Origin of the sequence: Larkinella insperata (genome assembly GCF_026248825.1) — a bacterium.
GTDB classification, from domain to species: domain Bacteria; phylum Bacteroidota; class Bacteroidia; order Cytophagales; family Spirosomataceae; genus Larkinella; species Larkinella insperata.
Map to the genome: position 1 here is coordinate 6,232,353 of NZ_CP110973.1, position 57,671 is coordinate 6,290,023.

Consider the following 57,671-nt stretch of genomic DNA (forward strand, 5'->3'; position numbering starts at 1 on the left):
TCACCGGACTCAAAGCCGGAAGTACGTACGGGTACCGGGTTGGCTCGAAAACCGGCTGGTCGAAAACCGCAACGTTTAAAACGCAGGCGGCCGCACCGGAGGGCTTTTCGTTTATCTGGTTTGGCGACACGCACAAGTCGCCGGACTGGGGCGCAATGGCCCAACAAACCGTCCGCCGACATCCCGAAATTGCCTTTTACTCCATCGCGGGCGATCTGGTCAGCACGGGTTTGCACCGCGACGAATGGGACGAACTCTGGCAGTACTCGGGCGGTATTTTCGCGCAGAAACCGCTGATGCCCATTCCCGGTAACCACGACAGCCAGGACGGGCTGGGCGCGGGGATGTACCGGGAGATGTTCAGCCTGCCGAAAAACGGACCGAAAACGGCGGACGTTCCGGCCGAGCAAACGTACGCCTTTACGTACCAGAATGCCCTGTTTCTAATGATCGACGCCACCTCGCCCATCGAAGCGCAAACCGCCTGGATCCAGGAGCAGCTTGCCAATTCCAAAGCCGACTGGAAGTTTGCCTTTTTCCATTTTCCGCCCTACAACTTCGAGGAAGATTACGCCGATATTCGCCGGCAGTGGGGCCGCCTGTTCGATCAGTACCACGTCGATATGGTCATGAGCGGCCACGTTCACTACTACCTCCGCACCAAACCTATGTTGGCCGAAAAACCGGTTTCGTCGCCGTTGAAGGGAACGATTTACACCATCTCAATCGGGATTCCGAGCCACCACGAGGACTGGCCCGACGAACCCTACGCGCAGGTTCGTTACAACGACGGACCGTTTTATCAGCACCTGAAAATCGACGGCAAAAAGCTAGTTTACACGGTTTACGACAAAGATAGCCGGGTGAAGGATGCGTTAACCATTACTAAGTAATCCTGATGCGATCTTACTTTCTGCTTTTGTTCTGGGCGGTGTTTCAACTTCCGGCGTTTGCCCAAACCGCCATTTCGGCCCACCGGGGTTCATCGCTCGTAGCCCCGGAAAACACGCTGGCGACGTTCCGGACGGTTTTGCAATGGCCGGTCAGTTACCTCGAAATCGACGTTCGAACCACCCGGGACGGGCAATTAGTCATTCTGCACGACGGCAATCTGGACCGCACCACGAACGGTTCGGGGCCGGTTCAGAACCGGACGCTGGCCGAGCTGAAACAACTTTCGGCGGGCAAAGGCTTCGGCGAATCGTTCAACGAAGAGCGGATTCCGACGCTGAAGGAAGTGGGGCGGCTGCTGCGCGACTGGAATCAAACGAGCACCCGGAAAGTTCATCTTTACGTCGATTGTAAGGCCGTGCAACCCCAGAAGCTGGTTGATGAACTGGCTGAACTGAATCTGCTGGACGATGCCGTTTTTTACGGTTCCGACGCCTTTCTGATGGCGCTAAAGCAGGCGTTTCCCCGGGCGAAACTCATGCCCTCGCTGCGGAGCGCCGACGAGATGACCGCCAAGGTTCAGCAGTTGCAGCCCTACGCGTTTGACGTCCGCTGGCCCTCGCTGACGGCCGAACTGATCCAGCGAATTCACGCCCACGGGATTCGGGTGTTTTCCGACGCGCTGGACTTTTTCGAAACACCGGAACACTACCGGAAAGCCGCCCAAATGGGCGTGGATGTAATCCAGACGGATTTTGTGGAGCGGGTGAGTCAGGCGCTGAAAAAATAGTAAGCAACGTGTTACCTTGCCTCCCTTATGCCAAATACCGTCATCGATAAATTAGCCTGGATTGAGTTGAAAGGCAAATCCATCCTTTCCACAAAGACGTATGGGAAGGACAAGTATTACATTCCGGGCGGCAAACGGGAAGTCGGCGAAACGGATGAACAGGCTCTGTTTCGTGAAATCAACGAAGAGCTGACGGTCGAAATAGACGTAGCCACGCTCAAACCCATGGGCATTTTCCGCGCTCAGGCCCACGGACACCCGGCGGGCGTTTTGGTACAAATGACCTGTTACTCGGCCGACTACAGCGGGCAGCTGAAAGCCAATGCCGAAATTGAGGAAATCCGGTGGCTGACCTACGCAGATAAAGACCGTGTTTCGGAGGTTGATCAGGTAATCTTTGACTATCTAAAGCAAAGAAACTTACTAGGCTAGGGCCCTGCTGTCAACAATGGCCGCACAGTTGGCCGAACCTGAACAGTAGCGGCCAAACAAAAAATTAAAGTCCTTTTAAACTGCATGGAACCAGCGCTCAGGCCCTTCTGGAATCGTTTTTTTCGATTCGATCAAACGTTCGGGTTCGTATTGCTTCTGATGGTCTGCGTGCCCCGGTTCCTGATCGTTCTGCGCGCCAACAGCACCGGCAGTTACGGTTCCTTATCCTTGATCATGGTGATCTCGGCGCTGCTGCCCTTCGTTTTTTTAACAAAAACCGGAAGAAGAAAGGCCGGAATTTCCAGACCGAAGCGGTATTCCTGGCTGCTTTATGGGTTCCTGATCGGTATTTTGTTCAGCCTGCTTCTCTATTTTCTGGGCGATTTACTTTATGAAAACACGCCCAGCAATTGGTACCGCTACATTGGAAGAACCTACAAAATACCGCACCCGCTTACGCCGGAAGACAAACTGATTTACTTTTCCATTTTTGCCGCGACCGGTATGCTTTTCAGTCCCGTTGGCGAAGAGTTGTTCTTCAGGGGTATTGTTCACGCAAGTCTGGCAACCTCTCTGGGCGAAACCAGAGCCTCTTTCGTTGACAGCTGGGCTTTCGCCCTGACCCATATTTCGCATTTTGGTTTGGTGTATCTGTCCGGTGCGTGGCAATTCCTGCCAGTCCCCGCGTTTTTGTGGGTCGTTGCGATGTACGCCGTAAGCCGTTTATTCTTCCTATGCCGCCAGCACGCCGGTTCGATTCTGGGGGCAATCAGCTGCCACGCGGGTTTCAACCTGGGAATGACCTATAGCATTTTCTATCTCTTATGAACGGGCTCCGGAAAGCGGTAGTGCCGGGTCAGACGCCCAGCGGCAACTCCAGGTAAAAGGTGGTGCCCACGCCTTCTGTGCTTTCATACCAGAGTTTTCCGTTTTGTGCTTCGGCGTATTCCTTGCAGAGAAAAAGGCCCAGACCCACGCCCTTTTCCTTGTTGGTACCGTACGTTGGCTGCGCTTTGAGCGAAAATATGCGGCTCTTTTCCTCGTCCGGGATTCCCAAACCGGTGTCTTTTACCGTGATCAGGCAGGTCTTTTCCAGCCGGGTCGTCTCAACGGTAATGGAACCGCCCGTGGGCGTAAACTTGATGGCATTTCCCACCAGGTTGCGGACGATTAACTGAAGCATGGCGTGATCGGCCAGCACATGGAGCGTCAGATCAACCCGAAAATCCTGCCGGATCGCTTTGTTGTCCAGTAAAGGCTTAAAAATCGCCATGATGGGTTGCAGGCAACTGGAGACGTTCACCATCGTCAGCGAAACTTTGGTGCCGCTCATCTGCGTGGTCGACCAGGACAACAGATTGTACAGCATTTCCTGCGTGTAATTAACCCCGTCCATCAGCTGCGTTTCAATCATTTTACGGTCGTCGGCCTCCAGTTCAATTTCTTTCAGCACCTCCAGGTAATGTTGAACCGACGCCAACGGCGACTGTAAATCGTGTGAAACAATGGAAAACAGCTTGTTTTTCTCCTCGTTCAGCCGTTCCAGCACCACCGACCGCTCCTCCACGCGTTTTCGCTCCCGTTTGTAGGCCCGGGTAAAAAAGAGGGTTCCGAAATAGAGGAAAACAACCGTAACGAGGTAGGTCAAGGCCAGATCCAGGGTGTGCGTCAGGCGGTCCTGGTGCTTCTCAACAATCAACTCCGGGTGCAGGTATTCGACCGTTAAAAGCCCCAGCACCACCAACATGTTGAAGGCGACCCAAAACAACGAATGCCGGGCAGGTGCGGTAATCAGGAGCAGAAACAGGGTAATTGAAAAGCTGAGCAGCGAGGACCCGACCATGCCGGCGCTGTAAAAATAATTGACGCTAAACAGCACCATGAGTACGCACCCCGCTAGCGTCAGGGCAAGGACAAATTTGCTTCGAATCCGGGTGAGGTAGTAAATATAGAAACCGGTCAGAAAAAGCGCCAGACAGATCCATCCGGTTTCGGGAAGCCCCATCACGAAGCTAGAAACGACGTTGAAGGCCATCACCAGGATGGTCAGCAGGCAGACGGAATGAAAAATGCGTTCTTCGAGCGCAAACTCATCCGGACTTCCAATAAGCTTACGAAACGTTGATTGAACGGTTTTCAAACTAAACTCTTTGTCTCCTTTGTGTGCACACAAAGATATAAACAAAATGTAACCAGTTCAGCGCGTTTTGACAACCGTCCAATCAAATTACTTCGTTTTTATGACCGGCGTTTGGCCGGGCGGGGCCGGTACACAAACCAGCCGATGACCACCAGCGGGATGCCCAGCGTCAGCCAGGAAACAAAATCCAGCAGACCGTCGCCCACCAGGGCGGCAATCAACCCAACCAGACTCAGGATAGCCAGGATGATGGGAACGGTCCAGACGCGCCAGAAACTACGATTCATACCCCTTCTCCTTTCTGCTCACTGAGCGTTAAGATTTCGGATTCTTCCACGTTCCGGCTGCTTTTGGTCCGGCTAGCCTGTTCCATCCGGGCCAGTTGCGCTTTTGTGGCTTTGTTGCGGGCAAACCAAAGATACAACCCGCTGGCGAGCACCACAATGGTGATGATGTCGAAGATTGCCCAGATGATTTTCAGGGGGAGCCCGCCGTAATCGCCGAAGTGCAGCGGCTGCGAAAGAAACAGCGCGTTGACGTACCACGGCATTTCCCGCATGTCGGTCAGCTTCCCGGTTTTGGCATCCACCAGCGCGGGGCGCACCAGCCGCTCGGTCAGGGGCGTTTTGCCTTTCACAAAAATGGCGTAGTGGTGTTTGCTGCTAAACGGCGTTCCCGGATAAGCCGCCAGGTACGGCTCCATACCCGAATCGGCTTTCCGGGCTATTCGGAATGCCTGATCCAGCGAACTGAGCTGGCCGGTCAGCGGAGCCGCCTTTTTGTAGGGCGCCGTCATTTCGGAGAGCTGGCCCATCTGCCACAATCCGAGCACCACTTCCGACAAGGTGTTGATCACGCCCGTAAAACCAACAACCGTGGCCCAGGCAATCGTGACCACGCCGAGCAGATTGTGCAAATCGAGCCATTTCAACCGCGTCGATTTTTCAGTGCGAATCATCCCGAAATCAAACCGTTTCATGATCGGGCCGTACAGCATCAATCCCGAAACGATGGCAATCACGAACAGGATGCCCATCAACCCGAGGAACAGCTTGCCGCCAATGCCCATGAACATATCGACGTGCAGTTGCAGCATCACGTACATGAAGCCCTCCTGGTAGTTCGGTTCCTCCAGAATCTTCGCCGTCCGCTCGTCGAGAATCACGGTTTTAAAGTTGTCCGGTGGCGCATCAATGGAGTCCGACAGACTCAGCGCAACGGTATTCGGCTGGTGTTCATCCCAGTACAGATACCGGATCACTTTCGCAGGGTTGGCCTTCAGACCCGTTTCCACCAACTTGTCCAGACTGGCCCTGGGCGTGTTGGCGGGCAGGTCGGGGGCCAGTTGTTTGCCTTCCAGTTCTTCAATTTCCTCGTGGAAGATCAGCGGCAGCCCCGTCAGGCAGAGCATCAGAAGGAACGCCGTGCAGATCAGGCTGGTCCATTTGTGAATCTGGAACCAGGTTTTGACACTTTTCGTCGTACTCATGGCGATCAAGTTAAGAATTTACTGGATTCATTCGCTTACGGCAACTTGGCAAATCCCCAGGTGAAGCCTTCGTGCGGATTGTTGAACACCTGCGTGGCCTTGGTGACGTCCAGCACGTAATAGCCGTCGACTTTCTGCGCTTTGTTCTTAACCCAAAAATAGATTTTTCCGTCGATTTCGGTAATGGCCTGCTCGTTGGCGAAGCTGTAGTGGTGCTGCGGCATGCCTTCGATTTTGGTTTTCTGCATCGTTGTCATGTCCACCACGTAATAATCCCAGATGATGGATTGCAGGTTGCTGTAGTCGGCCTTTAACGGTTCCGACGGGAATTCCAGGTAGATTTTCCCGCCTTTCACCAGCGCCGTAGAAATGGCTGTCGATGCCTGGAATTCCGTTCCTTTCAGCTTCCAGGTGCGGTCAAAGTCGGTTTCGCCTTTCTTAATCCGGATGATGGCGGCATTGGTAAAACCGTCGGCCAGGCCCGAGCTGTAAAGATACAAAGCGCCGTCGTCGCCCATCGTCCACATTTTGTTCCCCGACGAACCCCAGCCAATGCCTTTCTGGCCGTCGTATTTGATGGTCTTCTCCAGCTTGTCGGTCGCCATGTCGATCACGGCAAACTCCACATAATTATACAGGTCGTCGCCAAATCCCTGCTGCGCTTTGGTGCCGTATGAAATGCCCGCGTACAACTTACCATCCTTGGCCGCCAGGGTGTGCTTGCCGATGGCCTGGTATTCCACGCCCGCCTTCTGCAACGATGACAGGTCGATTTCGCCCGTGCGCTGCATGGTGGTCGGATTGAATTTTTGCAGTTTCAACGTGCCCCGTGTTTCGTCAAGGTAAAAGCCGCTGGTTTCGGAAACCACCAGAAACTGCGTCGCTCCGGCAATGAATCCATCGTCTTTGATGCTCCCGTCGTCGGTTACCGTAAACTTCTGTAAGCCCACCTCGCCTGCCGCGTTGGCCCGGTTGAACAACCATTTCCCAAATGTCCGAAAGCCGAAGGACTGCTTGAGTTGCAGCGATTTGGGCTGAATATCCGTGATGGTTCCGGTTGGCATTCCCTTAAAAGCCGTCAGGTAGCCCGGCGCCTGAAATTGCACCACATCCGTCATCAGCACGTAATTGGCTTCATTGCTGGACGGCGGAGTCGGCTCATCGGTGTTGTTATTGGAGCAACCCGACAAGAAAGCGAGGGTCAGGCCGGAAAGGGCAAGTTGGACAAAGACTTTTTTCATGATAGATGGGTATTATTATGAACAGATTTATTTCAGGATGTAATTCACTTTCAAGTGGATACTCCGGCCCGCGTTCTGAATCCGGAAGTTGTCGTAAACAGGTTTGTCAAAGAGATTTTTCACTTGCAGGCCAACGGAAAAACGGTCATTGACGGGCTGGTAAGTCAGCCCGATCGAATGCAGGTGCTGGTTCGGAATGATGTTTGGTGCATCGAATCCGGCCCTTCCCCAGAGCCCCAGAAAACCCGCCGGTTCCAGTGCCTTCGGTATGTAGTCCAGGTAGTACTCGCGAACGAACATGAAATAATAATAAATGGTAAGCCGGTCGCGGCCCGCCAGCACGTGCGGCAGCGTTGCGTTCAGGCCCAGATTGGCAAAAAAGTAAGGCGTGTTGCGCAGCCGGGACCCTTCCAGATTTCGGTTCCCCGTGTTGAACAGTCGGAAGTCCTGCCAGGTGAAATTGCCGTTGGTCCGCAGCCAGCGCGTTAGTGACAGCCCGGCGTCGGCTTCCACGCCCAGTCCGCGCACGTTGTTGACGTTCTGGTTCTGGGTAAAGAAAATATCGACGGGAACGCGCAGGATCAGGTCACGGGTGATACGGTAAAAGGTGTTGAGTTCCACGCTGTAGCGACCCGGTTTTTCGGTTCGGAAACCGGCGTTAAAATTGGTACTCCGCTCGGGTTTCAACTCAAAGTTGGACCGGTGAAAATTGCCGTCGCCGAAGAGTTCGTCCTGCTCCGGCAGCCGGGTTGCCACCTCCGCCGACGCCCGAACGAAGGAATTGGCCCCGAGCGAAACTTTCGCAGCTTCGGCCACGCCCCAGCGGATGGCGGTTTGCGAACGGGGCAGTACGGCACCAACAAAATCCGTGTCGATCGCATCGACGCTGGCGTAGTAATACTTGACAATCAGGCTGTTTAACACCTTTTCACCAAATCCTTTCGACTCAAGCCCGAGCGCCGTGATCAGTTTGTAATATTGGGCCTCGGGCGCCAGAATGTCCGTACCGTTTTTGAACGTCAACCCCAGCGGGTCGCGTCCGACGCGCATCATCTTGGCCGATACCACATTCATTTCCAGCTTATTGTGTTCGTTGAGCTGGTAGCTCAGGTTCGTGCGGGAGGTGAAATACGCGAAGGCAATGTCCGCCCGCGACCCCCGCGTTGAGGTTTCGCCCGTGCGCGACGGACTGGGTCGGAAGTTGCCGTACCAGTCGTAAGTGCCCTGCGCCGTGTCAATTTGCTGGACGTGGATGGTGCTGCCCGTCAGAAACTGGTCAAGATTCAGCTTCCGGAACGCTTTGCGGTACCGCAACGTCGGCACCACCGAATACTGCTGACTGACCGACGCGCCAAAGGGCTGCGCCATTGTCGCGCCGTACTGGTTCTGCCGGTCGATCCGGAACCAGGTCACGCCCAGCCGCAGTTCGTCGGCCCAGCGGGTGTTGGCAATGCCGCCGTAGGCTTCTGTGTAGTAGTTGGTAAAGCGGTTGTGAAATAACCGCACCGTGGCGCTGCTGCGGGCCGCCGTTTCCAGGTCGGTAACGGTTACGTTCACTTTGTAGTTGTTATCAGAACGGTTCATGAAGGCATCAGCACCCACGAAAAACTTCCGGGTAGTGTCCGAATAGAGCACGTTCAGCGAAGCCCGGTGCGTGTTGAACGACGCGACTTCGTAGGAAGCTTCGGCGTAGCGGTACAGCGATTTTTTGGTTACCAGGTTGACGGCCCCGCCCAGCGCGTCGGCCCCTAAACCCGTCGGCAGGACGCCTTTGTAAACTTCCACCCGTTCGAGCATGTTGACCGGCACCAGAGCAATGTTATAGCCCGCGCCGAGGTAATCCAGCGGAATGCCGTCCTTGAAATTTTTGATGGCCCGGTCCTGAAAACCGTTCATCATCAGCCCGGCGTTCGAGCCGAGTCCGCCCGTTTGCCGAATCCGAATTCCCGCCGACCGGTTCATCAACTCAACCAGCGTAGACGGCTGTTCCTGAACGGCTTTCGTATTAATTACTTCCGCCTTAATGGGCAGCTCTTTGGCCTGCTGGGTTTCGGTTTTGCCCCGTACCTGAACTTCCGAAAGCTCGCTGGCTTCTTCCTGCAACACCAGATTTATCCGCACCCGTTTCTGGCCGTCGGGTGAGACGTCTTTCAGTACGGTTTTGTAACCAACGTGGGTGACCTGAATCCGGTGCGGTCCGGGCGGCACATCCGAAAGTTCGAAAGTTCCGGCAGCCGTGGTCGTTGTGAATTTGTTCAGTGCCTGAATACCGACCGTGGCCCCCGGCAGCGGTTTCTCCTTCGCGTCTTTGACCGTACCGTGCCAGGTTACCGATGGGTTTTGCGCCTGGACGATCCAGCCCGTCATTAAAAGAAAGAAGAGTAAAAATCCTTTACTCATTGTGGATCAATAAACTAGAGATCACTATCTTTGACTATTAAGACTAATTCTTAATAAAAAAACAAAAGTAACCGATTCCCTCGGCCCCGGACTAACGCCAGATGCAGTATTGCTGACGCAGGAAGCAGAATTTCCATGAAGATTGTATTTAAATCAGAAGATATTCAGGAACACACGTACACCAAAGAGTACACGGATGGCTACACCGTGCCCAACGCTACCGGCTTGTTTGAATACCAGGGGGAAACGAGTTTTAACGGAATTCACGCCAGAAGCCACCGGATCCACGTTGATGGGATTTTTATGGCGATGTTCCAGGCCACGCACGAGCGAAGCTTTAGTCACGTCATTGAGAGTGACTTTCCCTACCTGCAAATGCATTTCGAGCTAACAACCAGCGGCTGTGTTTACAAACCGAAGGCCCGGTTCGAACCCGAAACCAACATCCTGCACGGCCAGCATTCGTTGCTGTTTTATCCGGCTTTGGCGGGTGAACTGACGTACTTAAGAACGCCATCGGCCCGGAGCGTTGAAATTGAATTATCGCTGGATTTCCTGCGCCGAGCCTACGGAAACGATTTGGAGCAGTTGGGCCGTTTTGGGCTGAGCATCGAAAAAAAATGCCCGGCTCTGATGGGCAACCGGAGTTTTCCAATTACCGGCCGCATGAAACAGATCCTGGCCGAACTGCGGGAATGCCCCTACGTCGGTTCGCTCAAGAAGCTATTCGTAACGGCGAAAGTGATGGAACTGCTGGCCCTGCAAATCGATCAGATGATGGCCGAACCGCCCGTTGCTTCAGGGTTGAAAAAAGCCGACGTTGACAAGCTCCATGCCGTGCGCGACCTGCTGACTCAGAACCTGCACGCGCCGTATTCCATCGAGCAATTGGCGCGGATGGTCGGCCTGAACCGGACCAAATTGCAGGAAGGCTTCAAGGAATTGTTTCAAACCACCGTTTTTGGTTACCTGACCGACTGCCGGATGCAGCAGGCCCGGGAACTGATTCTGACCGGCAGCTACGAAACCATCGCCGAGGTTTCCAACCTGATCGGCTACAAAAATCACCAGCACTTTACGGTGGCTTTCAAGAAGAAGTTCGGCTACCTACCCCGGGAACTGAAAGGCTGACGAACCGTTGTTTGCGGAACGGTTTACCGATTCAAAAATTCTGCTACCTTTATTGGCAGGCAACCCCTGTTTAGGCTGCCGCCAACCCGTTACCGAAATTCTTGACAATTACCCCATCTGCTAAACCCATGGAAACTAACCAAACCCGGCGCCGGTTTCTAGGCGCCACAACCGCCTTGCTTTCGGGTCTGGCGCTCAGTAAAAGCCCGGTTTTTGGCGCTCCGGCCCTGATTCGTGCGCTGGGCGATAAACCCAATTCGCTCATCGACGGGGTGCAAATCGGTGTTATCACTTATTCTTTCCGGGAAATGCCCGATCAGACCGCTGAAGCCACCCTGCAATACGTGCTGGACAGTGGGGTGAGCGCTATTGAACTGATGGGTGATCCGGCCGAAACCTTCGCAGGCGCCCCAAAAAGCAAGATCGACATGCGGGCCGTTGGGCCGCTGATGCGCAAACGGCGCGAAAATCAGACCCTGACCGATGAGGAGCAAAAGACCCTGGCGGAGTTTGAAACGCAGCGGAAAGCGTACCAGCAGGAACTGGCCAAATGGCGGCTTTCGGCTCCGATGAACAAGTTTGAGCAGGTTCGTAAAATGTACAATCAGGCCGGGGTGCAGATTTACGGTTTTAAACCCTCGACGTTTGGTCTGCAAAGCTCTGACGCGGAAATTGACTACGGTATGCGGGCGGCCAAACTCCTGGGGGCCAACCAGGTTACCCTCGAACACCCCGCCAACGATGCCCATACGCTTAAACTGGGCCAAATGGCGCAGAAGCACGGTTTAAAAGTCGGGTACCACGGCCACGAGCAGCAAACACCGACGTTCTGGGATACGGCCCTCGCCCAATCCCCGGCCAATGCGCTAAACTTCGATCTGGGGCATTACGTCGCAGCTGGCAACCCGGACCCGCTGGTCTTGATCAAACAAAAGCACGACCGCATCGCCAGCATGCACATTAAAGACCGCCAAACTGCCGAGCACGGCAAAGGTAACCTGCCCTGGGGCCAGGGTGATACACCTTTAGCCCAGGTCCTGAAGCTGATGCGGGACCAGAAATACAAATTCCCGGCGACAGTCGAGCTGGAATACCAGATCCCGGCGGGTTCCAACTCAGTGGCCGAAGTAAAAAAATGCGTGGATTTCTGCCGAAATCGCCTGATGAGCTAATTGCAAGGGGGTGGCAACCGCCACCCTTCATTCAAACCGTCGGTTCATTCCTTTCAATTCACCGTGGCTGTTGATGGCAATCAGGGCAATCAGCGCCATGAAAAACAGCACCAGCGCAAACCCCATCGCCCACCGTCCGGCATACAGGCCCCGCTGCGAAAAACCGGGCTTGGTCCTTCCAATCAGCAACGAGATAATCAGCAGGTTAATCAGGTAGAGGTACTGTTCCACGCGGTAGGTGCTGACCACAGCGCCGGTAATCAGCAGGCTAAGAACCGTATACAAACCCAGGTGCCCCACAAAAAATGTTCGCACCTCGTTATCGTCGTAGCTGACCAACTCGGTCGGTTTATTCCTGTAATACCTTGTAAACCACACCGCAGAGGTGGCCAGCACAGCCGCCAACGCCCCCAGCCGAACGGTCTGAATCAGGTTCGCGGTATCGCCGGTAACAAGCTTGGCGTACGTGTCCACCAGACGCGGTATTTCGAACGTCTGCTCCCAAACCACCCCGGGAATGATCAGGGTCAACATGAGCAGCGGAAACCAGATCCTGCTTTTCCGGGAACGATCTTCCACCGGCTCCCAGGAGGAAGTAAACGTGCCGTAGGCCATGCCGACACCCCCGCAAAAACCGAGGGTATACTCCATGACGTTCCAGAAGTTAAACGGGATGCCGGACACCTGGCCCATCACCTGCAGAAAATTCCCGAACGCGAAGCCAACGCCCCCACCGAGGCCGGAAAAAACCGCCACCCGCAAGGACGCAACCTGCCCGGTACGATCCATAAACCAGGCCAGCGCCAGCGCCATCCCCAGACAGGCCGCCCACAGTTCCGAACGCGGGGGCGTCATCAGCCAACCCCATTCCTCAATGAATAAAAAGTAGATAACGACGGCGCCAGCCAGCATTTCAACCAAAGCCTGCTGCCAGCGGACCGGCTTTTGGGCGGTATCGGCCAGGGCTAGTCCAAACAGCCCCCCGCCGAGAAAACCGTAGAGCCCGCCGATGACAAACAGCATCATCAGCCCGTAATAAACATTCACGAAGTCGATGCCTCGGCCGTAGCCCACCACCACCCCGTAGCTCATGATGCCGCCGATGCCCCAGCCGACGGCACCCGCCAGCGCCACCTGAAACATCCGGGCGTACCAGTCGGCGCGCTTGGCCACCAGCAAGACGCTCAGGGCGCCGATGCTACCCGCCCAGGCCGCCCCCTGCTCGTGCCCAAACTGCCCGCGGATGGCCCAGGCCGTGCCCATCGACAGGCCCGCGACCAGCAGACTGTAAGAAAGTGATTTTGCCTTCATTTCGGTTCAGGATAAGGATTTGGGATAAATACGTTAAGCCCTGCCAAACAGGCTATTGGTTAAAAAATTATCCGATCAGCAATAGCCTGAAACCGGGTGAGCCGCGTAATTATGAAGACGAACCCCCTTATGGAAAAGAACATCACCCTGGAAACCCTGGCCATCGACGGTGGCGATAGAACGGTTCAAACCCACTTTCCCTGGCCCATTTACGACGAAACCGACGTGCAGGCCGTGGCCGACGTGGTTCGGAGCGGGCGCTGGGGCAACCCGGATTGTGGCGATTTGGTGGAAACGTTCGAGCAGGAGTTTGCGGCTTACTGCGGAACAAAATACGCTGTCTCCTGCGTCAACGGTTCGGTGTCGCTCCGGCTGGCGCTGATGGCCTGCGGAGTACGGCCCGGTGATGAGGTGATTATTCCGCCCTATACCTTCATTGCCACGGCCTCAACCGTGCTGGAAGTTAACTGCGTACCGGTTTTTGTGGACATCGACCCCGACACCTACAACCTCGATCCAAAAGCCGTTGAAGCGGCCATTACGGAGCGCACCAAAGTTATTATTCCCGTTCACTTCGCCGGTCTGGCCTGCGACATGGACGCCATTATGGACATTGCCCGCCGGCACAAGTTGAGAGTTATCGAAGATGCGGCCCACGCCCACGGTGCCGAATACAAAGGCCGCAAACTGGGTTCGATTGGCGATGTGGGTAGTTTTAGTTTTCAGTCGTCGAAAAATCTGACGAGTGGCGAAGGTGGCATGGTGGTGACCAACGACGAAAACCTGTACCGCACGATGGCGTCGCTGCGCAACGTGGGTCGGATGGAAGGCCACCAGTGGTACGACCATTTCAACCCCGGCTGCAATTACCGCATCACCCAGATGCAGGCCGTGCTGCTTTCCCGGCAACTCAACCGGCTGGACGACCAGACAGTTATTCGCAACGAAAACGGTTTGTATCTAAACAAGTTACTTTCCAACATCGACGGCATTTTGCCCCTGACCCGGAGCCCGGAAGCGACCCGGCATTGCTACCACCTGTACATCTTCAGTTACGACTCGTCGGCCTTCGGTGGGCTTCCCCGCCAGGAATTTGTAGCCCGGTTGGCGGCCGAGGGTGTGCCCTGTTCGACGGGGTATCCGCATCCGCTGTACAAACAGCCGCTGTTTCAAAATAAAAATTTCATGTGTTACGCCATACCCGAATCGGTGGACTATGCAGCCGTCAACTGCCCGGTGGCCGAGCGGGCTTGCCGCGACGAAGCCGTCTGGATTTTCCAGCACGCGATGCTGGGCAGCCGGGAAGACATGCAGTCCTTCGCCGAAGCAATCCGGAAAATTCAACGGGTGGTAACACAAGCCTAGCCGCCCGTCGGCACATCAGAGAACATCCGAAAAGTACTCCGATGCACTCTGTGTAATAACTTTTCCCTAACCCTACCATGAAAGTTAGCGTACTCATCCTCTCCTTTCTTTTTAGCTTTCAGCTCATTGCCCAGCCCATCAACCTGAAAAACGCCGTTGTTCTCGTTTCACCGTCCATCCCGGCGCCCATGCGGACCACCGCGCCCCAGATGCTGACGGAAGAAATTGCGAAACGAACGCACACGACGCTGAAGCAGGTGCAAAGCTGGCCCGGCAGCCGGGTCATGACGATTGCACTGGCCTTATCATCGGACCAAGAAGTGGCCGGAAAACCCGTTCCTGGCCGAACGAGCACGAACGTGCCGGAGCAGAAACCGGAAGGCTTCCGGATCATTACCGAAGGCCATACGCTCTGGATTTTAGGAGCCGACGCCCGGGGCATTCTGTTTGGGTCCGGCTGGTTGCTGCGGAATCTGAAAATGGACGCCAAACGGCTGGAGCTGGCCGGTCCGGTGAACATTGCCAGCGCCCCGGCTTACCCGATTCGCGGCCACCAGCTGGGCTACCGGACCACCGCCAACTCCTACGACGCCTGGACCGTCGCGCAGTTTGAGCAATACTACCGCGACCTGGCGATTTTCGGCACCAACGCCATCGAGGGCATTCCCTTTCACGAAGGCGAAACGCCCAGCGCCCTGTTTCCGATTCCGCCGAAAGAAATGCAGGTGCGCATAAGCGAACTGTGTCAGAAGTACGACATGGACTACTGGGTCTGGACCCCGGCCACGTTTGAACTGACCGACGATGCAAAACGGAAGGCGGAGATTGAAAAACACGAAGCGTTTTACCGCGCCTGCCCCCGGCTTGACCACATCTTTTTTCCCGGCGGTGACCCCGGCGATAACCACCCGCGTGAGGTGATGGCCTTTTTGAAAGATCTGCACGGCAAACTAATTCAATACCACCCGAAAGCAAAAATCTGGGTTTCCCTGCAGGGCTTCAGCACCGAGCAGATTGATTATTTTTACAAGTACCTAGCCCAAAACAAACCGGACTGGTTGCAGGGCGTCGTGTCGGGGCCGAGCAGTCCGCCGATGGCCGAAACCCGCTACCGCCTGCCCAAAAATTACCAGCACCGCGAATACCCGGATCTGACGCACAACGTTCGCTGCGAATTTCCGGTGGAGCGCTGGGATCAGGCGTATGCCCTGACGCTGGGCCGCGAAGCCATCAACCCGCGCCCATTCTTCTTTGCTCAGATTCACGGCAAATACGCCCCCTTTACCGACGGTTTTGTGTCGTATTCCGATGGCTGTCACGACGACATCAACAAGGTTGTCTGGAGCATGCGCGGCTGGGACCCAAACAAGGATGTCAACGAAATTCTGGCCGAATACAGCCGGTTTTTCTTTGGCTGGCCCCTCGCAAACGATGCCGCCGACGGCATTCTGGCGCTCGAAAACAACTGGCAGGGGCCACTGGCCCAGAACGGCGGTGTCGAAGCCACGTTGGCGTTCTGGAAAGATCTGGAAGCCGCTCATCCCACCCTGAACACCAATTGGCGCTGGCAGATGCTGCTCCTGCGCGCAACTTACGATGCCTACACGCGCCGACGCCTGCTGTACGAAGAAGGACTCGAAAAAACGGCCAACGCCCTGCTGGTCCGGGCAACGGAAACCGATCTATCCAAGGTCCTCGACCTGGCGCTGGCGACCGTCAACAAAGCCGATACCGAGCCCACTGCGCCCGAACTGCGGAAGAAAATAGAAACGCTGTGCGCTGATTTATACGCTTCAATTGGTTTACAAACGAGCGTTCCGAAGTACAAAGCGAAAGGGCCCGAGCGGGGGTGTCTGCTCGATTTTGTGGATTATCCGCTCAACAACCGCTGGTGGCTGGCCGACGAGTTTCAGAAAATCCGGGCCTTGAAAAGTCCCGCCGAGCAACTGGCCCGCATGAATGTGATCGCCAACTGGGAAAATCCGGGCAGCGGCAGTTATTACGACGACGTTTCGAGCGGGAGCAAAAGCCCGCGCGTCACGACCATTTCCGACGACGCCACCGACATTGCCTGGTGGAACGACGGCCTGAGCCGCGCCCGACTCTCCACCCAGACGTTTCAGAACAGCCCGGCTTTGGAGTACAGCGACCTCGACCCCGGCGCTCGCTACATCGTTCGCGTGGCGGGGTCCGGCGATGCGTTGCTGCGGGTCGATGGCAGACGCCTGCACCCGACGGTCTACCAGAAAGAACTGGAAACGTTCAAGGAGTGGATTGTGCCGTTGTCACTCACTCAGGACGGCCGGATTTCGATTTCCTTCGACCAGCCGGAAGAGTCGCACCTGAACTGGCGGCAACATTCAAAGATTTCGGATGTGTGGCTTCTGAAGCAATAAGGTTGGTATACAGGTGTATCAGCGATAACTCCGCTTAACGCTGATACATTCTAGCGCACCGCTGAGATACAACGTCAGACGCTACTTTCCCACCCGGTATTTATTCCGGAATTCGATCGGTGTGCAGCCCTTCACCTGCCGAAACTGCCGGGCGATGTTCTTGCTGTCCGTCAGCCCCAGGTCGAGCGCGATTTCAAAGACCGTCATATCGGTCTCCAACAGTTTTTGCGTGAACTTCTCGATGCGCAGGTTAAAAATGTACTTGTAGATCGGGTAGCCGGTAATCGTCAGAAACCGTTTTTCCAGCGCCCTTCTCGACATCGGCACCTGTTTGACGACCTCTTCCACCTGCAGGTTTTTATCGATGTTCTGGTGAATGTATTTCAGCGACGAAGCAATGTAATCATCGTTGGTCGCGTAAATATCGGTCGAGTGGCGCGTCACAATCTGCGTCGGCCTGACGACAACATCATAAAAGTTGGTAGCCCCCGTCTGAATCATGTGATCGAGCAGCCTGGCCGAATCGTAGCCGCCTTTTTCGGCGTCCAGCGCAATGCTCGACAACGGCGGGTCCGACAACTCGCAGATCATTTCGTCATTATCGACGCCCAGCACGGCGACCTCCTCGGGAATCCGGATGCCGGTTTGCCGGCAGGCTTCGGTGATGTGCTGCCCCTGCCGGTCGTCGCAGGCCATGATAGCGATGGGTTTGGGCAGTGATTGCAGCCACTGGCTCAGCGAACTCGGTTTGTAGTACCACAACTCGCTGGACTGCGCCTTGGTGTGTTCAAAGGTATGCACCATGTACCCGGCCTTTTTGATGTGGTTTTCGAACCCCTCGGCCCGCTCCCGCGACCAGACAATGTCCCGGAAACCGTAAAAAGCGAACTGGATGAAGCCTTTTTTCAGGAAATAATCGGCCGCCATCGCCCCCGCTTCGTGGTAGGCTCCCGTAATGTTAGGAATCTCGTCAAACCGCTCCTTGAAGTCCTGCGCAATTACCGCAATCCCGGCCTGAATGAATTCAGAAACTTCGTTGTCGTTGTAAAATTGCCCGATGATTCCGTCGGCCTCCCACTCCTTCGCCCACTGCAAAATCCCCTTGATTCCGATGGTTTCCCGGTAGAACAGCGGCATTCGGCAGAATACCCAGGGGCCGTGCTCCCGTGAGTACTTCGTCACGCCCTTCAGGAGGCTTTTACTGTAGTCTTCGGCAAAGTCGATGAGAAGGATGATTTTGTACATGATGTTAGAAAAGCTGTTTCGCAGCGTTAAACAGAAAAATTAGAATTAAGCGGAGACTTTATTTTACTCCGCTTAACTCCGCGAAACAACCCTTATTTACGCAAAAAGCTCTTTCAAACTTTTCACCGTTGCGTTGTTCACCAGCGGCCGCGCCCAGAGTCCGATGCTGAAAATATACCCCAGCGTCAGCAGCAGAAACAACATGGCAAACCGCAGGCCCACCAGCTCGGCCAGCCCGCCCACGATCAGCGGCACGACGGCTCCCCCGGCAATGCCGGTGCACAAAATACCGGAAAACGTGCCGTGGTGGTGGGGCACCGAATTCAGCGCCAGCGACACAATGATCGACCACATCACCGACGCAAAAAAGCCCGCCATCGGAAAAGCGTAAAGGGCCATGTCGACCGGTCCGAACAAACCCGTCAGCAGCGACACAATGGCCCCACTGGCAAACAGCATCAGCACCCGCCGACTGTCGAAGATTTTCAGGAGCAGCAAACCGAGCAGACAGCCGATCGTCAGCAGGCCCCAGAAATAGGCAATGACGGAAGCGCCCGTGGTGGCCGGATCAACGCCGTGGTAGGTTTGCAGAAACTGCGATGTCCAGTTGGCAATGCCCTGTTCAGTGCCCACGTAGGCGAAAATTCCGCAGAAAAACAGCAACACGGTTTTGTTGCCCAGCAACTCTTTGAAGGCTTTGCCGGTATCAATCCGCTCGTCATCCTTCAGGGCCACCGCGGGAAACCGCACGAAATAGATCACGATCACCATCAGCAAAGCCGTCATCGCGAAAACCCAGTACAGCGAAACCCACTTCAGGTTTTCGGGAACCAGCTGGTCAAAAAGGGCCAGCAAACCGGTGTTGTTTCCCGTGTGCACCCGGCTCACCAGATAACTGTACAACTGCGGACTCAGAAACGAAGCGGCCCCGAAAAACAACTGGGCCAGCACCGAATTAAACGCAAACTGGGCTTCCCCTCCGGCCACCCGCAGCAACGGATTGATGACTACCTGCAGCATCGCCATGCCCAAACCGATCAGAAAAAGCGACAGCAGGGCGACCGAAAAACTCGGAATCAGGGCGAACAGCAACGCCCCGGTAAACGCCAGCGAAAAAGCCACCAGCAACACCGGTTTTTCACGGTATTTTTCGACCAGAATACCCGACGGAATGGACATCACCCCGTAGGCCACAAAGAAGGCAAACGGCAAAAAACCGGCCAGCCCGATGCTGAGCCGAAAACTCGTGATAATGTCCGGGATAATCGGTCCCAGAATGTTAGTCAGAAACGAAATAACGAAAAAGATGAGCAGAATCAGGATGACAATCAGGGTGTTGCTCTTCATGGCTTACTGCACGTTTCCATCCACTACCATCGTCCGGCTCGACCGTCCGGCGGCATCAAAACTCTTCAGCTTAACCGTTCCCGACACCTTCACCGGAGCCGAGTACAGGGCCGATTGGGCCGTCGGTTCCGACCCGTCGGTGGTGTAGCGGATGCTCAGGCCCGGGTATTCGATGTTGGCTTTCAGGGTGCCGTTTTCGAGCAGGGCGCCGGGCAGCGGCAGCCGGTAATTGTAGCCGCCGTTGAGCGTGGCCAGCCGCGGCAGTTCGCGCTGGGCCAGCGTATTGGCAAAGACGTTCCACCCCGTTTGAATCGCTTTTTCCCGTGCCTCCCGGTTTTCGATGGTTTCCCACGGGCGCTCGGCCGCCCAGGCGCTTTCGGCAAAACCCAGCAGCTTGGGCAGCGAATAATATTCCATCATCTCCCGCCCTTTGACGGTTTCGCACCAGAGCTGCGATTCCAGACCGATCACGTTTTTGCGGGCTTCCGGTTTCATTTTTTCCAGACCGGCGAAGTTCAGCGGTTGCCCCAGCGAGGTCCGGTAGGTGGTTTTGAACATATCGAAAGGCGCAAACGTCCAGTTGGCGCGGGTATCGACAAAGCCGCCCCAGTACAAACCCGGCTCCTGCGGGTCGTTGTTGTAGGCCAGGTCGAAATAGAAGTTCGTTACGTTACACAGCACCACCGGGTAACCCGCGTTGGCCAGCCGGTTGCCCAGATCGAGGTCGAAGATGTTGTTCCAGATGTAGGGTACCACTTTCTTGCCCACAAAGTCCGGGTTGGGCAAGTACTTGCCTTCCGGCGATTTGGTCAGGGCAACTTCTTCCCAGCCGTGGATGCTCAGATTCCGCTTTTCGAGCCGTTTCAGCAGTTTACCGAAGAAATAGGATTGCAGGTTTTTCGGGTCTTTGATGGCCGGATTTTCTTTCAGTAGCTGGGCCGCCTGGGGCGATTTGGTCCAGACGCCTTCGGGCACTTCGTCACCGCCCGCGTGGAAGGTATCAAGCTTCAACCCGGCTTCGGTGTACATCTTGGCGATTTCATCCACCACTTTTTCGTAGAAATGGTACGTCGATTCGCGGGCCACGCTCACCACGTTGTCTTTGTAGGCCTGCGCCGACAGATACACCGATTTGTCGTCCGGATCGATGAGCCGGTATTCATTGGCTTCTTTCTCCTTGCCTTCCTTCATCAACCGATTATACCGCGCTTCCATCGACTTGATGGCCGCCCTTGCGTGGCCGGGAAAGTTCAGTTCCGGAATGACTTTAATATGCCGCTCGTTGGCGTACTTCAGAATTTCAATGAAATCGGCTTTTGTATAAAAACCGCTGCCGTGCTTGGTTTCATCGTAGGCTTTCGGTCCCGAACCGTAGGACGGGTGCAGCACCGGCGCGGCCATGCCCCCGGCGGTGTGTTCGCGCTGGGCACCGACCTGGGTCAATTCCGGCAAATCGTCAATTTCAATCCGCCAGCCCTCATCTTCGGTGGTGTAAAACAGGAAATGGTTGATCTTGTAAAAGGCCAGCAGGTCGAGCCAGCGCAGAATGGTTTCCTTGGTCTGAAAATTCCGGCTTACATCCAGGTGCATACTCCGGAACTGAAACCGGGGCGCGTCCTCAACCTGGGCATACGTCAGCGCCACGCTGGCGGACGGTTTCAGGTACGCTTCCGTCGGCAGCAGGGCCAGCAAACTCTGCACGCCATAAAATACGCCAGCGGCATCGCTTCCCGTGATGGCTACCCCGTTGGCGTCGATGCCCAATTTGTACGCTTCTTTGCCGACACCGTTTACCGAAACCGCACCGGTCGTCAGGATGATGCCTTTACCGGACGTTCCGCTCTGCACCGAAAAATCCGTTCCCGTCCGCTCTTTTAATTTTTTGCCCAGAAAACGCGCTTCGTTTTCCAGCCCGGCACCGTAATAAATCGGCAGTTTATTGTCCAGCGTTAACGTGCCTCCGCCCGTTGTCATTTTCACCGGCGAGGGAACGATTTGCTGCAACTGATTCGCACCGACCAGACTGAGCGCCAGGTTGTCCTGATACCGTTTGGCCGCCGTGTGGAGGGGCAGCTGATCGTCTTTTCCGCGCAACTGCTGCTCTTTCCGGCTAAACGGTAGCACCCGGTAATTGGCTACCTCGACTACATTCTCCTCTTTGCCGTCTTTGTCGTAAAAAACGAAGTACAGCCCCATTGGCGCGTCGGTCAGCTTAATGATGGCTTCCATACCCGAATACCGGATTTCGGTTGAATCGCCGGGGGCCAGGGAGAATCCGGCGTTGGGGGTCATTTTGTACCAGTCGCCGTTGATGTGCTGCACCGTCGCCGGTTGTTGGGTTTTATTGGCCTGAATCGGCCGGGGCGACATGTTGAAGAACAGCGCCCAGTTTTTATCGTTTAGCGTCAGATCGCTGTTGTTTGCCAGATTAAACCGGGCATCAAAGCCATGGTCTACATCGGTAAAATTGCTGATCAACTCCCAGGTGACATTGATTTGGCGGGCTTCGTTTTCGGAAGATTTGCAACCGTTCAACAAGAGTAAAACGGCCAGTAAGGCCGTGAGGCAAAAAAAGTTACGCATTGAGGGGAAAGTTAAGTAGCCTTAATAATACGGAATCGAGTAGTAAAAATACCACTGGTTTCCAAGACTTTTTCACCAACCGCTGCGATGATTGCCCCCACGACCCCGTCAACCCACCCGGCTGGCACCCTGGAAGCCAGCCCGTCCCGGCTGATCTCGCTCGACGCCCTGCGGGGTTTCACGATTGCCGCCATGCTGCTGGTCAACTTTCCCGGCGACGGTGATCACGTCTACCATCCGTTGCAGCACACCCGGTGGAACGGTTTGTCGTTTACCGACCTGATCGCGCCGTTGTTCCTCTTTATCATTGGCGTTTCCATCGTTTTTGCCTACGCGAAGCGGCTGGAAAGCGGAGCGCCCAGGGGCAAGCTGTATCGCAAGATCATCGTGCGGTCCGTCAAGATTTTTGCCGTCGGGATGTTTCTGAACCTGCTGCCCACCTTCGACGTTGCCAACCTCCGCTGGACTGGCACGCTCCACCGCATTGCCTTCGTCTTTCTGATTTGTTCGGTTATTTTTCTGAACACCAACTGGAAACAGCAAGCCTGGATCGGCGTCCTGACCCTCGTGGTGTACTGGCTGGCGCTGACGCAAATTCCGACCCCGGGTTACGGAAAAGTGATGCTCGAACCGGGGGCTAACCTGGTGGCCTGGTTCGACAGCCTGTACCTGCCGGGCCGGATGTGGAAGGGCACCTGGGACCCCGAAAGCATCCTCAGCACGTTCCCCTCGGCGGTTTCCGGCCTGACCGGTATGCTGGCCGGACGGTTACTGGTCGGCCGCCTGCCCCGGCTGGAAAAAGTGGCCTACCTGATGACGGTGGGGCTTTTCACGGCCGCAGCCGGTTACGGCTGGAATCTGACGTTCCCGAGCAACGAAAACCTCTGGACCAGCTCGTTTGTGCTCATCACCTCCGGCTTTGCGGCCCTGTTGTTAGGGGCAATTTATTTTCTGGTCGATATTCTAGGTCGCACCCAGGGCACCCAGCCGGGCATCATCTTCGGGGCAAACGCCATTGCGGTCTACGTCATGGGCGATTTGCTGTCTACCCCCTTTTACTACCTGAAATTTGGCGGCCATTCGCTCAATGAATACGGCGTTTCGGCCCTCACCAGCCTGGGCTTCGACCCACGTTTTGCCAGCATGGGGTACGCCCTGTTTTTCGTGGCCGTCAACTTTCTTCCGGCGTATCTACTCTACCGGAAAAGAATCTTTATCAAGCTTTAAGGCTCCTGTATGAGAAGAGCACTGCTATTTACACTTTGCTGCCTGCTGACGGCCTTTTCCTTCGGCCAGAAAAACGGCGTTAAGAAGGTTCGAATTGGGCTTTTTACGGACGCGCACATTCCGACCATGCACGACGGGGAAGCACGGTTGCGGGCGTTCAGGGACAGCATGAAAACCGCTATACCGGACTTCATTATCGAACTCGGCGACTTTCTGATTCCAGCGGAGAAATACGCTCCGGCCTTCGCCATCTGGCAATCCCTGCCCAATCCCAAATACCACGTCATCGGCAACCACGAAATGGACGGCGGCTACTCGCTCGAAAAAGCGCTGGCTTACCGCAACATGCCGTCTTCCTACTACACCTTCGACCAGAACGGTTTCCGGTTTATCGTGCTGGACGGTAACGACAAGAAATCGCCGGAACTGAAAGGCTACCAGCAATACATCGGGGCCCAGCAACGGGACTGGCTGAAGGCTGAACTAACCAAAGCCACCACGCCCATCGTCATCTTCTCCCACCAGGGTCTGGGCCCCGACGGGGTTGACAATGCCGCCGACATCCGGGCGATGCTCGAAGCGCACAACGCCAGGACCCGAAAGGCAAAAATCATCGCCAATTTCTACGGGCATATTCACTACGACCGCGCCGAAGAAGTAAACGGCATCTGGTACGTGTGCATCAATTCCATGTCCTACAAATGGCTGGGTGAGGAATACGGCTACGTGCGTTACAGCGACGAAATTGACCGGAATTTCAAGTGGATTAAATACACCGCGCCGTACAAAGATCCGCTTTATACCGTTGTCGAGATTTCGACGGACGGCCTGATTAAAATAGCGGGCAAAAAATCCGAATGGGTTGGTCCCTCGCCCTGGGATGTGGGCTACCCCACCGCCAACCAGGAGTACGACCGGCCCGAAATCCGGGCGCGGACCCTGCGCTTTTCGCCCGTGCATCCCTAGTATGACAGCATGACATTCCCGAACCCTACCCTTTTTGCACTTTCTTTCCTTCTGACGGCGCTAACCGGCCAGGCCCAAACCGGCAGCCCGGCCGAACCCGTGCGCTACGTCGGGGGCGAAACCGTCGACCCGAACGTTCACGAAGGACGGCTCCGGTACGCCATCGGCGTGGAAAGCCGCCAGACCGTCCGCGTCAACCGCACCCATCCCGAACAGGCCGACGACTACGGCTGGACCTACAACCACGCGTCGAACCTCTGCTACTGGAACAACACGTTTTACCAGCAGTACCTCAGCAACCCCGTCGACGAACACATTGCGCCCGGTCAGACGCTGATCACCACCTCGAAAGACGGACGGCAGTGGACCAAACCGGGGGTGGTTTTTCCGCCCTACGAACCGCCCGCCGGGGTGACGCTCCCGGACAGTTCCAACGGCTACATGATGCACCAGCGCATGGGCTTCTACGTGGCGCCCAACGGCCGGCTGCTCGTGCTGGCGTTTTACGGCCACGCGGAAGAGCCATTTAAAGAAGGCGGCATCGGACGGGTGGTGCGCGAAGCCTACCAAGACGGCTCCTACGGCCCGATTTACTTCATCCGTTACAGCAGCCACAAGACCGTCAACGGGGTTCAATGGAACGAAACCAACACGCGGTATCCGTTTTTCAAAACCTCAACCGACGCCGGTTTTCTGGAAGCCTGCCACGCCCTGCTGGCCGACAAACTCATGACGTTCCAATGGTGGGACGAAGACCGGGGACTCGACGGTTTTTACGGGGGCAAAGAAGCCCGGGAGGCCCTGTCGTATTACCACCGCAAAGACGGCAAGGTAGTGGCGTTGTGGAAGCGTTCGCACAGCGCCCTGTCGTCGGATGGTGGACAGACGTTTTCCAAGCCGGTCAAGGTGCCGACGTTTATCATGGCCGGGGGCAAACAGTGGGGCCAGCGCCTAAAGGATGGCCGGTATGCGATTGCCTACAACCCCATCGAACTCGACGAATACCGGTATCCGCTGGTCGTGGTGACGGGCGACGACGGTATTATTTTCGACAACATGCTGCTGGTGCAGGGGGAGGTGCCGCCCCGGCGGTTCTTCGGCCGCTGGAAAGATTTTGGTCCCTGCTACGTGCGCGGCATCGAAGAAGGCAACGGCAACCCGCCCGGCAACGACCTGTGGCTTACCTACAGCATGAACAAGGAAGATATTTGGGTGAGCCGGATTCCCACCCCCGTGCGGTATGCGGTGACGGGTCCGGTTGCCGATAATTTTGAGGGTCTAACCCTGAATGGCGCCGTGCTGAACTGGAACATCTACGCGCCGAAGTGGGCGCCGGTCACGGTGGTCAGCACGCCGGACGGCACCGGCAAATGCCTTGAACTAAGCGACAGAGACCCCTACGATTACGCCCGCGCCATCCGGATTTTTGAGGAAGGCAACCGCGTGGAAGCCCGCCTGAAGGTTCGGCCCGCTCAGGATAAGACCGGCATCCTGGAAATTGACCTGACGGATCGCTACGGTAACCGCCCGGTACGGATACGGTTTGATGAAAAAGGGGCCATTGTTGCCACGGATGGCCATCAGGAAAAGGTGCTGCAACCCTACCGCCCCGGGCATTGGTACGAACTAACTGTCCGCACCAACGCCAGCCTGCACGGCAGCTACGACCTGCGGATCGACGGAAAAACCGTCCTCGAAAAAGCGGCCCTGGCCGAAGCCGTCAAGTCCGTCGAGCGCCTGTCCATCCGAACGGGGCCGTACCGGGATCTGCCCAACCGGAAAACGCCCAATGAAGAACCGGGGCCGCCGTTGCCGGGGGCCGATGATCCGGTAAACCCCGCCGTGTTTTACGTGGACGATGTGCGGATTACTGCCAGTAAATGATCCGCTTGCGGCTATAACGGCAAGCTATTGAATATCCTAACCCTTACGATAAAATTTGCATGCGTCGATTATCTCCACCCCATTTCTGGCTGGTCTGCCTGCTCTTGTTGACCGCAACCCCGGCCTTTCCTGATTCCGTTGATTTATCCAAAGCCCAGATTTTCTGCCCAATCAAAGACAAGAACAGCCTACGCCGGAGCCTGGAGGTGTTGCAGCAGGAAGTGGAGAAACGGACCCGGATTCGGTTGCCCCTCGCCCGGAAACTACCCCCGGCCGGACAGCCCGTCATTGCCCTGGCGCTGGAAACCGATCTGACAACCTTCCCGGCCACCGTTCAGACGGCCCTGAACGCCCTGCCCGCCATTCGGAGCGAGGGGTTTAAACTGCTGGTGCAACCCAACAACGCGGTCTGGATTGTTGCGAAGGATGCCCGCGGGCTCTTGTACGGCGTTGGGCAGTTGCTGCGGAAGGCCGAGATGCGCCCCGGCCAGCTAACCCTTTCCGACAAAGCGACGCTGGCCAGCACCCCCCGTTATCCGATACGCGGGCACCAGCTCGGTTATCGTCCCAAAACGAATGCGTACGACGCCTTTACGGTGGCGCAGTTTGACCAGTACATCCGCGATCTGGCCCTGTTCGGAGCCAACAGCATCGAAATTTTGCCCCCGCGCACGGATGACGACGCGACGAGTCGGCACATGAAACTACCAGCCATCAGGATGGTGGGCGAACAGTCGCGGATTGGTCAGGAATACGGACTGGACGTCTGGATGTGGTACCCAAACCTGGGCAAAGACTACGAGCATCCCGATTCGGTTCGGCGGGAATTGAAAGAGCGGGAGGAGGTTTTTGCCACCGTCCCCAAACTGGACGCGGTGTTTGTACCGGGCGGTGACCCCGGCGACCTGGAGCCCGACGTGATGTTTACCTGGCTCGCCAAAGAAGCGCAGGTCTTGCAGAAGTATCACCCCAAAGCCAAAATCTGGGTTTCTCCGCAGGTTTTCCGGCCTACGCAGGCTTGGTTCGATGCGTTTTTTAAACACGTCAACGCCGACTATCCGTGGTTCGGTGGCGTGGTGTTCGGGCCGTGGGTGAAAATACCGGTGCAGGAGATTCGAAAGTTGGTTAAACCGTCGATCCCGATCCGCCACTACCCCGACATTACGCACAATTACAGTTCACAATACCCCGTTCCGCACTGGGACCTGGCCTGGTCGATGACGCTGGGCCGGGAGAGCATCAACCCGCGTCCGCACGACGAAAAAGCCATCCACAACGCGCTCGATGAGTTTGGTGTGGGCAGCATCAGTTACTCGGAAGGCACCAACGACGACGTGAACAAGTTTGTCTGGAGCGATCAGGACTGGAACCCCGAAACGCCTGTCATTGAAACCTTGCGCGACTACGCCCGGCTGTTTATCGGCCCCGACTACACCGAAACCGTTGCCCAGGCCCTGATTTCGCTGGAAAACAACTGGCGGGGCAACCTGCTCACCAACCAAGCCGTTGGGCAGTCATTGCGGCAGTGGCAATTGCTGGAGCAGCAGGTACCGCCGACGGTGCTGCAGAATCCGCGCTTTCAGATGGGCCTGATCCGGGCATACTACGATGCCTACACCCAGCGCCGGTTGTTGTACGAAACCGAACTGGAGCAACAGGCCCGCGATGGCCTGGCAAACGCCCCCAAAACCGGCAGTCGGCCCGCCCTGCAGCAAGCTAAAATTACGCTCGAAAAAGCCTGGAAAGACCGCATCTGGCCCGACTACCGGACGAAATGCTTCGCACTGGCCGATTCGCTCTTCAAGTCGATCGGGGCGCAATTGACGATGGAAAAGCACGGCGCCATGTCGGGCCGGGGCAATTTCATCGACAACATCGACATTCCGCTGAACGATTCCCCCTGGCTGATGGACCAGCTGGCGACCATTGAGCAACTGTCCGACGAAAAAGAACGACTCGCCAAAATCCATGCGCTTCTTCACCGCACCGACCCCGGACCCGGCGGTTTTTACGACCACTTCGGCGCGCCGGAAAGCTGGTACCGGGTGGTTCCGGGCGAAAGCTGGGCGAAAGACCCCGGTAGTCTGCGCTCCCCGCGCATTGGCTTTGGCGTCGGGCTGGTTGGGGAAGAGTGGGTGGATGAGATCAAGGCCCTGGGTTTCAAAGGACAGATTACGCCCCGCGTCTGGATGAAACAAGCCAAAACTTTGTACGACCAGCCGCTGAAAATCGCCTACAACGAACTGGACCCAACGGCTTCGTACCGGATGCGGATTGCCTACACCGGCCGGTTCCGCTCCCGCATGAAGCTCACCACCGACGACGGTTCGGTCATCCACGAGTTTATCCAGACCGGCAGGCAGCCCATCTTCGAATTCGACGTGCCCCAAACGGCCTCAGCCGACGGCAAAGTAACCTTCATCTGGACCTGCGGGGAGGGCGAGCGCGGTTCCCAGGTAACGGAAATCTGGTTGATTCGGAAGTGAGACTGGAGAGTCAAGACAAGAGAAGCGAGACTGGAGACGTTGTTCATCTCCATCATCTTTTGTCTTACTTCTCTTGTCTACCCGCGCTATTTTGCCGTAATCCAGTCCATGATCAGGCTGGACCGCGCGCCGGTTTCGCCGGTACTGGGCGCTTTGCCTTCGCCCCGCAGCTCCTTGACAATCTCTTCAATCATTGGCTGCTGAACGTGCTGGGGATACGGGATGGTGTAAACCTCCGTACCAGCCGCGGTTTCAACTTTAATATCGAATTTTTCGAAGAATGAAAACGTAATTTTTCCCTGGGAGCCAACCAGATAAGCTTCGTCGATGCGCTGTTGCGGGTTGACGGTAAAACACCAGCTTCCGAGGCCCAGCACGCCGGATTCAAACTCGAAATTGGCCACCACAACGTCGTCGGCGGAGTAGAGTCCGGCCTGGTTGCGGGCAATGCCGCGGGCGGTTTTAATCGGTCCGAGCGCGAATTCCAGAAAATCGAACTGATGGGCCGCCAGGTCGTGAAAATGACCGCCACCGGAGATTTCCGGAAAAACCCGCCAGCGGGGTTGCGCTCCCTCCCCCACCTCCTCGGCGTGGGGTTGCTGATGCAGGTGAATATCGACAAACCGGATATCCCCAATCACGTTCTGGTCAATCAGCTCTTTGACTTTCAGAAAGTAATCGAGCGATCGGCGGTAATACGCTACAAACAGGGGCATCCCGGTTTCGCGGCTAACCTGCACCATGGCTTCGCACTCGGCGGTATTTCGGGCCATCGGCTTTTCCACGTAAACGGGTTTGCCCGCCCGCAGTGCCCGAATCGCGTAGTCGGTATGCGAACCGGGGGGCGTGGCAATGTACACGGCATTCACCTCGGGATCGTTGATTAAGGCGTCTGCATCATCGTACCACCTGGGTACTCCGTGCCGGTGGGCGTAATCGGCCGCCAGTTCACCATCCCGGCGCATCACGGCCACCAGGGTCGAATTCGGTACTTTATTGAAAGCTGGGCCGCTTTTCACTTCGGTTACATTGCCGCAACCGATAATGCCCCATTTGATCTGATCCATCATAACGCGGTAAGCTGCAGCCGACCGGATTCTACTTACTAGATAACAAACGAAGACCCTTCATCGGTGGGGCTTTTGTCGCCAACGGCTTTGCGGATGTTCCCGATATCGTTGCGTAACCGCTGCCCGAACAGGGCCACATCGAAACTATGAACGATGATGTTGACCCCCTGCCGCACCCAGTGAATCTGGCGCTCCGGCGACTGCGAAAAGTGAATACCAACCGAAAGCCCTTTGCCGCGGGTGGTCCGGATGATTTTCAGGACAGCCGCTTCAAAATCCGGATGGTCGTACTGCTCGGGAATGCCCAGGCTCACCGAAAGATCGTGCGGACCAATGAAAACCGCATCCAGACCGGGCACCGACAGCAGTTCGTCCAGCCGCTCCAGCGCCGGTACGCTTTCGATGTTGGCAATGCAGAGGTTCCCGGCGTTGTGGGCTTCGAGGTACTGCCGCAGATCGTCCGGCATTTGCTCTTTTCCGCTCAGGTAACGCGCCAGCCGTTCGCCCTTCAGCGGTCGGTATTTGGTAGCCCCCACCAGATCCGTAATCTGATCGACGGATTCCAGGTAGGGCGCAATCACGCCCACGGCCCCGCCGTCGATGGCCTGACAAGCCAGAAACGGATTCGGTTGCGGGATCCGGACAACGGGCGCAATGCCGTATGCGCGGAAAATCTGGCACAAACGGGCGAGTTCGGACCGGTCCAGCGGGATGTGTTCGGTATCGAGGAATACGAAATCAAGCCCCGCCCGTTGCAGGGAAACCGGCCACATGGGTGCCGTGGCGGTGATGCAGGTTCCGTACACATTCTGACCGTTCCTCAGCTTCTGAAGCAGGATGGATTTGGGCGCTATCGCCATCTTGGTAACTAATTAGTGGAGAATGCCGGACCCGTTCAGGCACTCAAAATCATAGTACTTCGCTTTCCCCAATTCCGACTATTTCAAAAAGAATTATTTATAGTCTCGTGGCCTGATTTACGAAAAACGAGTATTTATGGACAGTAAAATGCTATTGGATTAAAAACCGTTATTCAGACCACGTTCACCTATTTCCTTCTGTTGATGAAACCCATCGTTCAAATTTCCCTTGATCTGACCAATATTGATGAAGCGCTCGAAACGGCGGCTCTGGCCATGCGGGCGGGGGTCGACTGGCTCGAAGCCGGTACGCCCCTGATTCTGGCTGAGGGCTTACACGGCGTGCGCAAACTGCGTGAAGCATTCCCCAACGTACCGATTGTGGCTGACCTCAAAACCATGGACGGCGGCTATCTGGAAGCCGAGATGATGGCCAAAGCCGGGGCCACTCACGTGGTGGTGATGGCCCGCGCCCACGCCGAAACGATCCGGTGCGTCGTACAGGCCGGACGGGATTTTGGCGTCAAAGTAATGGGCGACAACATGGTTTGCCCGGATATGGTGGAAGGTGCCCGATGGCTCGAAGACCTGGGCTGCGATTACGTCATTCACCACATCGGCTACGACGAACGCCGGGGCATTGCCGCCCAGGGCCACCGCATGCCCAGCCCGCTCGATCAGCTGCGGGAGGTTGTTCAGGCCGTCAAGGTGCCGGTGCAGGCCGTGGGCGGTCTGACGCTCGAACAGGCCATCCGCTGTCCGGAATACGGCGCTCCGCTCGTGGTGCTGGGTGCTCCGCTGACGATCGACGCCGACGCGTTCAAAACCGCCGACGGTGATCTGGAAAGCTCCCTCCGGCTGATCTGCGAAAAAATTCACGCGTACGGCGATGTGGCCGTAGGAACCTACTGACCGTTTTCCGAAAATGACGTTGATCCCGTCATTTTCCTTCAACCCTTACACACCCCGGAATGAATTCTGCTGCTGTTGTCAATTTTGCCCCCGAGAAAGGCTCGGTGGAAATTCGGGAAATTCCCAAACCGTCGATTGGTGAGGAAGATGTGCTGCTGGAAGTCGCCAACGTCGGCGTCTGCGGCAGCGACCTCCACCAGTGGACCGCCGATCATAGCTGGCCCGTCAACTACCCCGTCGTACTTGGCCACGAGTTTGGCGGGCACATCGCCGAAGTAGGCAGCCGCGTGGTGGGCTGGAAAGAAGGCGACCGCGTAGTGAGCGAAACCGCGGCCGTGATCGATCCCAACAACCCGCTGTCGCGCCAGGGGCTCTACAACCTGGACCCTACCCGCAAAGGCTTTGGCTACGGCGTCAACGGGGCCATGACTCGTTACGTCCGGGTGCCGATGCGCTGCCTGCACCACGTACCGGACGAGCTGGCGTTTGAGCAGGCCTGCCTGACCGAACCCTGCTGCGTGGCTTTCAATGCCGTGGTGGAAAACTCCCGGCTGAAACCCGGTGACCGTGTGGTGGTGCTGGGACCAGGCACCATCGGGATTCTGTGCGCGGCCATGGCGCGGCTGTGCGGGGCCGAAGTGGCCGTTGTCGGCCTGGAAGCCGACCGCCACCGGTTGGCCATTGCGCAGCAATACGGTTGTGAAGCCATCATCGGCGACGCCACCGAATGGGCCAAAAAGCGCGACGGCCTGGGTGCCGACTGCGTGATTGATGCCGCCGGAGCCAGTATAACGCTGAAAATTGCCCTGCAACTGGTGCGCCCCAACGGTCACATCACCAAAGTCGGCTGGGGTCCGCAACCGCTGGGCTTTTCCCTCGATGCGCTGGTGCAGAAAAACGTGACCCTCCAGGGCAGTTTCAGCCACAACTGGCCAATCTGGGAGCGGATTCTGGCCCTGCTCGCCAGCGGACAACTGGACGTCAAACCCATCATCGGGGGCGTCTGGTCAATCAACGACTGGCACGAAGCGTTTGAAAAAATGCACCAGGGCGAGGTAATCAAGAGCGTTCTGAAACCGGTATAGATTCTATTTAAGAAGAAAGACAAGAGAAAAGCGCTTTTCGTTTTTTGCCACTTTTAGTCTCTGGTCTTTCCTCTGTTGTCTTAAGTCATGCGCTTAGAAAAGAAAGTTATTATCGTTACCGGCAGTTGCACGGGCATCGGAAAGGCCATTGCCAAACGGTGCGTGGCGGAAGGAGGCCGGGTTGTTATACACGGGCTGGAACCCGAGCTGGGTCAGGAGGTCGTGCAGGAACTTGGCCCTGCGAATGCCGTACTGCACATCGAAGACCTGGCAACGGAAGGGGTGGCCGAGCGGCTGGTTGCGGTAGCCGTCAAGGCGTTCGGGCGGCTGGATGCGGTGGTCAACAACGCGGCTTTGGTCCTCTCGTCGAACCTGCACACGACAGATCTGACGTTTTTCCGGCGAATGCTCGACGTAAATACCCTCGCTCCGTTTGCGCTCATCAAAGCCGCCCTGCCGCAGTTGAAACAAAACCGCGGTTGCGTGCTGAACATTGGCTCGGTCAACGGCTGGAGTGGTGAACCCGACCTGATGGCCTACAGTGTGTCAAAAGGTGCCCTGATGACCCTGACCCGCAACCTCGGCGATACGCTTCACCGGGAAGACGGTGTTCGGGTAAACCAGATCAATCCGGGCTGGGTGATTACCGAAAACGAAGCCCGGCGTAAACACGAACAGGGACTGGCCGAAGACTGGTACAAGGATGTCCCCCCGGTTTTTGCTCCGTCCGGCCGGATTTTATGGCCCGCCGAAATTGCCGCGGCCGCCGTCTATTGGCTGGCCGACGAAAGCGGGCCGATTAGCGGACAAATCGTTGATCTGGAACAATATCCGTTTATTGGCCGAAACCCGCCCAAAAACTGACTTTACGCACGGAAAAACGTACGCACGAAAAACTGAATCACGTCAGGAATCGACACGACATTCTCTACACTCAAAAAACACTGGCCCCGCGGCCGGTCTGTTTATACAACATGCCCAAACTAGCTGCTTTTCCCAAAGCCTTTATGCAGGCCCTCTGCAAAGACGGTTCCATGACGGTTTCCGAATGGATTGAACTCGCCGTCCAGCTCGACATCGACGGACTGGAGTGGTACGCCGGTTTTCTCGAAATGGCCGACGAAGCCAACTGGAAACGGTTTCGCCAGCAGGTGGAAAGCCACGGCAAGGTGATTCCGATGATGTGTTGCTCACCGGATTTTACCCACCCCGACCCGGCTTTCCGCGCCAGCGAAATTGCCAAACAGAAACGCTGGATCGACATGACCTACGCGCTGGGTGGTTCGTACTGCCGGGTGTTGTCCGGCCAGCGTCGTCCGGAACTGACCGTTGAGGAAGGTGTTCAACTGGCCGCTGACTCGATTGAAGCGTGTCTGCCCTACGCCCGCGAGCACGGTATTACGCTCATCATCGAGAACCACTACAAAGACGACTTCTGGGAATACCCGGAATTTGCGCAGAAGATGGATGTCTTTTGCCAACTCGTCGACCGGATTCACGACCCGAACTTTGGCGTCAACTACGACCCGAGCAACACGTTTCTGGCGGGCGAAGAGCCCCTGGAACTGCTGGACCGGGTGGTCAACCGCGTTGTGACGATGCACGCCAGCGACCGCTACCTGCTTTCGGGCACCATCGAAGACCTGCGCCGGGAAGAAGGCGGTGCCGTTGGGTACGCAAAACGCCTGAGCCACGGCGAAATTGGCAAAGGGCTTAACGATTATGATGCTATTTTCACCAAACTGAAAGCCGTTGGCTTCGACGGCTGGATCAGCATTGAAGACGGTGTTGACGGCATGGCCCAACTCGAGCGCAGCGTGGCGTTTCTCCGCCGAAAAATGGCCGAATACTGGCCCGCCGTGCCGGTTGACTAACCGTCCGTTTTAAAATCCCCATCGCATGAGCAAGTGGATCTGGTTCCTGCTTTTCTCCGGCGCGCTGAACGTTCGGGCGCAAACCCGGTTGTATGTTTCACCGACCGGAAACGATTCCAGTCCGGGAACGCTGGCGCAACCGATGGCCACCGTCGGGAAGGCGCTGGAAAAAGTAAAAACCGCTTCGCAGCAAACCGTTCAGATTCTCCTGCGGAAAGGCACCTATTATTTACCCGAAACCGTACCGATCAGCCCCGCAACCGTTGGCAACAAAACGCTGACGATCAGCTCCTACGCGACCGAAAAGGTTACCTGGAGTGGTGGTCGCAAGCTCCGGCTTCGCTGGCAGAAATCGGAGCATGGCGTCTGGACGTCCCACGTCGATGGTCCGCCGTTTGAGCAACTTTTTCTGAACGGTAAAAAGCTGGTGCTGGCCCGGTATCCGAATTTTGACGCCCAGGCGCGGGTGTTCAACGGCACGGCGGCCGATGCCCTGAGCGAAGCCCGAATCGGCCGGTGGCAGAATCCGGCAGGCGGTTACATCCACGCTCTGCACCAGGGTGAGTGGGGCGATTTTCATTACCGCATCACCGGCAAATCGGGCGGACAGCTTCAGCTGGATGGCGGCTGGCAGAATAACCGCCCCGCGCCCCTGCACCCCAAAGAACGGTTTGTAGAGAACATTCGGGAAGAACTGGACGCGCCCGGTGAGTGGTTTTACGACCGATCGACCCAACTGCTTTACCTGCTTCCTCCCGCGGGTTTTAATCCCGCCACAGCCACCATCGAGGTATCCCGGCTCAAGTCGCTACTCGAACTGAAGGGCTCACCGGACAAACCGCTGCAACAGGTCACGGTGCGCGGCATCCGGTTTGTGCAGGCCGAACGGACATTTATGGAGCCCTACGAGCCGCTGCTGCGCAGCGACTGGATGATGTACCGGGGAGCCGCTGTCTTTCTGGAAAATACCGAAACGTGCCGCATCGAAGACTGTGAATTTACCGCGCTGGGCGGCAATGCCGTCATGCTGAGTCGTTACAACCGAAAATCGGCGGTCGAAGGCTGCCATTTTCACGACATCGGTGCCAGTGCCATCAGTTTTGTGGGTGATTCGTCGGCGGTTCGTTCGCCCGTGTTTCAGTACGAAAAGTTTGTCCCTTACGGGCAGATGGATTTGAAACCGGGGCCGAAAAACGGTCAGTATCCAACGGAATGTGTGGCGGCAAACAACCTGATTTACCGGATTGGACAACTGGAAAAACAGTCAGCCGGGGTTCAAATTGCGATGGCATCCGGGATTCTTGTCCGGCACAACTCGATTTACCAGGTGCCACGGGCGGGGATCAACATTGGCGATGGAACCTGGGGCGGACATGTGCTGGAATTTAACGACGTGTTCGATACGGTGCTGGAAACCGGCGACCACGGATCGTTCAACTCCTGGGGCCGCGACCGTTTCTGGCACCCGAACCGCAGGACGATGGACAGTCTGGTGGCCGTTCATCCGGAGCTGATTCGGCTGGATGCGCAAAAAACAACGGTTATTCGCAACAACCGGTTTCGCTGCGATCACGGCTGGGACATTGATCTGGACGATGGCAGCAGCAATTACCACATTTACAACAACGTGCTCCTGAACGGCGGGCTAAAATTCCGGGAAGGCTTTTACCGTACGGCCGAAAACAACATCCTGATCAACAATTCATTTCATCCGCACGTCTGGTTTGCCAACAGCGGAGACGTTTTCCGGAAGAACATCGTCATGCGGCCCTATGCACCCATCGGCATCACGGAGTGGGGCAAGGACGTTGATTCCAACCTTTTCCTGGACCAGACAGCCCTGCAAATGGCGCAAAAGGCCGGAACTGACGCGCACAGCGCCTTCGGCGACCCGGCGTTTGTGCAGCCCGAGCGGGGCAACTACCGGGTCAACGCCGGCAGTCCGGCGCTGAAGATCGGATTCGTGAATTTCCCGATGGATCAGTTTGGCGTGCAAAAACCGTCGTTGCGGGTTCTGGCCCGAACGCCCTCACTACCGACGTTGCTGAACAGCCAGTTTGAAGCATCGGTGCAGGAACTGACCTGGCTGGGCGCTTCCATCCGCACCGTGCGCGGCCTGGGCGACCGCTCGGCGTTTGGTTTGCCGGATGAAAAAGGCGTCATTGTCGTGAGCATCCCGAAAGGCAGCCCACTCGAAGCAGCGGGGCTAAAAACCGGCGACGTTATCCGAACGGCAAACCAGGAGGAAACTCCCAACGTCGGGCGACTGATCGCCATTCAGCAGCCAGTCAACTGGACGGGACAGCTGGGCGTAACCGTCATCCGGAATCAGCAGACAATTTCGTTAACTTTGCCGTTGAAGTAACCAGACAAAAACGGTTGCCCTTGCTCTCCCCAACCCTGCAAGGGTGGTGGTGTGTTTGCGGTAAGGATACCGGATTTGGCCGGTTGAGACGCCCTACGGACCTTCCATCTTAACGAAAGTGATGTTGCGCTTCAGCCCTTCCAGCTTCGTTCGCTTCACGGCCGACCGCCGGAAAATTTCCCCGAAAACCTCCTGCGTAATTTCTTCCCAATCACTCTTGCTCAGCTCCTGAAGGGCCGGATTCGGGTCGAAAGCCGGGGTGCGGTGCGGGCGGGCAAACCGGTTCCAGGGGCACACATCCTGGCAAATGTCGCAGCCGAAAATCCAGTTTTCAAACTTGCCTTTTACTTCGTCCGGAATGGCGTCTTTGAGTTCGATAGTGAAGTACGAAATGCATTTGCTGCCGTCCACCACGTACGGTTCCGTGATGGCGTCGGTTGGGCAGGCATCCACGCAACGGGTGCAGGTGCCGCAGTAGTCGGCCATTGGTCCATCGGCTTCCAGCTCCAGGTCCAGAATCATTTCGCCAATAAAAACGAAGCTGCCCATCTCCCGGGTAATCACGTTGGTGTGTTTACCGACCCAGCCCAGACCGCTGCGTTTGGCCCAAACCTTGTCCATCACCGGGGCCGAATCGACAAAAACCCGGCCGTCCACCTCTCCGATTTCCGCCTGAACAGCCGCCAGCAACTCTTTTAATTTATCCTTGATAACAAAGTGATAATCCGTGCCGTACGCGTATTTTGAAATCTTGTAGCCGTCACCCTCCCGGGCGATGGTTTTCTCGGGGTAATAATTCAGCAGAACCGTGACCACCGATTTGGCTCCCTCCACCAGCAGACGAGGATCAAGCCGTTTGTCGAAATGATTGCCCATGTACCCCATCTGCCCGTGCCGATTCTGCCGGAGCCACGCTTCCAGCCGGGGTGCTTCCTCTTCCAGAAATTCGGCTTTGGAAACCCCGCAGAAATCGAAGCCCAGTTCGGCGGCTTTGGCCTTGATGAATTGGGTATGTTTTTTGATCACTTCAACCATAATTCTGTCCTAAACAGCCCGTCGCATTTTTCCTATAAACCCGAACCGAACGTGACACGTTCCTTGTTAGTGGCAAAGTAATCGCCGGGTTTGGCGAATAAAAATGTCATCTTGTCAGTATTCTGAAAATTGGCAGTTAATTTGCTTTTTTTTTAAATCACTATGTGGTGGCGACGAAATACAACCAAGCGTATGGAAAATAAGGAAACTTTGAACACCGAAGAACAGGAAAACGTGCAGCAACCTGACAATACCGTCAACGAACCTACAACCGATTCCCCCGTGGCTGACAATACGTCGGAAGACCCCGCAGCGGAAGCCACTGAAGCTCAGGGTGTAGTTTCTGAATCTGATAAAGTAAGTGGTGAACTGACTGATTTAAAAGATAAATACCTGCGGCTTTACGCCGATTTTGAAAATTTCCGCCGGCGGACCGCCAAAGAAAAAGTAGACCTGATTTCGAACGCGAACGAAGGACTGCTGGTGAAGTTGCTGCCGGTGCTGGACGACTTCGAGCGGGCTCTGAAATCGGCCGACAGCACGTCGGACGCCAATGCCCTGAAAGAAGGCGTCCAGTTGATCTATAATAAATTCTATAAAGTTCTGGAATCCAAAGGAGTCAAATCGATGGAATCAGTCGGCCAGGTTTTTAACCCGGATTTGCACGAAGCCATCACCCAGTTTCCCGCACCCAGCGAAGACCTGAAGGGAAAAGTGATCGACGAAACCGAGAAAGGGTATTTCCTGAACGACAAAGTGATTCGGTTTGCGAAAGTAATTCTGGGCTCCTAACGATGCGATACTGACGATTAGACTGAACGACTGGCCTCCTCCAAATCGTTCGGTCTAATCGTTTTTTCAACCAACTTATACATGGCTACGAAACGAGATTATTACGAAGTATTAGGGGTCGACAAGAACGCTTCGCCGGACGACATCAAGAAGGCGTACCGGAAAATGGCGATCAAATACCACCCCGATAAAAACCCGGACGACCCCAGCGCCGAAGATAAATTCAAGGAAGCCGCCGAAGCCTACGACGTTCTGAGCGATGCGCAGAAAAAAGCCCGCTACGATCAGTTCGGCCACGCGGGCATGGGAGGTGCAGCGGGAGGTGGTCCGTCAATGGACGATATTTTCTCGCAGTTTGGCGATATTTTCGGCGACGAAAGCCCGTTTGGCAGTTTCTTTGGCCGGGCTGGTCAGCAACAGGGTCGGCGCGTTCGGCGTGGGTCGGATCTGCGGATCAAACTGAAGCTGAACCTGCAGGAAGTGGCCAACGGGGTTGAAAAGAAAATCAAAGTAAAGCGGCACGTGGCCTGTACGACCTGTGGCGGCAACGGCTCTAAAAACGGTACGGCGGTAACAACCTGTAACAGCTGTAACGGCACGGGCCAGGTCCGGAAAGTGGTTAATACCATGCTGGGCCAGATGGTTTCTACCAGCACCTGTCCGACCTGTAACGGCGAAGGCAAAATGGTCACCGAACGCTGCGATGTCTGCTTCGGGGAAGGCCGTTTGTTGCAGGAAGACGTTATTCCGATCAAAATTCCGGCGGGGGTTGCCGAAGGCATTCAGCTCTCCGTAACGGGCAAAGGAAACGTTCCTCCGCGCGGGGGTGTGGCCGGCGATCTGCTGATTGTCATTGAAGAAGAGGAAGACGATAACCTGAAGCGCGACGGGAACAACGTCGTTTATGACCTGCACATCAACTTTGTCGATGCGGCTTTGGGAACGTCCGTCGAAGTGCCGACCATTGATGGCCGGGCGCGGATTACACTCGAACCCGGTACGCAGGGGGGCAAGATTCTCCGGTTAAAAGGCAAAGGCATCAAGGAATTGAACGGCTACGGCCGGGGTGATCAACTCATCCACATCAACATCTGGACGCCCAAAACGCTTAATTCCGAGGAGCGTCATATGCTCGAACGGCTGCGAAACTCCCCCAACTTTCAGCCCAAACCCGGAAAAAATGAGAAGGGATTCTTCGATAAAATGAAAGACTTCTTCCACTGATAAGGGATTAAAAACGAATCAGCCCGGCCAATTGGTCGGGCTGATTCGTTTTAGGGCCTGTTCTTCTTCCGGATGGAGTCCAGAGGTTCCTCTTTTCCCTGCGGTACCTGAAATGAATGCAAACGGGTGCCCGAGTTGGGCATCGGTATGGTTCGGCTTTCGTCGTGCTGATGAACGGGCATGTTGGGCTTAAGCGAAGGCTTGGCGTTGGGCATGACATCCACTCGCTGCTCCTCAGGTCTTTTCGGAAGCTCCGGCAAATTTTTCGGCAAACGCAGGGTGTCGGCTGGTGCGCCGACACTTAGTAGCAAATAACACAGCGTCGTTATCATGGCAAGGTTGTTTAAAGTTTCCCGAACTCTACTTGCACGCTACCAACTTATCGTCAGCCAGTCAACGAAAGCCGTTGACTGGCTGACGCATTGACGATCATCCTAACGCATTCAGGTGTTTCTGGAAGATGGCTTCGTATTTCTTCGCCAGAGCCTCCTGCTTTGTTTCCCGGAACGCATTCACAATGGTTTGCAGGTTATACATATCGAAGTTGGCGTCGTTGCCGCCCCCACCGGTTTGTTTGATGTAAGTCAGGCTCTGGTCGGCCCGCGTCGCAATCACATCAGCCATTTCCTGAGCGGTTTTAACGTCACCGACGGTCAGCAGAATCTGAATGTAATTGGTCGAAATCTGGTCGTACGGAATGCTCTTGTCCGGAATTACCTCCAACGAACGGTGCAGTGCTTCCTTCGCCTGGGCGTTTTTACCCTCCCGCATCAACTGATCGGCCAGCCGCAGGAACGCAATCCGGGCCGACACCACCGGCGAGCCGCGGTACGTATCATCGTAGTACGAATTGGGGTTGTTCATTTCCCGCCAGAAGGTTTTCGTCATCATGGTTTTGTACATGACATCCGTATTCACAAAGCCGTCTGACGCCCCCGGAACCTGCACCGGCAGCAACCGGTAGGCGTATCCTTCCAGTTGCATGTGATCTTTCAGGTTCAGGTAGTTCGACTGCCCCAGCGTGGTCGAGAAGTAAACGGGCCGCTGCCAGTTGTTGGTCGCGATGATATCCAGCATGATCAGGTCGGGCTTGTAAATATCCTGCTTGCCGAAATTCCAGACCAGCGTGTCTTTCAGCATCGGCTGAAACTTGGGCGATACAAAACCCTGCTTCTGCACAGCCGCTTTATCAACGGGCAGGAAGAAGGTCGTCGACGGCAGAATGTTGGTCATTTCGCCGGTCGTCAGCGGTACCTGGATAGCCGGATTATTCTGTTTGATCAGCCCGATGTATTCTTTTAGATTGATACCGTTCTTCACGGCCGGGATTTCGTAGAACGGAATCACGTCGTTTTTGCCCTTGTTGAACTGGGCAAACTCCAGCGAAATGGGCAGCGCTTCCGACTCGTACGTCTTGCGCTTCATTTGCTGAATGTACCATTCCGTTCCGAGCAGACTCAGGTTACACACCCGTACGTCGGTCCGGAAGCCTTCCACTTCCTGGACATACCACAACGGGAACGTATCGTTGTCACCGCCGACAAACAGGATGGCGTTCGGGGCGCAGGAATTCAGCAGGTTTTTGGCAAAATCAACGGAATGGTAGCGGTTGGAGCGGTCGTGGTTGTCCCAGCTCTTGGCTCCCATCATCACCGGCACCAGCAGACACAACCCGGACACCAGCCCGACGCGCAGCTTCTCGTTTTTCAAATACGCGGATACGCCATCGATCAGTGCCACGACCCCGAGCCCAATCCAGATCGCGAAGAAGTAGAACGACCCAACGTAGATGTAATCCCGTTCGCGGGGTTCGGAGGGCGGGGAATTCAGGAAGATTTGCAGGGCAATACCGGTGAAGAAAAATAGCAGCCCGACAATCAGCAGGTCCCTCGAGCGCCGGAAATACTGAATAACGATCCCAAACAAGCCCAGCAGGAACGGCAGCATGTAGAAATTATCGCGCGCCTTGTTGTTTTTAATCAGATCCGGAACGCCCTGATCACTCGTCCAGGGCAGCAGGTAACCGGAGCCTTCCTGATCGCCCGCCCGCCCGGCAAAATTCCACATCAGATACCGCCAGTACATATGACCCAGCTGATACTGGAAGAAAAACTGCAGGTTGTCGCCCATGGTCACTTTCCGCGTGGGTTGCCCCGACTGATCGAGCGGAATGTTCAGCATCTGCGAATAAAGCTGCGGGTGGCCGGGCTGGTTGCTGTAAATCCGGGGAAACAGCATTTGCTTATCGCTGTCGTAGACGTACTCCGGCATGTAGTCGAATACTACATATTTGCCATCGCGTTTCTCGTACTGCGGAGACCCTTTTTTCTGATCGACGGGCCGGGAAAAGAACAGCGGACCGTAAGACAGCGAGCGGCTGCCGTATTGTTCGCGTTTCAGGTACGACACAAAATTGATTACATCGCTCGGGTTGTTTTCGTTGATCGGTGTGTTGAAATCCGACCGGATCAGGACCTGAATGTACGATGCGTACCCGATCAGCACGAACGCCAGCCCCAGCAGGGCGGTATTCAGCACCGGGCTGTTTTTGCGGGCCGACCAGATGATTCCGTAGATCAGCGCGCCAAGAAAAATAGCTGCGAAGATGTAAATCCCCGTTGTGTAGGGCATCCCGAGGTTATTCACAAAAAACCGTTCGACGGCGAAAGCGGCCGATGGCAAGCCCGGAATAATACCCGAGTTAATGATACCCAGAATAACCATCCCGACACCGAAAGCGGCCACACCGCCCCAGAGCGACACCTTCTGCGTTTTCTTGAAGTAGTAGATCAGGGCCATCGCGGGCAGCGTCACCAGGTTCAGCAAGTGAACGCCGATGGAAAGACCGATCAGGTAGGCGATGAAAATCAGCCAGCGATTACCGGCAGCTTCATCTTCGATCAGCTCCCAGCGGAATGCCGCCCAAACCACAATGGCCGTAAAAAACGACGACATTCCGTATACCTCGGCTTCAACCGCCGAGAACCAGAACGTGTCCGAAAATGTATACGACAGCGCGCCCACGGCACCCGCGCCCAGCACGGTCCAGGTTTCGGTCTGCGTCAGCTCTCCAAACTGTTTGTTGAGCAGTTTGCGGGCCAGCATGGTAATGGTCCAGAACAGAAACAGGATGGAAAAGGCACTCGCCAGCACCGACATGATATTCACCCAGTAGGCCACCTGGGTGACGTCGCCCAGCGCCAGCAGGGAGAAAAGCCGCCCCAGAAGCAGGAAGAACGGCGCTCCCGGCGGGTGGGGCACCTGAAGTTTATACGCACAGGCAATGAATTCACCACAATCCCAGAAGCTGGCTGTCCGCTCAACCGTTGCCGTGTACGTAAACAAGGCAATAGCAAAAAGCACCCACCCAACGATGTTGTTCAGGCGTTTATACGAAGACTGAGACGCTGGTAAGGGCGTCCCGGAAATAACGTTGGATTCCGTTCCTTTGAAGGTTTGCATTGGGTAACAGCCTTAAGCCGAAATAATTTCTCCAAAATTACGAAAATAAACCCCGCTTAACGCCGGTTTTTGTCGTTAAAGTTTGTTAAAGCGGCCTGAAGAGCTTCGGAAACGCACTAAAAAAGGGTTGTTTTGCGGAGTTGAGCGGAGTAGATCAGAGGTAAGCAGAGGCTCCGCTTCACTCCTTTTATCTCCGCTCAACTCCGCAAAACAACCCTTCAGGCTATCTCAATTAGCTCCTCAAAGCGTTAATCCGCTCCGGCGCAGCATCGCCTGGGGAGACGGCTCACGGCCCCGAAACTTCTTGTAAAGCTCCATCGGTTTTTCCGTACCGCCTTTTTCCAGCACGTTCTTGCGGAATTTATCAGCGGCCTCGCGGTTTGAAAGTCCTTTCTCCCTGAAGAATTCGAATGCATCGGCATCCAGCACTTCCGACCATTTGTAACTGTAATAACCCGCCGAGTAACCACCCGCGAAGATGTGCGAGAACGCCGGGCTAAACGCCGTACCGGGTACTCGCGGGAACAGGTTCACCAGCGAATCCACGTGCGACTCTACCTGCTCAACCGTCTCTCCTTTGGGCGCGTTGCCGTGCCAGTACATATCCACCAGACCGTACCGCAGCTGCGTCAGGTTTGCCATTCCGGCCATGAAATTTTGGCTGGCGCGGATTTTTTCGATCAAGTCGTTTGGAATCACTTCGCCCGTCTCGTAGTGCTTGGCAAACAGTTTCAGGGCTTCCGGGTCGTAGCACCAGTTTTCCATCACTTGCGAGGGCAGCTCTACAAAATCACGGTATACGCTCGTGCCCGACAGGCTTTCGTATTTGCCGTTGGCCAGGATGCCGTGCAGACCGTGTCCAAATTCGTGGAAGAGCGTGGTTACTTCGTTGAACGTCAGCAGCGACGGCTTCGTTTCCGTCGGGCGCGTGAAGTTGCAGACATTGACCACGTGCGGACGAACATTCACGCCGTTTTCCATTTTCTGGCCCTGAATGTCATTCATCCAGGCCCCGCTGCGCTTGCCTTCCCGCGGGAAGTAATCTCCGTAAAAAACCGCCAGAAATTTACCGTCCTGATCGAACACATCGTAGGTTTTCACCTCCGGATTGTAAACGGGAATGTCTTTCCGTTCTTTGAAGGTCAGCCCGTAGAGTTTGTTGGCAATCGTGAAAACGCCCTCGATTACGTTTTCCAGCTTGAAATACGGTTTCAGGATTTCGTCGTCCAGGGCGTATTTTTCTTTTTTTAGTTTTTCGGAATAGTACCCAAAATCCCAGCGCTCAAGTCGTTCGTCTTTGAAGCCGTTTTCTTTGGCGTACCGGGTCAGTTCGGCCAGCTGCTTTTCGGCAACGGGTTTGGCGTAGCCCGCGAGCTCACTTAAAAATTGCTTCACCTTCTCCGGCGAACCGGCCATGCTTTCTTCCAGAATGAAGTCGGCGTGGGTTTTATAGCCCAGCAGTTTGGCGCGGTCGTAGCGCAGTTGCACCATTCTGCCGATCAGTTGCTGGTTGTCGTTTTTATCGCTGTGGAAACCGCGCGAGTTGTACGCGATGAAGAGCTTTTTCCGCAGGTCACGGTTGTCGGCATAGGTCATAAACGGCTGGTAGCTCGGGGCTTGCAGCGTAAATACCCAGCCGGTTTTGCCTTTTTGCTTGGCCGTGGCTTTGGCGGCTTCCCGGGCAAATTCCGGCAGACCAGCCAGATCTTTTTCGTCCGTAATTTCCAGCGTGTATTCGTTCGTCTCGTTCAGCACGTTCTCGCCAAACTGCAACGACGCCTGCGACAGTTCCTTGTTGATGGTCCGGAATTTCTCTTTGTCGGCGGCTTTCAGATTCGCCCCGTTGCGGGCAAAGCTCTTGTATGTTTTTTCGAGCAGCATCCGGTCTTCACCGTCCAGTTTCAATTTGGCCCGCTGGTCGTAGACGGTTTTGATGCGCTTGAAAAGCTGTTCATTCAGCGTAATGTCGTTGCCGTATTCCGTCAGCAAAGGCGACGCTTCCCGGACGATTTTCTGCAACTCGGGGCTGGTTTCGGCACCGTTGAGGTTAAACATCACCGACGACACCCGGCTCACCATCTGTCCGGCGCGTTCGAGGGCCACAACGGTATTTTCAAACGTGGGCGCAGCTGAATTGGTAGCGATGGCATCAATTTCCTGACGGCCCATCGTCATGGCTTCTTTCAGAGCCGGCAGGTAATACTCATTCTTAATCTGGTCAAAAGGCACCGTTTCGTGCGGTGTCTTGAACGGTTGCAATAACGGATTAACACTCATTTTTGCTTTTTCTGGAGAGGGCTGGGCGTGTAGCGCCGGGCTTAGAGCCGCCAGCAGCACAGCCGTGTGGGTCATTTGTCGAAGTGTAAACATTTTAGTTTGCTCATAGGGTTTCCCGCAGTTTACAAAAATAAGAGAAAATGCAGAAACCCGCTTCCGATGGGTGGAAATTAGGCCAGGCTACTGGCAATCAGTTTTTCAGCCTTTACCGAACACATCCCGTCGTTCAACGTTTAGGTTTTCTGGTACGACCCGACACCCCACCATGAACGGAACGTTAAATCAAACACCGTCGTAGAGGAGTCCGCCGGGATGCTGTATCTTGCGCGTAATTTTTACTGATTCCCATGCACACCGATTTTTCGCCCCCACTGACCCGCGCCCAGGAGTCCCGCCTGGCCATCGAACGGCTTTACATCACCATGCGTCACCTGTTCAACCGGGGGTTTTACAAACCGTCGGGCGTATCGGGCGAAGAAATCCGGCAGGCGCTGCTGACGCTCCGGCCCGAAATTTACGGCTCGGTCAACGATCCGCAGCGGGTTGAACTCGACGGCCTGGTTTACGTCATGGACCGCCTGCCGAAAGGCATCGAAGCCTGCCGGGTCATTACGCTGGTATCGCGCGAAGGGTTTGAGCATTCGCGGTTTCCGGTGCTGGTGCCCGCCAAACGCCGTCGGAACTGTTACCGGGTCGATCAGGAACAAATGGTGATTGAAGTCACAAATGGCCGCTCCGAGATTTACGACATCCTGACGCACCTGACGTTTATGTTCATGGAAGCCGACAAAATCCGGCAAAACGTTTTTCTGGAACGCGGCAACAAACTCCGGGAATGGGAAAAGCTCGAAGCCATCATCCAGTCGGGCGGCACGGTGAAGGAAGAGGAACGCGAACTGGCCCTGATGTACCTGAGTTCGATTCTGGGCCGGACGTTCGAGGAAACCCAGCAGGCTTTCTACCGGTTTGCCGAAAACGCGGGCACCAACAGCGGTCTGTTCCAGATCGTGTACGGATTGGGCCGGACGTCGGTGCGGGAAATTCAGGAGAAGAACGTCGACCGCGAAATCAATTTCACCCCGATGCTGCGCGATCGTGTCGGGCAGCACCTGTACGGCGAACGGTGGGCCAACCGAATCAAGCAGTTTATTCTGGAAAACGGCTGGCAATCCCGCCCCATTCACATCATCAGCGCCAACCCGCACAGCGTCGTCAACTGCCTCTACGCTCCGGCGGCCCTGTCCGAATCCACCTCCTGGGACAACCTGTTTGACCTGGCCTACAAACTCAGCCAGCCCGCTCAGCAGGAACTCCGCCAGCAGGTTACCGACTACTCCAGCGCCCACGGCTTGCACGAACTGGAGGACCCGGGCGGCACCAACCTGCTCGTCCAGCTGATCGACACGGCCCGGCTCGACGCCAAACACCTGTCGAAAGAATTGGCGCACGATCCGAAACTCATCAAATCCACCCAGCCGCTTCTGCTGGTGATGGACTATGCCTTTGGCGAACAGGCCTTCGAAACCATGGACGAACTGCTGAAGCCCTACGACGGCGACAACCCCTACGCGCTGAATGTGGCCTCCATCTCGATCATGGGCAAAGCCGGTATCCTGACCGGCGATAAAGGCGACCTGATGATCCCAAATTCGCATATTTTTGAAGGCACGGCCGACAATTACCCGCTGGACAACGACTTCACCAAAGCCGATTTTGACGGTTTCGGCATCGATGTTTACGAAGGAGCCATGATTACGGTGCTGGGAACGTCCCTCCAGAACAAAGACATTCTGTCGTATTTCAAAAACTCCTCCTGGAACGCCGTAGGGCTGGAAATGGAAGGTGCGCATTACCAGAAAGCCATCCAGTCGCACGCCAAAATCCGGGGCAGCGTCCAGCCCGACATCAAGATCCGGTATGCCTATTATGCCTCCGACAATCCGCTGCTCACCGGCGCGACGCTGGCATCCGGTAGTCTGGGTACGCTGGGCGTAAAACCGACATACCTGATCACGTTAAAGTGTCTGGAAAAGATTCTGGGAAAAAGCGGAGAGACGCCCCCAAGCCCGCCCTCCTGAACCCCTGCACGGCCTTCGTCATAGCTCGTTTGAACGCTTCCGTGCAGCCCGGTTTTGGCCCAACTTATTTTCTCACAAATACTTCTATCTTAGCGGAAATAAACCTGAAACGGTCCCGCTTTCGTGCGGAAAGCGGGACGCCTTCGGAGCTTGTTAACAACCAAATCAGATGACAACAAACCGGATTTGTTTATGGGCTTTCTCGATGGCCCTTCTGCTCGCCAGCCAAGCGTTTTGTCAGTCTTTAAAACCCGGTTTTGATAAGGCAGAATACCAGCAACTGATGTACGTATCGGCCCGGACGGGGGCCATAGCGCCCACTTATTATGGCGATATTCCCGAACCCAAACACTTCAAACGGGTGTATCGCTCGTCCGTTATGGGCCTTGACAACCTCTGGGATTTGTGGACCGACAACCAAACCACCGCCGTTATCAGCATCCGGGGCACAACGGACAAACCGGAGAGCTGGATTGGGAACTTCTACGCGGCCATGGTTCCAGCAAAGGGCGAGTTGAAGCTGACGGAAAAGGACGTGTTCAAGTACGAACTGGCCGCCAACCCGAAAGCCGCCGTACACGTGGGCTGGTTGCTCGGAACGGCGTATTTATCCAAAGACATTCTTCCCAAAATTGATTCCTGCTACAAAGCCGGCATCAGAAACATGCTTATTGTTGGCCACAGCCAGGGCGGTGCGATCAGTTTTTTACTGACCTCCCACCTGTACAATTTACAGAAACAGAAGGTAATTCCGGCCGATATACGTTTCAAAACGTACTGCAGCGCGGGGCCTAAACCGGGCAATCTGTACTATGCCTACGAGTATGAAGCCATGACGCAGAATGGCTGGGCGTTCAACGTGGTCAACTCGGCCGACTGGGTCCCCCAAACACCCATGTCCATCCAGACGATGAACGATTACAACGATACCAATCCGTTCGTTAATGCGAAGGCTATTATTAAAAAGCAGAAATTCTGGCAGCGAATTGCCCTGAATCACGTCTTTAACAAACTGAATCGCCCCACCCGCAAGGCTCAGAAGAACTACGAAAAATACCTGGGGAAGATGACATCCGGTATTGTCCGGAAAAGCCTCAAAGATTTCGTACCGCCTGATTATTACCGCAGTAATGATTACGTCAGAACCGGCGCGACCGTCGTCCTGCTGGCCGATGCAGCGTACTTCGGCCTCTTTCCCGACGACCCCAAGACCGTTTTTGTTCATCACTTTCACAAACCTTATTTGTACCTGCTGGACAAGCTGAGCCCGTAAAACGGACGCTTAAAGCAGCATCAACGGATCGTACCCATTTGGCCGTCAAACGTTGCAACCGACCGTTACTGAAAACCCCGAACGGACGGTTGCTTAATTTACCGTTTCCACAAATCCGCGAACTTCTTTGATTTATCGAAGACTTTGCCATCTATACTAATTTTTTGGAACAACTTTACACTGGATTTTGTAATTTTTCCAAGAAATAACCATTGCCAACGTCTTCCCATGCCAAAGCGCAATAAAGTCGTATCCAGTACTCCCGACGTCGTTCTGATCGGGGCTGGTATCATGAGCGCCACCCTCGGCGTTCTGTTGAAAGAACTGCAACCCGACCTGACCATCGAAATTTTTGAGCGACTCGACGGGGCAGCCGCCGAAAGCTCCGATGCCTGGAACAATGCCGGCACCGGTCACTCGGCTTTCTGTGAACTGAACTACACGCCCGAACTTCCCGACGGAAGCATCGAAACCAAAAAAGCGGTCAAGATTGCCGAGTCATTTGAGGTTTCCAAACAGTTCTGGGCGTACCTGATCCAGCAGAATTTTTTGCAGGATGCTCCCGATTTCATCCGGGCCATTCCGCACATGAGTTTTGTCTGGGGTGATAAGAATGTCGAATACCTGCGCAAACGCTACGAAGCCCTCCAGAAGAGCCACCTCTTCCACGGAATGCAGTATTCGGAAGATCCGGCCCAGCTCGAAAAGTGGATTCCGCTGGTGATGGAAGGCCGGAAGAACGACGAAAAAGTGGCCGCGACCCGCATGGATATCGGCACCGACGTCAACTTTGGCGCTCTGACCCGCGCCATGTTCTACCGGCTCTACAACATGAAGGGCGTGAAGATCAATTTTGCCCACGACGTCCGCGATCTGTGGCGGTCGAAAAGCCTGGGTGGGTGGAAAGTTCGGGTGGAAAACGTTACTACCGGCCACGTTCGGGATGTACACACCAAGTTTGTGTTCATTGGAGCGGGGGGCGGTTCGCTGCGGCTGCTCGAAAAATCGGATATTCCCGAAAGCCGGGGCTACGGCGGTTTTCCGGTGAGTGGCCAGTGGCTCAAATGCACCAACCGCGACATCGTGGAACGGCACGCGGCCAAAGTATACGGGAAAGCTTCGGTGGGTGCACCCCCGATGTCGGTACCGCACCTCGACACCCGCATGATTGGTGACCAGAAAGAGCTGCTGTTCGGACCTTATGCCGGTTTCTCAACTAAATTCCTGAAACACGGTTCCTACATGGATCTTCCCAAATCCATTCAGATGGCGAACCTGGCACCGATGCTGATGGCGGGTCTGCACAACATTCCGCTGACAAAATACCTGATTGAGCAGGTAATGCAATCGCCGGAAGATCGGATGGCGGCCCTGCGTGAATACTTCCCGAATGCGAAAATGGAAGACTGGGATCTGGAAATTGCCGGCCAGCGCGTCCAGGTGATCAAGAAAGATGAAGAAGAAGGCGGAGTGCTCGAATTCGGTACGGAGGTTGTGAGTGCCGCCGACGGCAGCATTGCGGCCCTGCTGGGTGCATCGCCGGGCGCATCAACGGCCGTTTCCATCATGCTCGAATTGATGGATCGTTGCTTCAAAGAGCAAATGGCGTCCGAGGAATGGCAGGCAAAATTAAAACAGATGATCCCGTCGCACGGAAAATCACTGGCGAAAGATCCGACACTGACCGAAGAAATCCGCCGGTCGACGAGCGAGGTGCTTGGCCTGGATGTTGCGGTTTACACAACTGATTAGGTTATTCACTTAGCTTATATTCGAAAACGAAAAAGGACACCGCCAGCGGTGTCCTTTTTCGTTCTTGGCAAACCCGGCTTATAGGGGTCCCGTCACCAGCTCATCCTGGGCGGGAACCGGCTTTTTGCGGTCGTTGAACATGAGGATAAACAGCACGAGCACCACGGCGGCAATCCCGGCCGGCACCAGCCAGACCGACGTCCAGTTTACTTTGCCGTTGACCGTATAGATGTCGGCGACAATCCCGGACAGCTTGGAACCGATACCCATCCCGATCCCGTAGGTCGCCAGCGTGATCAGCCCCTGCGCCGACGATTTAATGCGCTCACCGGCTTTGTTGTCGGTATAAATCTGGCCCGTCACAAAGAAAAAATCGTAGCACACCCCGTGCAGGATGATGGCGATGTACAGCATCCATTCGCTCGTGTTGGCGTCGCCGTAACCAAACATCAGGAAGCGGATAATCCAGGCTACCAGCCCGACCACCAGCATGTATTTGACACCCAACCGTTTGAAGGCCAGCGGAATCATCAGCATAAAGAAAAATTCGGAAGCCTGCCCCAGCGACATTTTATTTTCCACGTTGGTCATGCCCGAATCGGTCAGCGACGGGTTGGCCATGGCGTAGTAAAACGACAGCGGAATACAGATCAGGACCGAGGAGACGAAGAAAATCGCGAACGAACGGTCTTTCAGCAGTTTAAAGGCATCGACGCCCAGAATCTGGCCTACCGTAGCATTGGCGGTTGGTTTCGGAGGCGTGTCGGGCAGGGTAAAAGCAAAAAGGCCGAAAAACAGCGCGATGTACATGGCGATCTGAAAGATGGTCGACTCCCCGCCGATGTTCAGAAAACCAACGATGTTGGTGATCACAATCCAGGCCACCGTTCCCAGCACCCGAATGCCCGGAAATTCTTTTTCCGGATTGCTCATGTGCTGCATCGCGATGGAGGTCGTCAGCGACATGGAAGGCGCAAAGGTGAGGCAGTAAGCCAGAATCAGCCAGAAAAACTGATCCGCGTTGTTTTCACGAATCAGGAAAAACAAGATGGCCGCTCCGGCCAGGTTCAAAACGCCCAGCACTTTCTGGGCGGCAAAATACCGGTCGGCAATCAGACCGACGAAAAACGGCGCCACCAGCATCGCCAGCGAGAAAGCCGTGTAGGCATTCCCGACCTGATCACCGGTTGCGTTCAATTGATTGAATAGATACTTGCTCATCTGTCCATACCAAGCTCCCCAAACTGAGTACAGGAGGAACATCATCATGGAGAGCTGAATGCGGGTTTTTAGGCTCATTGGGTTACGTAGTGGTTAATGAAAGTTCTGGAGTGCGGCATTCCATCGCGGCTTTGAAGTTAACGGAAATGTCCTAAGTGTCCAATGCTCGGTGCAGAACTTTCGCCCCGCCCGCCATTTTTCTCAGTTCAGTCATAATCTTTCACGGTTGATAAATAGTCTGCTTCTTTCCGGTTCTACACCCCGTATTTTTGAAACATGAAACGGTTTTACGCCCTCCTAGCCTTCGTTCTGCTAACGGTTTGCCCCCACGTACAAGCCCAGAAAGTGGACCTCGACCGGTTTTATTTTGACGCCGGTTACCTGATTTTGCCCCGGGAATTTACCCCGCCGGACAACCGCACGTTCGGCGTTCGGCTGCTTTGTTCGCCTTCAGTCGCGTCAGCTTACCCAGAAGCGTCGATTTACGAAAAAATTGGTTTGTCGGGCTTCCAGCGGGTTGAGAACGACCCGGCGGTGGGCATCGTCGTAGAATTCGGCAACGTCCGCTTCGAAAAGAGCGAAACGAAAGTTCGTACCGAAGAGAAAAAAGACAAGGACGGTAAAGTAACCAGCAAAACCGATTATTATACGATCACCGTGCGCTACAGTTTCAGCGGAAATTACAAGATTCTCGGTGCCCGGACCGACGAGAAGTCGCTGAGCCGCCGGGAAAAGGCCAAAGCGCAGGAACTTCAGAACAACCGGTTTTTGCAGGGTGCTTCGTCGGCCGATCCGGCCAAAAGCGTGATCACCAGCGGTTATTTTCCGTACGAACTCTCGTACACGACCATCGAATACAAAAGCCTGACCGACGCCCGGCGTTACATTGAGCAGAACCAGCAAACCATTCGCACCGATCTGATTGCGAAGTACGTCACCGACGCCCTGATCCGGGTAAACGAAGACGCAAACCGCTGGTACGGGTATGTACCCACCCAAACGCGCGAGTTTCTGTGGATCCTGGACTCGAAAAGCCACCCCGAATACCCCATCCAGCAGGAAGCCATCAAAGCCATCAAGGAATTGTCGAAGCGGATGACGGCCACGCAACCCATTGATCAGTTAGCCCGCGACATCCAGCCCGTTATGGATTATTTTCAGGAGCTGAAAACCAAGTACAGCGGCAGCGATAAACGCGACCAGAAAATGCGGTATTCGGCTTTTTACAACCTGATGGTGCTGAACTTTCTGCTCGACCGTCCCGATCAGGCCAGCGACGAAGCCGTCGGTTTGATCAAAAACGGCTACGATACCAAAGACGGCGAAAAATACATCGGCTGGTCGGAGGAATTAAAGAAAATGCTGGCCAAACACCAGATGGCCTCGCGGCACGTTCAGTAGCGTCTCTACGGACTAAAAAGCCGTTGAGTCCGTAGAGACGGTTTTTATTCAATCATTTTCAGCAGCTCATTCAGTTTCAGCAACGCTTCAATCGGCGTCAGCGTGTTGATGTCCATCTTCCGGAGTTTGTCCTTGATGGCTTCGGCTTTCGGGTCACCGGCTTCGAAGATTTTAAGCGTAATGTCGTTTGCTTTGGGCATGTCCCGCAGCGTTGCCCGCCGGTCGTCGCCCGCTCCTTCCCGCTGGCTTTCGAGTTGTTGCAGGATTTCACCGGCCCGGCTGACAATCTTGGTGGGCATACCGGCCATCTGGGCCACGTGAATCCCGAAGCTGTGCTCGCTTCCCCCCTCTTTCAGTTTCCGGAGGAAAATCACCTTATTGCCCATTTCCTTGACGGCCACATTGAAGTTCTTGATGCGCGGCAAATCCGTCGCCAGTTCGTTCAGTTCGTGGTAGTGGGTGGCAAAAAGGGTTTTGGCCCGGTAGTGCGGGTGGTTGTGCAGGTACTCGGCAATTGACCAGGCGATGGAAACCCCGTCGTAGGTGCTGGTACCCCGCCCGATTTCGTCCATGATCACCAGGCTACGCTCGCTGAGGTTGTTCAGGATGCTGGCGGTTTCGGTCATCTCCACCATAAACGTTGACTCGCCCCGCGAGAGGTTGTCGGAAGCACCCACGCGCGTGAATATTTTATCGACAATACCGATTTCGGCTTCCGAAGCGGGCACAAAACAACCCGTTTGCGCCATCAGCACGATCAACGCCGTTTGCCGCAGGAGCGCCGATTTACCGGCCATGTTCGGCCCCGTAATAATAATAATCTGCTGCGTTTCATCATCCAGAAACAGATCGTTCGGTACGTAGGGCTCGCCGGGCGGCAGTTGCTGTTCGATTACCGGGTGCCGTCCGTCCTTGATCTGCAAGGCCTTGTCGTTGGTGATCGTCGGTTTGACGTACCGGTTTTTCTCGGCCACGCGGGCAAACGACGCCAGCACGTCGAGCACCGAAATCACCCGGGCGTTCTGCTGGATGTGGTTGACATATTCGCCAGCCGCCACCACCAGATCGTTGAACATCCGCTGTTCGATCATGAAAATCTGGTCTTCAGCGTTCAGAATTTTGTCCTCGTATTCTTTCAGTTCAGGTGTAATGTAACGTTCGGCGTTCACCAGCGTCTGCTTCCGGATCCAGTCGTCCGGCACGCGCGACTTGTGGGCGTTTGACACCTCCAGGTAATACCCAAACACCTTGTTGTAAGCTACTTTCAGCGAACCAATGCCCGTGCGCTGGATTTCCCGGTTTTGCAGCTGCACCAGAAAATCTTTGCCCGAAAACGCAATCTCGTGCAGTTGATCCAGATCCGCGTTGACTCCGCTTTTGATCATCCCGCCCTGATTGCTCAGCACCGGCGCTTCTTCGCGCAACTCCGCTTCGATCCGATCAACCAGGAAGGTACAGGCATTGAGCTGATCGGCGTACTTCTTGATCGAAGAGGTCATCGGTTGCTGCGCCATGGCGTTGATCAGCAGTTCCTTGATGGGCAGAATATGCGATAGCGAACGCTTTAGCTGCACCATCTCCCGGGGCGAAATCCGCCGGACGGCCACTTTCGAAATGAGCCGCTCCAAATCCCCGATTTGCTTCAGGTGCTGCTCGAGGGCTTCCCGCAAACCGAGTTGCCCGTCTTCCGACTGGCCGTCTTTGAGCAGTTCAACGGTATTCAACCGCTCTTCAATCAACGGTTTGTCTTTCAACGGCAGCAGCAGCCACTTCCGCAGCAGCCGGGCTCCCATCGGCGTGACGGTCTGGTCCAGAATCTGAATCAGCGGGATACCACCGTCCTGCTGCGGCATGACCAACTCCAGGTTCCGGATGGTGAACCGGTCGAGCCAGACGTACTTATCTTCTTCCAGCCGGGTCAGCCGAACGATGTGGCCGACATCCTTGTGCTCGGTTTCGTGCAGGTAATGCAAAATAACCCCGGCCGCCACAATACCGTCCGTCAGGTTTTCGACGCCAAAGCCTTTCAGCGAGGAAGTCTGAAAATGCTGGGTCAGCAGCGGATAGGAAAAATCGTAGGTAAACGCCCAGTCTTCGAGCGTATACGTGTGAAATTTATCGCCAAACAGTTCAACGAAATCTTTCCGGTGTTTTTTACAGAACAGAATTTCCGACGGGTTAAAGCTCTGGAGCAGTTTGTCGGCGTAAGCCGCGTTGCCCTGAGCCGTCAGAAATTCGCCGGTTGAAATATCCAGAAACGCCACGCCGAACTGCGCTTCCGGCCCCGCTCCTTTCGAAAAGTGAACAGCCGCCAGGTAGTTGTTCCGGCGGGTGTCGAGCACGTTGTCGTTGAATGAAACGCCGGGCGTTACCAGCTCCGTCACCCCGCGTTTAACGATGCCCTTGGCCATGGTGGGGTCTTCCAGCTGGTCGCAGATGGCCACGCGCTCGCCCGCCCGCACCAGTTTGGGCAGGTGCGTATCCAGCGAGTGGTGCGGAAATCCGGCCAGTTCTTCGTTGGCACCGCCGTTGTTTCGTTTGGTCAGGGTGATGCCCAGAATTCGGCTCGCTTTAACGGCATCTTCACCGAATGTTTCATAAAAATCGCCCACGCGGAAAAGCAGGATCGCGCCGGGGTATTTTAACTTGATCTGATTGTATTGCCGATTTAAAGGAGTTTCTTTGGAGTTTTTTTGGGGTTTTGCGGGTGATGCCGAATGTGCCAAATCAGTACTGTTTTGTGCTAATGAATACGCCGTTTCAAATCCGGGCTTCCGGTTTTATGCTACGAATGGCGTCTGACCGCAAGCCGCAAACAAATTTTAGATGCACGCCTTTTTATTCTCGCAGATAATCCCAGATTTGCCCTTTATTAATTCAAAAATACCAAAAAATGCCCAGAAAAGTAAGTCTTGACGAGCTTAATCGTCTGTCCGTGGAGGATTTCAAACAAGCCGCCAAAAACCCGTATTGCCTGATTTTGGATAATGTACGGAGTCTCAATAACGTGGGCTCGGTGTTCCGGACGGCCGACGCCTTCCGGGCCGAAAAGATCTACCTCTGCGGAATCACGGGGACCCCGCCCCACCGCGACATCACCAAAACCGCCCTGGGAGCCACCGAGTCGGTCGACTGGGAATACGCCCCGGACGTTGCCGGACTGGTGGAAAAGCTCAGACAGGATGGCTGGACGGTTGCGGCCATTGAGCAGGCCGAAGGAAGCGTCAGTTTGCAAAACTTTCAGCCGGATGCCAACAAAAAGACGGCCTTTGTGTTTGGTAATGAGGTTGCGGGCGTCAACGACGCTGTTGTTCAGAAAGCGGACCTTGTCCTCGAAATCCCGCAATACGGCACCAAACATTCACTCAATATCGCCGTTAGCGCCGGTATTATTTGCTGGGACTTTCTGACAAAACTTAACAAAAACTTAACATAAGCCTTTTGTTTTTGCTAAATTTTTCGTAGTTGTTTGTAGATTTTTTCATCACCTCAGATAAGCTCACTAACACACTCTCAAATGAAGACCAAGAAGAAAGAGCTGGCAACCAACATCGCGAGTTCGATCGAAACCAAATTGGCGGAAGTCGGCGAACAATCCAAAAAAGTAAAAAAAGCCATTGAGAAATCGGCCAGCAAGTTAGCAAGCCGGATTAGTAAACTCTTCAAGAAAGATGAAGAGAAAAAGAAAAAACAAGCCGCCAAAGCCAAGAAGAAAGCCGACGAAAAAATCGGTAAAATCAAAAAAGGCGGTAAGGGCAAAAAAGACAAGAAAGAAAGTGCTAAAGCCGGCCAGAACGGCCACGTTGTAGCAGCCACTCCCGAACTGGTAACTCCGCAGCCGATCACGTCTTCCACACCGACTACGCCTGCCAAACCCAAAACTGCACCGTCGGCCAAAACCGCCCCGCCCCGTCCCCGGTCGCGCCAGACCCCGGCCCCCGGTACCCAGCCGGAACCCTCGTCTTCCGAAGCCTGATCAACGCCGTCAATCCGGCACTTTTGTAATTTTTTTTTGCGTAGAACGGATGTTCTACGCTTTTTTATTTTTGTTCCTACAGAGGCAATAAATGCCTTTCTTTCTGAGACTTACTTACCGAAAACTAACTTTTTTAAAATACTTTAATTGCTTTTTTTTTAACTTAAAATTTGCTTCCATACTTGCCATTCAATTAATTAGCGATGTCTCTCACCGATAACGCAGTCTGATAATTAGACATACTCTTTAATAGCCGACCTTCCTCTTACGGCAGTACATGTGAGATAGTTTCTACCAAGGGATGATCCCCGTGTAAGTTTTTTACAACATTTTTCGAATAGCTGACTCTTTCAAGACTTGTCGGGTTTACCCGGCTCTTTATCTTATGTCCAATTTTTAATTTGACATAGTCTATGCCACGAACGACTATTCGCATTTGGATCGCGCTTTCGGCCCTGTTAATCACGGGTATTGTGTTAACCCAGATTTACTGGATGCGCAATGAGTATGAACTTCAG

The 57,671-nt window shown here is 55.1% G+C and carries 43 protein-coding genes (2 of these 43 cut by a window edge); 26 read left to right on the forward strand and 17 right to left on the reverse strand.

What is annotated here, in order from left to right; translation table 11 throughout:
* The 4 genes from OQ371_RS25130 to OQ371_RS25145 all read left to right on the forward strand — a co-directional run.
* Positions 1-893, forward strand: the 3' portion of a protein-coding gene (locus OQ371_RS25130; protein WP_265991207.1) for a purple acid phosphatase family protein. 883 nt of this gene lie to the left of the window's left edge; 893 of the gene's 1,776 nt are visible here — the last part of the coding sequence; its start codon lies beyond the left edge, outside the window; the stop codon is at positions 891-893.
* 5 nt (positions 894-898) lie between these two features.
* Positions 899-1,681 (forward strand): glycerophosphodiester phosphodiesterase, encoded by a 783-nt coding sequence (locus OQ371_RS25135; protein ID WP_265991208.1) that lies wholly within the window; start codon positions 899-901, stop codon positions 1,679-1,681.
* 27 nt (positions 1,682-1,708) lie between these two features.
* Positions 1,709-2,113, forward strand: coding sequence for an NUDIX hydrolase (locus tag OQ371_RS25140; RefSeq protein ID WP_265991209.1), 405 nt, complete (start codon positions 1,709-1,711; stop codon positions 2,111-2,113).
* Positions 2,114-2,197: 84 nt separating this feature from the next.
* Positions 2,198-2,941 (forward strand): CPBP family intramembrane glutamic endopeptidase, encoded by a 744-nt coding sequence (locus OQ371_RS25145; protein ID WP_265991210.1) that lies wholly within the window; start codon positions 2,198-2,200, stop codon positions 2,939-2,941.
* A gap of 28 nt (positions 2,942-2,969) precedes the next feature.
* Here the strand turns inward: OQ371_RS25145 and OQ371_RS25150 are convergent, their stop codons facing one another.
* From OQ371_RS25150 to OQ371_RS25170, 5 genes are all read right to left on the reverse strand, one after another.
* Positions 2,970-4,253: a sensor histidine kinase gene (locus OQ371_RS25150; RefSeq protein WP_265991211.1), complete on the reverse strand. Its 1,284-nt coding sequence runs from the start codon at positions 4,251-4,253 to the stop codon at positions 2,970-2,972.
* Positions 4,254-4,351: 98 nt separating this feature from the next.
* The gene (locus OQ371_RS25155; protein WP_265991213.1) at positions 4,352-4,540 is read right to left on the reverse strand and encodes a hypothetical protein; all 189 of its coding nucleotides are present in this window, start codon (positions 4,538-4,540) and stop codon (positions 4,352-4,354) included.
* The gene (locus OQ371_RS25160) at positions 4,537-5,742 is read right to left on the reverse strand and encodes a PepSY-associated TM helix domain-containing protein (protein ID WP_265991214.1); all 1,206 of its coding nucleotides are present in this window, start codon (positions 5,740-5,742) and stop codon (positions 4,537-4,539) included. The genes OQ371_RS25155 and OQ371_RS25160 overlap by 4 nt, the downstream gene beginning before the upstream one ends.
* 35 nt (positions 5,743-5,777) lie before the next feature.
* Complete coding sequence (locus tag OQ371_RS25165) at positions 5,778-6,983, reverse strand: DUF4374 domain-containing protein (protein WP_265991216.1); 1,206 nt, start codon at positions 6,981-6,983, stop codon at positions 5,778-5,780.
* A gap of 27 nt (positions 6,984-7,010) precedes the next feature.
* The gene (locus tag OQ371_RS25170) at positions 7,011-9,383 is read right to left on the reverse strand and encodes a TonB-dependent receptor (RefSeq protein ID WP_265991217.1); all 2,373 of its coding nucleotides are present in this window, start codon (positions 9,381-9,383) and stop codon (positions 7,011-7,013) included.
* A 135-nt stretch (positions 9,384-9,518) separates the two neighbouring features.
* Between OQ371_RS25170 and OQ371_RS25175 the strand changes: the two genes are divergently transcribed.
* Entirely contained in the window at positions 9,519-10,514 is a 996-nt protein-coding gene (locus tag OQ371_RS25175) for a helix-turn-helix transcriptional regulator (protein WP_265991218.1), read from the forward strand.
* 128 nt (positions 10,515-10,642) lie between these two features.
* Complete coding sequence (locus OQ371_RS25180) at positions 10,643-11,686, forward strand: TIM barrel protein (protein ID WP_265991219.1); 1,044 nt, start codon at positions 10,643-10,645, stop codon at positions 11,684-11,686.
* 27 nt (positions 11,687-11,713) lie between these two features.
* On the opposite strand, the gene OQ371_RS25185 is transcribed toward OQ371_RS25180, so the two are convergent.
* Positions 11,714-12,997, reverse strand: a complete 1,284-nt coding sequence (locus OQ371_RS25185; RefSeq protein WP_265991220.1) for a hypothetical protein — start codon at positions 12,995-12,997, stop codon at positions 11,714-11,716.
* Positions 12,998-13,126: 129 nt separating this feature from the next.
* Between OQ371_RS25185 and OQ371_RS25190 the strand changes: the two genes are divergently transcribed.
* A complete protein-coding gene (locus OQ371_RS25190) occupies positions 13,127-14,362 on the forward strand; it encodes a DegT/DnrJ/EryC1/StrS family aminotransferase (RefSeq protein ID WP_265991221.1) in 1,236 nt (411 codons plus the stop codon).
* A gap of 77 nt (positions 14,363-14,439) precedes the next feature.
* The gene (locus OQ371_RS25195) at positions 14,440-16,758 is read left to right on the forward strand and encodes a hypothetical protein (protein WP_265991222.1); all 2,319 of its coding nucleotides are present in this window, start codon (positions 14,440-14,442) and stop codon (positions 16,756-16,758) included.
* Positions 16,759-16,839: 81 nt separating this feature from the next.
* On the opposite strand, the gene OQ371_RS25200 is transcribed toward OQ371_RS25195, so the two are convergent.
* From OQ371_RS25200 to OQ371_RS25210, 3 genes are all read right to left on the reverse strand, one after another.
* Positions 16,840-18,003: a DNA-binding transcriptional regulator gene (locus OQ371_RS25200; protein ID WP_265991223.1), complete on the reverse strand. Its 1,164-nt coding sequence runs from the start codon at positions 18,001-18,003 to the stop codon at positions 16,840-16,842.
* A 96-nt stretch (positions 18,004-18,099) separates the two neighbouring features.
* Positions 18,100-19,350, reverse strand: a complete 1,251-nt coding sequence (locus tag OQ371_RS25205; RefSeq protein ID WP_265991224.1) for an MFS transporter — start codon at positions 19,348-19,350, stop codon at positions 18,100-18,102.
* A gap of 3 nt (positions 19,351-19,353) precedes the next feature.
* Complete coding sequence (locus OQ371_RS25210; protein WP_265991225.1) at positions 19,354-21,933, reverse strand: family 20 glycosylhydrolase; 2,580 nt, start codon at positions 21,931-21,933, stop codon at positions 19,354-19,356.
* A gap of 87 nt (positions 21,934-22,020) precedes the next feature.
* Between OQ371_RS25210 and OQ371_RS25215 the strand changes: the two genes are divergently transcribed.
* Genes OQ371_RS25215 through OQ371_RS25230 form a run of 4 tightly spaced genes read left to right on the forward strand, consistent with a single transcriptional unit; the run spans position 22,021 to position 28,496 of the window.
* The gene (locus tag OQ371_RS25215; protein WP_265991226.1) at positions 22,021-23,160 is read left to right on the forward strand and encodes an acyltransferase family protein; all 1,140 of its coding nucleotides are present in this window, start codon (positions 22,021-22,023) and stop codon (positions 23,158-23,160) included.
* Between the two features lie 9 nt (positions 23,161-23,169).
* Positions 23,170-24,126, forward strand: coding sequence for a metallophosphoesterase family protein (locus tag OQ371_RS25220; RefSeq protein WP_265991228.1), 957 nt, complete (start codon positions 23,170-23,172; stop codon positions 24,124-24,126).
* A 9-nt stretch (positions 24,127-24,135) separates the two neighbouring features.
* Positions 24,136-26,010, forward strand: coding sequence for a sialidase/neuraminidase family protein (locus OQ371_RS25225; protein WP_265991229.1), 1,875 nt, complete (start codon positions 24,136-24,138; stop codon positions 26,008-26,010).
* Between the two features lie 59 nt (positions 26,011-26,069).
* The gene (locus tag OQ371_RS25230) at positions 26,070-28,496 is read left to right on the forward strand and encodes a hypothetical protein (protein ID WP_265991231.1); all 2,427 of its coding nucleotides are present in this window, start codon (positions 26,070-26,072) and stop codon (positions 28,494-28,496) included.
* 86 nt (positions 28,497-28,582) lie between these two features.
* On the opposite strand, the gene OQ371_RS25235 is transcribed toward OQ371_RS25230, so the two are convergent.
* A complete protein-coding gene (locus OQ371_RS25235) occupies positions 28,583-29,563 on the reverse strand; it encodes a Gfo/Idh/MocA family protein (RefSeq protein WP_265994359.1) in 981 nt (326 codons plus the stop codon).
* Positions 29,564-29,601: 38 nt separating this feature from the next.
* Entirely contained in the window at positions 29,602-30,426 is an 825-nt protein-coding gene (locus OQ371_RS25240) for an HpcH/HpaI aldolase family protein (protein WP_265991232.1), read from the reverse strand.
* A gap of 204 nt (positions 30,427-30,630) precedes the next feature.
* Between OQ371_RS25240 and OQ371_RS25245 the strand changes: the two genes are divergently transcribed.
* From OQ371_RS25245 to OQ371_RS25265, 5 genes are all read left to right on the forward strand, one after another.
* Positions 30,631-31,338 carry an orotidine 5'-phosphate decarboxylase / HUMPS family protein gene (locus OQ371_RS25245; RefSeq protein WP_265991234.1) on the forward strand — a complete coding sequence of 236 codons (708 nt, stop codon included), beginning with the start codon at positions 30,631-30,633 and terminating at the stop codon, positions 31,336-31,338.
* A gap of 59 nt (positions 31,339-31,397) precedes the next feature.
* Entirely contained in the window at positions 31,398-32,423 is a 1,026-nt protein-coding gene (locus OQ371_RS25250; protein ID WP_265991236.1) for a zinc-binding dehydrogenase, read from the forward strand.
* A gap of 87 nt (positions 32,424-32,510) precedes the next feature.
* The gene (locus tag OQ371_RS25255; RefSeq protein ID WP_265991238.1) at positions 32,511-33,287 is read left to right on the forward strand and encodes an SDR family NAD(P)-dependent oxidoreductase; all 777 of its coding nucleotides are present in this window, start codon (positions 32,511-32,513) and stop codon (positions 33,285-33,287) included.
* A 110-nt stretch (positions 33,288-33,397) separates the two neighbouring features.
* Positions 33,398-34,297, forward strand: a complete 900-nt coding sequence (locus OQ371_RS25260) for a sugar phosphate isomerase/epimerase family protein (protein ID WP_265991239.1) — start codon at positions 33,398-33,400, stop codon at positions 34,295-34,297.
* A 25-nt stretch (positions 34,298-34,322) separates the two neighbouring features.
* Entirely contained in the window at positions 34,323-36,662 is a 2,340-nt protein-coding gene (locus OQ371_RS25265; protein WP_265991241.1) for a PDZ domain-containing protein, read from the forward strand.
* A 93-nt stretch (positions 36,663-36,755) separates the two neighbouring features.
* Here the strand turns inward: OQ371_RS25265 and queG are convergent, their stop codons facing one another.
* A complete protein-coding gene (gene queG / locus OQ371_RS25270) occupies positions 36,756-37,697 on the reverse strand; it encodes a tRNA epoxyqueuosine(34) reductase QueG (RefSeq protein WP_265991242.1) in 942 nt (313 codons plus the stop codon).
* A 192-nt stretch (positions 37,698-37,889) separates the two neighbouring features.
* Here queG and OQ371_RS25275 point away from each other — a divergent pair, with 192 nt between their 5' ends.
* Together OQ371_RS25275 and dnaJ are read left to right on the forward strand one after the other, a co-directional pair.
* Entirely contained in the window at positions 37,890-38,489 is a 600-nt protein-coding gene (locus OQ371_RS25275) for a nucleotide exchange factor GrpE (RefSeq protein ID WP_265991243.1), read from the forward strand.
* An 81-nt stretch (positions 38,490-38,570) separates the two neighbouring features.
* Positions 38,571-39,713, forward strand: a complete 1,143-nt coding sequence (gene dnaJ / locus OQ371_RS25280) for a molecular chaperone DnaJ (RefSeq protein ID WP_265991245.1) — start codon at positions 38,571-38,573, stop codon at positions 39,711-39,713.
* Between the two features lie 50 nt (positions 39,714-39,763).
* Here the strand turns inward: dnaJ and OQ371_RS25285 are convergent, their stop codons facing one another.
* The 3 genes from OQ371_RS25285 to OQ371_RS25295 form a co-directional block, all read right to left on the reverse strand.
* Positions 39,764-40,045, reverse strand: coding sequence for a hypothetical protein (locus OQ371_RS25285; protein WP_265991246.1), 282 nt, complete (start codon positions 40,043-40,045; stop codon positions 39,764-39,766).
* Positions 40,046-40,142: 97 nt separating this feature from the next.
* Positions 40,143-43,175 carry a glycosyltransferase family 117 protein gene (locus OQ371_RS25290; protein WP_265991248.1) on the reverse strand — a complete coding sequence of 1,011 codons (3,033 nt, stop codon included), beginning with the start codon at positions 43,173-43,175 and terminating at the stop codon, positions 40,143-40,145.
* Between the two features lie 240 nt (positions 43,176-43,415).
* On the reverse strand, positions 43,416-45,545 hold the full coding sequence (locus OQ371_RS25295) for a M3 family metallopeptidase (protein ID WP_374761430.1): 2,130 nt from the start codon (positions 45,543-45,545) through the stop codon (positions 43,416-43,418).
* 254 nt (positions 45,546-45,799) lie between these two features.
* Here OQ371_RS25295 and OQ371_RS25300 point away from each other — a divergent pair, with 254 nt between their 5' ends.
* From OQ371_RS25300 to OQ371_RS25310, 3 genes are all read left to right on the forward strand, one after another.
* Complete coding sequence (locus OQ371_RS25300; protein ID WP_265991249.1) at positions 45,800-47,530, forward strand: DUF6909 family protein; 1,731 nt, start codon at positions 45,800-45,802, stop codon at positions 47,528-47,530.
* Between the two features lie 169 nt (positions 47,531-47,699).
* Positions 47,700-48,803 carry a lipase family protein gene (locus tag OQ371_RS25305; protein WP_265991251.1) on the forward strand — a complete coding sequence of 368 codons (1,104 nt, stop codon included), beginning with the start codon at positions 47,700-47,702 and terminating at the stop codon, positions 48,801-48,803.
* A gap of 228 nt (positions 48,804-49,031) precedes the next feature.
* On the forward strand, positions 49,032-50,555 hold the full coding sequence (locus tag OQ371_RS25310; RefSeq protein WP_265991252.1) for a malate:quinone oxidoreductase: 1,524 nt from the start codon (positions 49,032-49,034) through the stop codon (positions 50,553-50,555).
* Between the two features lie 78 nt (positions 50,556-50,633).
* Here OQ371_RS25310 and OQ371_RS25315 read toward each other — a convergent pair whose 3' ends face one another.
* Positions 50,634-51,854 carry an MFS transporter gene (locus OQ371_RS25315; RefSeq protein WP_265991253.1) on the reverse strand — a complete coding sequence of 407 codons (1,221 nt, stop codon included), beginning with the start codon at positions 51,852-51,854 and terminating at the stop codon, positions 50,634-50,636.
* A 198-nt stretch (positions 51,855-52,052) separates the two neighbouring features.
* Here OQ371_RS25315 and OQ371_RS25320 point away from each other — a divergent pair, with 198 nt between their 5' ends.
* Complete coding sequence (locus tag OQ371_RS25320) at positions 52,053-53,177, forward strand: hypothetical protein (protein ID WP_265991254.1); 1,125 nt, start codon at positions 52,053-52,055, stop codon at positions 53,175-53,177.
* 44 nt (positions 53,178-53,221) lie between these two features.
* Here the strand turns inward: OQ371_RS25320 and mutS are convergent, their stop codons facing one another.
* Positions 53,222-55,903: a DNA mismatch repair protein MutS gene (gene mutS / locus OQ371_RS25325; RefSeq protein WP_265991255.1), complete on the reverse strand. Its 2,682-nt coding sequence runs from the start codon at positions 55,901-55,903 to the stop codon at positions 53,222-53,224.
* A 167-nt stretch (positions 55,904-56,070) separates the two neighbouring features.
* Between mutS and OQ371_RS25330 the strand changes: the two genes are divergently transcribed.
* From OQ371_RS25330 to OQ371_RS25340, 3 genes are all read left to right on the forward strand, one after another.
* The gene (locus OQ371_RS25330) at positions 56,071-56,613 is read left to right on the forward strand and encodes an RNA methyltransferase (RefSeq protein ID WP_265991256.1); all 543 of its coding nucleotides are present in this window, start codon (positions 56,071-56,073) and stop codon (positions 56,611-56,613) included.
* An 81-nt stretch (positions 56,614-56,694) separates the two neighbouring features.
* Complete coding sequence (locus OQ371_RS25335; protein WP_265991257.1) at positions 56,695-57,153, forward strand: hypothetical protein; 459 nt, start codon at positions 56,695-56,697, stop codon at positions 57,151-57,153.
* A 413-nt stretch (positions 57,154-57,566) separates the two neighbouring features.
* Positions 57,567-57,671, forward strand: partial view of a sensor histidine kinase gene (locus OQ371_RS25340; RefSeq protein ID WP_265991259.1) — the start only. The gene runs 1,176 nt beyond the window's last position; 105 of the gene's 1,281 nt are visible here — the first part of the coding sequence; the start codon lies at positions 57,567-57,569; its stop codon lies beyond the right edge, outside the window.

What these genes read in the sequence shown, in the direction of transcription:
- OQ371_RS25165 (WP_265991216.1), bottom strand. Translation starts at nt 6,983, where the DNA reads ATGAAAAAAGTCTTTGTCCAACTTGCCCTTTCCGGCCTGACCCTCGCT.
- OQ371_RS25320 (WP_265991254.1), top strand. Translation starts at nt 52,053, where the DNA reads ATGAAACGGTTTTACGCCCTCCTAGCCTTCGTTCTGCTAACGGTTTGC.
- OQ371_RS25285 (WP_265991246.1), bottom strand. Translation starts at nt 40,045, where the DNA reads ATGATAACGACGCTGTGTTATTTGCTACTAAGTGTCGGCGCACCAGCC.
- OQ371_RS25315 (WP_265991253.1), bottom strand. Translation starts at nt 51,854, where the DNA reads ATGAGCCTAAAAACCCGCATTCAGCTCTCCATGATGATGTTCCTCCTG.
- OQ371_RS25310 (WP_265991252.1), top strand. Translation starts at nt 49,032, where the DNA reads ATGCCAAAGCGCAATAAAGTCGTATCCAGTACTCCCGACGTCGTTCTG.
- OQ371_RS25170 (WP_265991217.1), bottom strand. Translation starts at nt 9,383, where the DNA reads ATGAGTAAAGGATTTTTACTCTTCTTTCTTTTAATGACGGGCTGGATC.
- OQ371_RS25140 (WP_265991209.1), top strand. Translation starts at nt 1,709, where the DNA reads ATGCCAAATACCGTCATCGATAAATTAGCCTGGATTGAGTTGAAAGGC.
- OQ371_RS25230 (WP_265991231.1), top strand. Translation starts at nt 26,070, where the DNA reads ATGCGTCGATTATCTCCACCCCATTTCTGGCTGGTCTGCCTGCTCTTG.
- OQ371_RS25210 (WP_265991225.1), bottom strand. Translation starts at nt 21,933, where the DNA reads ATGCGTAACTTTTTTTGCCTCACGGCCTTACTGGCCGTTTTACTCTTG.
- OQ371_RS25260 (WP_265991239.1), top strand. Translation starts at nt 33,398, where the DNA reads ATGCCCAAACTAGCTGCTTTTCCCAAAGCCTTTATGCAGGCCCTCTGC.
- OQ371_RS25305 (WP_265991251.1), top strand. Translation starts at nt 47,700, where the DNA reads ATGACAACAAACCGGATTTGTTTATGGGCTTTCTCGATGGCCCTTCTG.
- OQ371_RS25225 (WP_265991229.1), top strand. Translation starts at nt 24,136, where the DNA reads ATGACATTCCCGAACCCTACCCTTTTTGCACTTTCTTTCCTTCTGACG.
- OQ371_RS25290 (WP_265991248.1), bottom strand. Translation starts at nt 43,175, where the DNA reads ATGCAAACCTTCAAAGGAACGGAATCCAACGTTATTTCCGGGACGCCC.
- OQ371_RS25185 (WP_265991220.1), bottom strand. Translation starts at nt 12,997, where the DNA reads ATGAAGGCAAAATCACTTTCTTACAGTCTGCTGGTCGCGGGCCTGTCG.
- OQ371_RS25235 (WP_265994359.1), bottom strand. Translation starts at nt 29,563, where the DNA reads ATGGATCAGATCAAATGGGGCATTATCGGTTGCGGCAATGTAACCGAA.
- OQ371_RS25175 (WP_265991218.1), top strand. Translation starts at nt 9,519, where the DNA reads ATGAAGATTGTATTTAAATCAGAAGATATTCAGGAACACACGTACACC.
- OQ371_RS25295 (WP_374761430.1), bottom strand. Translation starts at nt 45,545, where the DNA reads ATGTTTACACTTCGACAAATGACCCACACGGCTGTGCTGCTGGCGGCT.
- OQ371_RS25335 (WP_265991257.1), top strand. Translation starts at nt 56,695, where the DNA reads ATGAAGACCAAGAAGAAAGAGCTGGCAACCAACATCGCGAGTTCGATC.
- OQ371_RS25190 (WP_265991221.1), top strand. Translation starts at nt 13,127, where the DNA reads ATGGAAAAGAACATCACCCTGGAAACCCTGGCCATCGACGGTGGCGAT.
- OQ371_RS25245 (WP_265991234.1), top strand. Translation starts at nt 30,631, where the DNA reads ATGAAACCCATCGTTCAAATTTCCCTTGATCTGACCAATATTGATGAA.
- queG (WP_265991242.1), bottom strand. Translation starts at nt 37,697, where the DNA reads ATGGTTGAAGTGATCAAAAAACATACCCAATTCATCAAGGCCAAAGCC.
- OQ371_RS25330 (WP_265991256.1), top strand. Translation starts at nt 56,071, where the DNA reads ATGCCCAGAAAAGTAAGTCTTGACGAGCTTAATCGTCTGTCCGTGGAG.
- OQ371_RS25300 (WP_265991249.1), top strand. Translation starts at nt 45,800, where the DNA reads ATGCACACCGATTTTTCGCCCCCACTGACCCGCGCCCAGGAGTCCCGC.
- OQ371_RS25200 (WP_265991223.1), bottom strand. Translation starts at nt 18,003, where the DNA reads ATGTACAAAATCATCCTTCTCATCGACTTTGCCGAAGACTACAGTAAA.
- OQ371_RS25155 (WP_265991213.1), bottom strand. Translation starts at nt 4,540, where the DNA reads ATGAATCGTAGTTTCTGGCGCGTCTGGACCGTTCCCATCATCCTGGCT.
- OQ371_RS25275 (WP_265991243.1), top strand. Translation starts at nt 37,890, where the DNA reads ATGGAAAATAAGGAAACTTTGAACACCGAAGAACAGGAAAACGTGCAG.
- OQ371_RS25250 (WP_265991236.1), top strand. Translation starts at nt 31,398, where the DNA reads ATGAATTCTGCTGCTGTTGTCAATTTTGCCCCCGAGAAAGGCTCGGTG.
- OQ371_RS25135 (WP_265991208.1), top strand. Translation starts at nt 899, where the DNA reads ATGCGATCTTACTTTCTGCTTTTGTTCTGGGCGGTGTTTCAACTTCCG.
- OQ371_RS25205 (WP_265991224.1), bottom strand. Translation starts at nt 19,350, where the DNA reads ATGAAGAGCAACACCCTGATTGTCATCCTGATTCTGCTCATCTTTTTC.
- OQ371_RS25220 (WP_265991228.1), top strand. Translation starts at nt 23,170, where the DNA reads ATGAGAAGAGCACTGCTATTTACACTTTGCTGCCTGCTGACGGCCTTT.
- OQ371_RS25255 (WP_265991238.1), top strand. Translation starts at nt 32,511, where the DNA reads ATGCGCTTAGAAAAGAAAGTTATTATCGTTACCGGCAGTTGCACGGGC.
- OQ371_RS25240 (WP_265991232.1), bottom strand. Translation starts at nt 30,426, where the DNA reads ATGGCGATAGCGCCCAAATCCATCCTGCTTCAGAAGCTGAGGAACGGT.
- OQ371_RS25145 (WP_265991210.1), top strand. Translation starts at nt 2,198, where the DNA reads ATGGAACCAGCGCTCAGGCCCTTCTGGAATCGTTTTTTTCGATTCGAT.
- OQ371_RS25160 (WP_265991214.1), bottom strand. Translation starts at nt 5,742, where the DNA reads ATGAGTACGACGAAAAGTGTCAAAACCTGGTTCCAGATTCACAAATGG.
- OQ371_RS25215 (WP_265991226.1), top strand. Translation starts at nt 22,021, where the DNA reads ATGATTGCCCCCACGACCCCGTCAACCCACCCGGCTGGCACCCTGGAA.
- dnaJ (WP_265991245.1), top strand. Translation starts at nt 38,571, where the DNA reads ATGGCTACGAAACGAGATTATTACGAAGTATTAGGGGTCGACAAGAAC.
- OQ371_RS25195 (WP_265991222.1), top strand. Translation starts at nt 14,440, where the DNA reads ATGAAAGTTAGCGTACTCATCCTCTCCTTTCTTTTTAGCTTTCAGCTC.
- OQ371_RS25265 (WP_265991241.1), top strand. Translation starts at nt 34,323, where the DNA reads ATGAGCAAGTGGATCTGGTTCCTGCTTTTCTCCGGCGCGCTGAACGTT.
- OQ371_RS25180 (WP_265991219.1), top strand. Translation starts at nt 10,643, where the DNA reads ATGGAAACTAACCAAACCCGGCGCCGGTTTCTAGGCGCCACAACCGCC.